Source organism: Deinococcus sp. QL22, assembly GCF_023370075.1.
GTDB lineage: Bacteria > Deinococcota > Deinococci > Deinococcales > Deinococcaceae > Deinococcus.
Genome location: NZ_CP097149.1, coordinates 284718 through 342388, shown reverse-complemented (window position 1 = coordinate 342388; position 57671 = coordinate 284718). Strand labels below are relative to the sequence as shown.

Genomic DNA, 57671 nt, shown 5'->3' with positions numbered 1-57671 from the left:
TCTCTATGACCGTCAACGAGGGCGAGATCGTGGCCCTGATCGGCGGCAACGGCGCGGGCAAAACCACCACGCTCCGCACCGTCAGCGGCATGATGAAACCCAAGCACGGCACGCTGACCTATATGGGCCAAAACGCCGCCGGAATTCCCGCCCACATCATCATGGGGCGCGGCATGAGCCATGTGCCGGAAGGCCGCCGCATTTTTCCTCAGTTGACCGTGCGGGAAAACTTGGAAGTGGGCGGCTATACGGTGCTGGATAAGGCCCTGATTGAGCAGCGGATTCAGGAAGGCTTCGGCTTTTTTCCGCGCCTGAAGGAGCGTGAAAACCAGTTGGGCGGCACGATGTCGGGCGGTGAACAGCAGATGCTGGCCATTGCCCGCGCCCTGATGGTGAACCCAAAACTGCTGTTGCTGGACGAACCCAGCATGGGCCTGTCGCCGCTGTTCGTGGAAGCCATCTTCGACATCATCGTGAAGCTGAACAAAGAACGCGGCATGACCATTTTGCTGGTCGAACAGAATGCGAATATGGCCCTGGAAGTGGCCCACCGCGCCTACGTGATGCAAACTGGCGAGATCAAGCTGAGCGGCAAAGCCAGCGATATCGCGCAGGATGAGAGCGTGCGGAAAGCCTACCTGGGCGACGAATAAAGTTAGACGAACGACGAAAAGAGAGGGAGGCCGGGGCAGATGCTCTGGCCTTCCTCTTTAGGGTTTGAGCCTTCTGGCCGACATCGTAGGCAAGCGTACCCGGCCATCATGCTGACCCGTTAGGCTGAGACTGTGAAAAAAGCTCTGTTGCTGGCAGTCGCGGGCCTGCTCTCTGCCTGCGCCCCCACCAAAACCACCTTTGATCCCCGTGTGCAGCCTCTTGCGACCGATCTAGGGCCACACAACAACCTGATGGAGTGGTGGTATGTGAGTGGTTCGTTGCCCGAAGAAGGGCTGGCGTTTCACTGGGCGCAGTTTCAGGTGAGGCCGCCGGGCGTGCCGCTGCCCGTCATGATTTCGCATGTGGCCGTAACCGACCTCAAAACCGGCAAGGTGACCTTTCTGGAAAAAAACCCGGCGATTGGCAGCGGCACGGCCTCTTTTCCGCCCCTGAAGCTGACCAATGGCGACTGGACATTTCAGCAAAACAATGGTGCGTTTGACCTGAACGCGGGGCCGCTGAATGTCCGGCTGACGCCCCAAAAAGGCCCGGTGATTCATCCTCCCGGTTACAGTGGCTCGCCCGAAACGGGGTATCTGTACTATCAGGGCATCACGCGCATGGCGCTGGACGGCCAGATCAATGGACGCACCGTGAAGGGCGAGGCGTGGCTGGATCATCAATGGGGCAATCAGATTCCGGGGCAGGCCGCGCTGTGGGACTGGATGGCTGTGCAACTGGCGGGCGGCGAAGACCTGATGGTGTACCGCGTCCGGACTGCAGCGGGCAAAGTGACCCAACTGGTCGGCAGCATCGTAGACAAGGCGGGCGTGGCGCGGGCCGCCACCAACGTGGTGCTAGAGCCGGGGCGTACCTGGACGGGCAGCGGGGGCCGGGTGTACACGCTCTCCTGGCGAATGAAGGCCGATGAATTTGACCTGACCGTAGACGCCGTGCGCGACGAACAGGAACTGATGAGCCGCAGCACCAGCATCGCCTACTGGGAAGGCCCCGTGAAGGTCAGCGGCACCTGGCGCGGGCAACCCGAAACAGGCAAAGGCATGATGGAAATCGTGGGGGGATCGCTGGGAGGCGGACGCTGAGGTGTTGTGGTAGATTTAACTATCAATAAACTTGACATGACCGCACTCAAGTTCCAGAATAGTCCCAGACCGATCGCACTCTAGAACGAACTCTCTGGGGGTATTGACTTTGAATCCTGAACGACTGACCGAAGCCAGCGCGGGGGCCATTGCTGCCGCCCAACAACTGGCCCAGAACAACCAGCACCAGACCATTACGCCCGCGCATGTCCTGCGAACCCTGACCGACAACGACACCGCCGCCCGCGCTCTTACGCTGGCAGGAGGCGACCTGAAGGCCATTCGCGCCGCACTGGACGCCGACATTGCCAAGCTACCGCGTGTGCAGGCGGCGGGCGACAGCCTGTACCTTGATCCGGCCCTAGACCGTGCTTTCCGCGCTGCCGAAGCCGAGGCCACCGCGCTGGGCGACAGCTTTATTGCCGCCGACGCCCTGCTGCTGGCCCTACGCGGCGAGTCTAAAATAGCGGGTTTGCCCAGTGTGGCTGACCTGAAAGCCGCCGTGCAGCAGCAGCGCAAAGGAAAAACCGTGACCAGCAAAACCAGTGAACAGCAATTCGACGCGCTCGAAAAATACGGCACCGACCTGACCCAACGTGCCCGCGACGGCAAATTTGACCCGGTGATTGGGCGCGATGAGGAAATCCGCCGCGCCATGCAAATTCTGTTGCGCCGCACCAAGAACAACCCCGTGCTGATCGGGGAACCGGGCGTGGGCAAAACCGCCATTGCCGAGGGCCTCGCCATCCGCATCGTGAAGGGTGACGTGCCGGAAGGCCTGAAAAACAAGCGCATCGTGTCGCTGGAAATGGGGAGCCTGCTGGCCGGGGCCAAGTTTCGGGGCGAGTTCGAGGAACGGCTGAAGGGCGTCATAGACGAAGTGGTTGCCTCGGCAGGCGAAGTGATCCTGTTCGTGGACGAGATTCATACCATCGTGGGAGCGGGCAAAACCGAGGGCAGCCCTGACGCGGGCAATATGCTGAAGCCTGCGCTGGCACGCGGCGAACTACATCTGATCGGCGCGACTACGCTGGGCGAATACCGAGACATAGAAAAAGACCCGGCGCTGGAGCGGCGTTTTCAGCCCGTGTTCGTGGCTGAACCCAGTGTCGAAGACACTATCTCCATCCTGCGCGGCATCAAGGAACGCTACCAGGTGCACCACAACGTCGAAATTACCGACCCCGCGCTGGTGGCCGCCGCGCAACTGAGCCACCGTTACATCACGGATCGGCAGCTGCCCGACAAGGCCATAGACCTGATCGACGAATCTGCCGCCCGCCTGCGAATGGCGCTGGAAAGCAGCCCGGAACGCATCGACCAATTGCAGCGCCGCAAACTGCAACTGGAAATTGAGCGCGAGGCCCTGAAGCGCGAGAAGGATCAGGATTCTCAGAACCGCTTGTTGGACATAGAAGGCAGCCTGCGAACCCTGACCGACGAACTGGGCGACGTGAGCGCCCGCTGGGAGGGGGAGCGGCAGGAAGTGGCCGTGCTGCGCGAGAAACGCGAGGCGCTGGATCAGGTGCGAACCGCCATCGAGAAGGCGCGGCGCGAATACAACTTGCAGCAGGCTGCCGAGCTGGAATACGGCACGCTGCCCCAGCTGGAGCGTGAGGTGCAGGAGCTGGAGCGCAAGCTGAAAGGTGCGGAATTTGCCCACATGGAAGTGACCGAAGAAGACATTGCCGCCGTGGTCAGCCGCTGGACGGGCATTCCAGTCAGCAAGTTGGTGGAGGGCGAACGCGAAAAGCTGCTGCGCCTGGAAGAGCAGCTGCACAACCGCGTGATCGGGCAAGACCGCGCCATAGTCAGCGTGGCCGACACCATTCGCCGCGCTCGCGCTGGCCTGAACGACCCGAATCGCCCGCTGGGATCGTTCATGTTCCTCGGGCCAACGGGCGTCGGTAAGACCGAATTGGCCCGCGCTCTGGCCGAATTCATGTTCGATTCCAACGACGCCATCGTGCGGCTGGACATGTCGGAATACATGGAGAAGCACACGGTGGCCCGCCTGATCGGAGCACCTCCCGGCTATGTGGGCTATGAGGAAGGCGGCCAACTGACCGAAGCCGTGCGCCGTCGCCCCTACGCTGTGCTGCTGTTCGATGAAATCGAGAAGGCGCACCCGGACGTGTTTAACGTGCTGTTGCAAGTGCTGGACGATGGCCGCCTGACCGATGGACAGGGCCGCACGGTGGACTTCCGCAACACCCTGATTATCCTGACCAGCAACGTGGGCAGCCCGCTGATCTTGGAAGCGCAGGCCAGAGGCGAGGACGCCGACGCCATCCGTGACGCCGTGCTGGGCGAGTTGCAAGACCAGTTCCGCCCCGAATTCCTGAACCGTGTGGACGACATCATCGTGTTCGACGCCCTGACCGCTGCCGACCTGCACAAGATCGTGGATATTCAGTTGCGCGGCTTGGTGGGCCGCCTCGCCGAACGCCGCGTGACCCTGCACCTCAGCCCCAACGCCAAGGATCAGTTGGCCCGCCTCGGCTACGATCCGGCCTACGGCGCACGGCCCCTGAAGCGTGCCATTGCCCGCGAAATAGAAACGCCGCTGGCCCGCGAAATCCTGCAAGGCCTCTTGCCTGACGGCAGCGTACTGAATGTGGATTTCAGAGACGGACGCTTCAAGTTTGAAACTGGAGTGCTGAATTAAGGACTAGGTAGGGGAGATAAAAGGAAGCCGCCGCCTGTGCATCAGGCGGCGGCTTCCTTTTTTGACTACTAAGATCTATGAATAATGGCTTGGTTGATCGCCTCCGAAATTTTGAAGATGCGCTCCTTTTTACGATCACCCAGTACTTTATTACTGCCAGAGGAAGAGGTAAGCAATAACGAGTAAACGGGATTTAGGGAAATCCAAATAAGAGGCGCAATAACGAGAAGTGCCAGAAGCTTGACCTCGATTCCCTGTACAAAGAATAGGGCGGCCAGCGCAGCCAGAAATACCACCCGTGCTGCATTCGGCAAGACATCCCTATGAGTTGAGACAGCAGTAACTCCATTCATTACTATGGTCTGTCCCGCCAGTATAATTCGCTTGTCCGTTACCTGTACGCCAGCATCCTTATAAAAATCTTGTTCTGTCGGGACGGTCATATGTTGACACCCTAGCAGGCAGACAAGACTCACGTACCTATTTCTGACCACCTGTCCATACAGCCTTCACCGCTTCCTCAACACTCTTAACGCCCACGCGCCCGTCCAGCCCCGGTGGCACCACCAATTGGGTGTAGCCTGCGCGTCCGGCTTCCTCGGCACGGCGAATAGAGCCCTGAGTGCTGCGAACCTCGCCTGCCAGGCCCACTTCTCCGAATACGGCCACGTTACCGGGCAGGGCGCGGCCCACGACTGCCGAATACACGGCCAACGCCACGGCCAGATCAAGGCCCGGATCGGTGACTTTCAGGCCGCCCGCGAGGTTCACGTAAATGTCCAGCCCGCCCAGCGTCAGGTCAAGGCGGCGCTCCAGTACGGCCAACACCACATCCACGCGGCGAGGATCGAGACCCACCACCACGCGGCGGGCGTTGGGGTAGGGCGTTTTGGAGGCCAGCGCCTGTACTTCCAGCAGCATGGGGCGCTGACCGTCTATGGTGGCTGCCACCACGGAACCCGGCACGCCCACAGGCCGCTCGGCCAGGAATGCGGCGCTGGGGTTGTCCACGGCAATCAGACCTTCGCCGCGCATCTCAAACACACCAAGCTCTCCGGCTTGCCCAAAGCGGTTTTTGACGCTCCGGAGCAGACGAAACGCGCCCACCGTTTCTAAAAACACGGTGGTATCCACGATATGTTCCATGACTTTGGGGCCAGCCACGGTACCGTCTTTGGTCACGTGGCCGACCAGCACGGTGGCGGTACCAGTTTCCTTGGCGGCGCGGGTCAGCATAGATGTGCCGTCGCGCACCTGTGCCACGCCGCCGGGTGCGCCCTCGCCCTCCACCGTCACGGTCTGAATAGAATCCACAATGCACAGCACAGGCTTATGCTCGTTCATCAACGCGGCAATGTGTTCGGCGCGGGTGTCGCGGGTCAGTTGAATATCGCCCGTGACGCCCAGGCGGTCTGCACGGAGCCGAATCTGCTCCAGCGATTCCTCGCCCGCCACATACAGCACACTGCGCCCGCTGCGGCTAAGGCTGTCGGCCACTTGCAGCAGCAGCGTGCTTTTGCCGATACCAGGTTCGCCGCCCATCAGGGTCACGCCGCCCGCCACCAAACCGCCGCCCAGCACGCGATCTAGCTCTGGAATACCCGACGAGGTACGGGGTTCTTCGCGCCGCCCAACCGTACTCAGCGCCGTCAGTTTGCCGCCGCTGATGCCGCCGTATCCGCCCGCGCCGCCCGCTCTGGGTTTGCCGCCCACCACGCTCGGCACTTCTTCCTCAAAGGAATTCCAGGCCTGACAATTCGGGCAGCGCCCCAGCGATTTGGGCGAGGCGTAGCCGCAGCTGTTGCACACGTAGCGCGTGGTGACTTTAGCCACAGGGCTTATTCACTCGCGGTCAGTGCGCCGGGGCGGGCATCGGCACGCCAGTACAGGCCGTCTTTGGTGGCAAGGTAGTCGCCTTCCACCAGTTCGGTCAGGAACACGCTCATGTCTTCGGCACTGCTGTGATCGCTCAGAATCTTGTCTACCTGCTCGGCGGTGTACGACACGCCGGGTTCGAACAGCCCCGTGAAATAGTCCAGAATAGCCAACTGGTGGGCGCGTCGGCGGTCGGAGGGCCAGCCCGTGATACGGCCCTGTTCGTCCTGAAATGCGGCAATACTTTTCGTCATAACCTCTATCCTATTGCATGAGTGCCGGGAAGACTGGGCAAGAAGTGGGAATAGGGGAGTGGGTTGGAGGGTAGATCTGGTTGCTGGATGGTGCCCTCACCCCGCTGCTGTGGTAGCGCCCCTCTCTCTGCGAGCTGTTCTAGTCCTACAAGGGGCGAAGGCAACAGCATAGGTTTTAGCTCCTCACCCTTGAGGGGGAGGCTGGGACTCGCAGAGCTGCGCCAGCAGAGGGGGTGAGTGAGCAACGCGATTACCCCTTCCCCACACAGCAAAAGGCAGACGGCCCACACTCCCCGTCTGCCCTAACCCGCCCAGCAATTGCTTACGCCAGAATTTGAGGCGGCGCAGTCGTTCCGCGCTCAAACTGCAGGGTTCCGTCGCTCAGCACCACGCGCAGTTCTTCGCCCGTGCTGCCGATCAGTTCCATCGCCAGCGGATCTTCAATTTCCTCGCGCACGAGGGTTCGCAGTTGGCGGCTGCTGCCCACCGCGTGCTTGGGACTGCGGGCCTTGAGCTTGGTCACCAACCACGCGGCAATGGCGGGGTCGAAGGTCACAGTCAGTTCGCGGCTCGCCAGTTCCTCGCGCATTTCGCCCATCAGTTGTTGGGCCACGCGCACCAGTTCTTCTTCTCCCAGCGGGCGGAAGCGGATCACTTCGTCCAGGCGATCCAGGAATTCCGGCGTGAAGATCTGACGCAGCGGGGCGTTGTTGTCGGGCGTAATTGGGCTGAAGCCTGCCGTGGGGTTCACGTTGAAACCCGTGTTGCTGGTCATGATCAGAATGGTGCGCCGGAAATCCACCGTGCGGCCCAGTCCATCGGTCAGGCGGCCATCGTCCAGCACTTGCAGGAAGGTGTTGTACACGTCCGGGTGAGCTTTTTCGATTTCGTCCAGCAGGATTACGCTGAACGGTTGTCGGCGCACGGCCTCGGTGAGGCGGCCACCCTGCTCGTAGCCCACGTAACCGGGGGGCGACCCGATCAGTTTGGAGATGGAGTGGCCTTCCTGAAACTCGCTCATATCCACCCGGATTAGCGCCCGTTCACTGCCAAAGAGAGTGCGGGCCAGAGCCTTAGCCAGGTGGGTTTTGCCCACACCGCTGGGGCCGACGAACAGGAAGGAGGCAGCCACACGGGCACGTCCGCCAAGGCCCACGCGGGCGCGGCGCAAGGCCGAACTCAGGGCGCGAATGGCGTCGGGCTGGCCGTAGACCTGATCGGTCAGTTGGCCCTCCAGGTCGCTTAGTTGCGCCGCGGTTTCCTCGGTGTAAATCCCGCCCATCGAATTGATCACGCTTTCGATGTCGTCACGGGCCACCATCGGCTCACCGTCTTCAGTTTCAGCCACCGGAATGCCCACGCTCATATTCAGGCGCACGCGGCTGGCCGCTTCGTCAATCAGGTCAATGGCCTTATCGGGAAAGTTGCGCCCCGGCAGGCTACGTTCACCGATTCGCACGGCCAGTTCCAGCGCCGCGTCAGGAATCTGTACGCCGTGATGCTCCTCGTAGCGGCTGCGGAGGCCACGCAAGATTTGCAACGTTTCGGCGGGGCTGGGTTCCAGCACGATCACGGGTTGGAACCGACGTTCCAGCGCGGCATCCTTTTCTATATAGCGGTGATACTCGCCGGTGGTTGTCGCGCCGATAACCTGAATTTCGCCCCGGCTCAGCGCAGGTTTCAGGATGTTGGCCGCGTCCAGCGTGCCTTCCGCGCCGCCTGCACCCACCAGCGTATGCAGCTCGTCAATGAAAGCCATAACCTTGGCATTCCGCAACTCTTCGATGATCTGCCGCAGGCGTTCTTCGAACTCACCCCGGTATTTGGTACCTGCCACCACGCCGCTCAGATCCAGACTCACCAGCCGGACGCCGTGCAGGTTGGGCGGCGTGCGCTTCTCGTGAATGGCGAGGGCCAGCCCTTCCACAATTGCGGTTTTGCCCACGCCCGGATCACCGATCAGCACGGGGTTGTTCTTGGTGCGGCGGGTCAGGATCTGGGTCACGCGGCGGATTTCCTCGCTGCGGCCAATCACGGGGTCAAGTTTGCCTTCGCGGGCCTGCTTGGTCAGGTCGCGCCCGTATTCATCCAAAAAGGGCGTCGCCACAGGTTTGGCTGCCTTCCCGCCGCCTGCCTCTCCCTGCGCCAGCACACGCCAGCGGATGGTGTCCACGTCCTTGGTCAATTCCTGCAAAATTCGGAAGGCCACGCCGTCGCCCTCGCGGATAATGCCCAGCAAAATATGCTCGGTGCTGGTCACCTGTGCGCCCAGGCTGCGGGCTTCGGCACTCGCCAGTTCCATCACCCGGCGGGCGCGGGGCGTGATGCTGGGGGCGTCGTTCAGGCGGTTGCCCTCGCCCCGGCCAATGATTTCCTCGACCCGGCGGCGCAGTCCATCCAGGCTGGCGCTGAACTCGGTCAGGATGGTGGCGGCGGTTCCGCCCTCACGCATCAGGCCCAGCAGCAGGTGCTCGGGGCCAACCATGGCGTGTCCCAGGCGGTTGCCTTCCTCGCGGGCGTAATGAAACACAAGTCGGGCGCGGTCATCGTATCTGTTCATGGGCTACCCCCGGTCTGGACTACTCGGCGCTCACTTTAGGTGGTGTGGGCGCAATGCTCGGCGCAAGACAAATGCAGGACAAGTGCGAGACGCGCGGGCAGAAGACGTTCAAAATGGTCTTGAAGTGGTGAGGGCCAAACTGTTGAGACTGAGGACTGCTGGTTCAGAGTCTAGACTATCGCCCCTTGCCCACATGAGGCGCGGCCAATCTCACGATTCTTGACCAGTGTTCTAGAGAGGCTTCACCACTTGCCCTTAGTTTTCGCGTTTTGCTCTGGCTTGGGCTAGCATGACTGCCGCCCTGCCCTGTGTTAACGACAGCCGCCCTGTGCCGAATGGGGTTGATGTCCAGCACGGAGGTAGCCCGAAGGAGACCTGTTCTTGCCCGTTATCCGACTCGAACTCTGTGTAGAACACATCAGCGTAGACCAGCGCGAAGCCCTTCTCAACATCGTTTGGGACACCCTCCGCATCAGCCCCGGCATGGTCAGCGCCAATGGCAATGTCGAACTGGCCCTCAAGCAGTGCGGTGCCGAGGTAGACCCCGCCGACGCTCCGCTGGTCAGAATAGACGGTCAGGAATACCGCAACGTCACTCCCGCCCGCCTGGTCACACTGTTGGGACGCTGGGTTCGTTAGAGCATTTGTCAAAAGAGTTGTTTGCTGCTGACCGAACGAAGTGAGTGAATTTAACGAGTATTCGGGAGCATGGAAGCGTCAGAAGTCTTTTTCTGAGGTTGTAATTCGGACAAATTCCCTAAGCGCTTGTGGGGCAGGTGAATGCAGAGCCGTACCGGGTAGCGTGAGGCCAATGCTTCACGCTACCGCCCGTTTTATCGTCCACTGTTGCGGGTTTCTTTGAGGTCGATCAGGCCTGTAAAGTGATTGAATTGCACGTTCAGGCGGTAATTGCCAGCGTCGCCTTTGCCCAACACCTGCAGTGCCCACTGACCTTTGGGGCAAGCCTGACCAGCAATTTGTGTGCCACTGGGGTCATACAGGCGCAGCACGGCGCGGCCCTTCACGGTGCTGCACGTTCCTGTCACGCCCACCGATTGCCCGGAGTCGAAGACATTAAAGACGTAGTTGTTCTCGCCTTGGGCATTCAGCATTCGCGTGGGCGTCAGGGTGACGTAGCCCAAGCGCAGGCCAAAGAAGAAATAGACCAAGCCCACAACCAAAGCAAGCACGACCACCAGAAAGCGCATCGCGCCATTGTAACTGGAGTGGATTGCGGGAGTCTTTAGACTGTGGGGCTGCCTCCATTGTGGGAAGGCCAAGGAGCTATGAACCGTCGCGTTTTTTCCTTACCTGATAGGTCAAGAGGTCGGCGTACATTTTGGTTCGGGCCTGTGCGCCTTTCCAGAAACCGCGCTTTTTTTCCTTGACCACCTGAGCCATGTTCGTCAATTCCACGTAATCCCAGCGTGCGCCGGTGTTTTTCAGGGCGTCGGTAATGGGCGGCTCAGGCCAGCGCTCTTCTGATAGCCGGGGCACAGCCAGGAGCCATGCCCGGCGGCAGGCCCGCTGTCCGCTGAGGTGGGGCGTCAGCTTGTTGCCCCAATCGCTTACAAATCCGCCGCCGTCAAACACGCCAATGGTCATATCCAGCGAGCCATCCATGACCGGAGTCAGCAGTAAATCCAGATGTTCCCGCGTGAGGCCCACCAGATCGGCGTCCAGCATGACCACAAATTCAGCTCCGGTCTGTTCCAGTGCTGCTTTGAGGGCCGGGCCTTTGCCCCCATTCTCGGTCAGTTCCAGTACCCGCGCCCCAGCCTCCCGCGCCACTGCCGCTGTCGCGTCGCCGCTGCCGTCGGACACCACCACCACCTCTGGCGTCAGAGTCAGGCCCACGCGCACCACTCTGGCCACAGTTTCAGCCTCATTGAAGGCTGGAATCACCACAGCAACTTGCGTGGCGCTGAACCGGGTGGGGTGGGGCGGGACAGGGGCGGTCATTGCCCTCATGGTAAAGGAAAGGGTGAGTGGTCAGTGGTCAGCAGTGGGTGGGCAAGCTATAAGTGTCGTCTGGGACGGCAGTTTTATAGTTCCCGTTCCCTTATTCCCCTCAGAAGAACCGGCTCACGTCCCGCACCACCACAAACACCATCAGCAGCATCACGAAGGCAAAGCCCGCCACATTGATGGCCTGCTCCTGCGCCAACGTAAGTGGGCGGCGGCGCACAGCCCCGATCAGCACCAGCAGAATGCGCCCGCCGTCCAGCCCCGGAATCGGAATCAGGTTGAAGAAGGCCAGCGACAGGTTCAGCAAAATGGCGACCTGCACCAAGGCCCAGGGACTCAGCGCGGCGGCGCGGCTCACGATTTCTGCCGTGCCAATCGGCCCGCTCACGTTTTCATCGCGTGAGAGGTCTAGCGTGACGAAGCGGGCAAACAGGTTCCCGAAGGCCCGCAGGATTTGCGGCACGGCGTCCACGGTGGTCTGAATAGAGGTGGCAAAGGCGACGGGTAAGGTAGCGGCCTGCACGTCTGGGCCGTACTGAATCCCAAGTCGCTGTACAACACCGTTCACACGGGCCGTCCAGTCGAAGCCTACCTCGCGCACTGCTCCGGCACGTTCCACCGTCAGCGTTTTGCGGCCATCCTGCCCCAGCGTGGTCCGCACGCCTTCCCAGCCCGGCACCACAGTTCCGTTTACGGTCTGGGTGTCGGGAATATCCTGGCCGTTGATGGCGGTAATCACGTCGCCTGCCTGAAGGCCAAGGGCCAGCGCGCGGGAGTTGGGCAGCACGGCTTCGACTCTGGCGCGGTCTGGCGCGGGCACGCCCTGAGCCGTAAATGTGATGGTCATCAGGACAATTGCTACCAGCAGGTTCATCAGGGGGCCAGCCAGCAGCACGGCTACCTTGCCCCAGGCGGGCAGTCCCGCGAAGCCGCGAGTGGGCTGACGGTAAGTGCCGTCCGCGTCTTCGGTGGGGGCCATGCCGTCTATTTCGACGTAGCCGCCGATAGGAAGCAGACTCAGCCGCCATTCGGTGCCGCGCCACGCCCGCCGCGTCAGCACTGGCCCCATGCCGATGCTGAACGATTTGACCGCCACGCCCTGCCAGCGGGCCAGCGCGTAGTGCGCCAACTCGTGCAGGAAGGTGGCGATGCCGATAATCAGAATCGTCCAGATCAGGCCCAGGGGTGTCAGGGCGGCGGCAATGCCTTGTAGAAAACTCATGAATTCACTCCTCTCTTCACCAATTCGTGCGCCCGTGCGGTGGCCCACGCCTGCACTTCATCCAGCGTGTCCCACGTCAACGCTCCGGAGGGGGTTTCGTCCAGCACACGCTCGATCAGGCGCGGAATGTCAGTAAAGCCGATTTGTCCGGCCAGAAATGCGGGCACGGCCACTTCATCGGCGGCGTTCAGGGCAGCGGGGAGCAGGCCACCCGCCTCGCCCGCCCGGTACGCCAAGCCCAGGCAGGGAAAGCGGGCGTGATCCGGCTCCCGAAATTCCCACGTGCCGCGCATGGGCCAGCCGCCATGCCCGCCCACTGCCGCGCCACGCCGCGCTGCCCGCACATCGCCGGGGCGGGTCATGCCGTCCGGGGCGGCGTCTATGGCGTAGGCAATCGCCAGCCGCATATCGGCGGGGCCAAATTGCGCCTTCAGGCTGCCGTCGCAGAAGCGCACCGCCGCATGCACCAGGCTCTGGGGATGCACCACCACGCCCACCTGACTCAGCGGCAACCCGTACAGGCTGGCGCATTCCATCACTTCCAACCCCTTGTTCATCAGGGTGGCCGAATCGATGGTAATTTTCTGGCCCATGCTCCACGAGGGGTGCTTGAGCGCCTGCTGGGGTGTCACGCCGCTCAGGTCGGCGGGGCCGTCTCGGAAGGGGCCGCCGCTGGCCGTCAGGATCACCTCGGCCACGTCTTCCAGCGCTTCTCCGGTCAGACATTGGTACACGCCCGTATGCTCGGAATCAATTGGAACCAAGCGTCCACCACCCCGCGCCGCCGCTTCCCAGATCAGGGCTGCCGCCGTAACCATCGCCTCTTTGGTCGCCAGTGCCACCGCTCGCCCCGCTTCCAGCGCCGCCCGTGTGGGGGCCAGTCCGGGTAGGCCGCTCATGGCGTTCACCACCACATCGGCGGGCAGGGTGGCGGCCTCGGTAGGATCGGCTATCAGTTTAATTTCAGGAAACTGCGTGCTGAAACGGGTCATAGCTTCGGCGTACACGCTGCCGTCTACGCTGACAACTGTGGGCCGCCACTCGGTGATCTGCGCCGCCAGCAAGTCCAGATTGCGCCCGGCGGCCAGCACGCCCACCTTCCATCCCCGCTCCCGCGCCACGTCCAGCGTTTGCGTGCCTATGCTTCCGGTACTGCCCAACACAGTCAAGTTCATCGGGTACAGCATGCCGCAAAGAAGGCTTTAAGAACGTGGATCGTAGATCGTGGTTTCCGGTTTCCCCACGATCTACGATCCACACTCCGGTCTCTATCCCATGCCCATGCTGATATGCAGGAACAAATAAGTGACCGGAACCGCAAAGAGCAGGCTGTCCAGCCGATCCAAGAATCCGCCGTGACCGGGCAGGCTCGTGCCGCTGTCTTTGGTGCGGAGCGAGCGTTTCATCAGGCTTTCGCTGAGGTCTCCGAGTTGGCTGGCACTCGCCACCAGAATGGAATACAGCAGGGCGTCCAGCGGTGACCAGATGTGGGTCAGTTGGGTCATCAGCAGCACGGTGAGGAAGCTGAGCAGCAGGCCGCCCAGTGCGCCTTCCACCGTTTTGGCGGGGCTGACTTCGGGGGCCAGTTTGCGCTTGCCGAAAAAGTAGCCCACGAAGAATCCGCCCACATCTGCCGAGATGGTGGCCATCAGCGGCAGCGCAAAATACAGCAGACCCAGTTCGGCGTTGGGGGTGTAGCGCAGCAGCAGGAAGTAGCCCAGCAGCCACGGAATGTACAGCAGCCCGAACAGCGAGTACACGATCCGTTCCAGCGGGCGCTCGCCGGGGCGCATGACTTCCATAACCAGCATGTAGCCCACCGCCACCGTCAGCACAGCCTCGCGCCAGGAGCCGCCCGGCCAGGGCGCCTGCGGCCACATGGGCAGGCTCGCCACGATAATGGCCGCCGAAAATACGCCGAGGCTCACGCGCCGCACATCTATATCGTTGCGGTCTAGCATTCGGATGTACTCGAACAGGCCCATGACCGATAGGAACACCAGCGCGGGCAGCAAGGCCCACCAGCCGATCCACACGATCACGCCCACGATGGCGAATCCGACCAGCGAGGTCATCAGGCGCGTCCAGAGGGTTTCCATTACCGTGTTTCCATCAAATACGGCTCCATCAGGCGTGGGTGTCCATCAGGGCCGGGATAACAACGCGCCGCCGGAAGGCCCGGCGGTCACGCGCTGCACATTTAAAAAGGGGCAGAGGCAGCGTGGGCAGACTCACCCGAGGATTTCCTGCTCCTTCTTGGTAAACGTCAATTCCACGCGGGCGATGTATTCGTCGGTGATTTTCTGTACCTCGGCCTCGCCACGCTTGATCTCGTCGTCACCCACGCCTTCCATCTTCTTCACTTCGTCCAGCGCGTGCTTACGCAGGTTCCGCACCACGATTCGGGCGTCCTCGGCGTAGTTCTTGGCGTTCTTCACAAGGTCTTTGCGGCGTTCCTCAGTCAGCATCGGCAGGCTGATAAAGATGGTGTCGCCCTTGTTGTTGGGATTCAGGCCCAGATCGCTGTCGCGGATGGCCTTCTCGATTGGGTTCAGTGCGCCCCGATCCCAGGGAGAAATAACGAGCGTGCGCGCGTCAGGCGTCGTGATACTGGCCACCTGATCGATCGGGACAGTGGAGCCGTAATAATCCACCACGATCTTCTTCAGAATGCCGGGGTTGGCGCGGCCTGTACGCAACACACTGAGGTTGTTTTCCAGCGCCTCAATGGCTTTGGTCATGCGTTCGCGGGTATCGGACTGAATGGTTTTAAGGTCTGCCATAATTGAAATCTCCTAAACAAGTGCAGTCTTGGGGGCCGGATCCCTGAGCAGCGTTACTGGGGAAGCAAAAGCGGGCCATCGGGTGAGTTAAAGCGGAGAAGCGCCCCGGACAGCAATGGTCGGATTCTACCGTGATGTCAGGATGTCTGCCCTTTTGCAATCTTTCGGCTTGCGCTGTTGCGCTTCCAGACCGCTGCCTGAAGACACCGCTGCTTCAGGCTCAAGTTCAGGGCGTCTGAATCAGTGTGCCCACGCGCTCGCCCGCAAACAGGCGCTCCAGGTTGCCCTGCTCGAACAGGTCGAACACCACGATAGGCAGGCCCTTATCCATGCACAGCGTAATGGCGGTGGCGTCCATGACTTCAAGTCGCTGATCCACCACGTCCAGATGGGTCAGGGTGTCGTAGCGTTTGGCGTCCGGGTTCTTGCGGGGATCGGAATCGTACACGCCATCTACCTTGTTTTTTGCCATCAGCACGACTTCCGCGCCAATTTCCAGCGCCCGCAGCGTGGAGGTGGTGTCGGTGGTAAAAAAGGGCGCACCGTTGCCGCCACCAAAAATAACCACGCGGCCCTTTTCGAGGTGACGCATGGCGCGGCGGCGAATGTACGGCTCGGCCACCGCCGCCATATGAATGGCGCTCATGACGCGGGTGGGCTGTCCGGCGGTTTCCATGGCGTCTTGCAGGGCCATGGCGTTCATGACCGTGCCCAGCATGCCGATGTAGTCGGCGGTGGCGGCGTCCATTCCCGCGCCGTTGCGTGCCCCGCGCCAGAAGTTGCCGCCGCCGATCACGATAGCGAGTTCAATCTCTTTGCCCGCAATGGCGGCAGTCAGCAGCCGGGCCAGCCGCGCCGTCGTGTCGGGGCTGATCCCAAAGCCGTTTTCATCGGCCAGAAATTCTCCGGAAAGTTTAAGCAGCACTCGTTTAAACATGAAGTACCTCGAAGGAGGAGATGACGAGAGAGGCGCAGGTCAGGTGATACAGCAAAAAGGAGCGGCTGTGATGGGCCGCCCCGGCTGTTTATCTGCTTAAGAGCTGATCTCGAAGCGGACGAACTGCTTGACTGCCGCGTCTCCGAGGTACTGCGCCACCGTCATGCTGTTGTCCTTCACGAACTTCTGCTCGGGCAGCACTTTTTCTTCGTAGAACTTGCTGATCTGCCCGTTCACGATCTTTTCCACAATTTGCTGAGGCTTGCCCTCGTTGAGTGCTTTATTGGTCAGGATTTCGCGCTCTTTTTCAATGTCGGTGCTGTCTACCTCGTCACGCGACATGTACTGAGGACGCTCGGCGGCCACGTGCAGGGCCACGTCTTTGGCGTGGGCTTCGCTGCCGCCCGCCACGCGTACCAGCACGCCGATCTTGCCGTTGCTGTGCACGTATCCGGCCAGGGTTTCGCCCTCGGCGGCTTCCACGTAAGCCACCCGGCTCAGCACCAGGTTCTCACCGATTCGGCCAGCGGCGGCGGCCACTGCCGTGCTCACGGTTTCGCCGTTCAGATCAGTGTTCCTGAAGGCTTCCACGTCGCTCGTACCTGCGGCGAGGGCGGCCTGTGCCAGGGACTGTACGAGGGCCTGAAAATCGGAGTTGCGGGCAACGAAATCAGTCTCGCTGTTCACTTCCACGATGGCGGCCTTGTTGCCGTCCACCACAAAACGCACGAGGCCTTCTTTGGCTTCACGGTCGCTCTTCTTGGAGGCCTTTACGATGCCGCGCTCACGCAGCAGGGCTATGGCCTTTTCTTCGTCGTTGCCAGAGTCGGACAGTGCTTTCTTAACGTCCATCATGCCCGCGCCCGTCAGTTCGCGTACTTTCTTGATCGATTCCATCATGGTGAGTTCCTCCGTAAATTGGCTTTCGCGCGGTTAGGCAGCGTTGATTCAGGACTGTGACTTAGACGAATTGTGACTAACAATAGGGGCGAATCCGAACCATTGGCCGGACACGCCCCCACTTGTGTTCCGGTTCTAAACTTAGCTGCGGCCTTGGCTGCTCGTCAGTTGGCTGGTGTCGCCTTCTGCGCCGCTCTCGGCTGCATCCATTTCGGGGGTGCTGCCTTCCACGCGCTCGCCGCTCACGTCTTCGCCGCCGCCACGTGCTTCCACGAGCAGGTCACCGATGCGGTGCGCGATCAACTGGATGGAACGGATGGCGTCGTCGTTGCCGGGCACGATGTAGTCGATGACATCGGGATCGGAGTCGGTGTCGGCCAGTGCAATCACGGGGATTCCGAGACGGTTGGCTTCCTGCACGGCGATCACTTCTTTGGTGGGATCGACCACGAAAATAGCGTCGGGCAAACGGGTCATCTTGCGGATGCCGCCCACGAAACGCAGCAGGCGCTCACGCTCGGCCCCCAGCTTGATGCGCTCGGCCTTCAGGCGGTCATTGATGCGGCCCGACTCGAACATTTCGTCGAGTTCGTTCAGGCGGTCAATGCGGGTACGCATGGTTTTGAAGTTGGTGAGCATTCCGCCCAACCAACGGCTGGTGACGAACGGCATACCCGTGCGGCGGGCTTCGAGTTCCACGATTTCCTGCGCCTGCTTCTTGGTGCCCACGAACAGGATGACGCCGCCGCGCTCGGCCAGTTCTTTGATGAAATCAAAGGAGCGGTCGACCTGCTTCAGGGTCTTCTGAAGATCGATGATGAAAATCCCGTTGCGCTCGGCAAAGATGAAGCGCTTGAATTTGGGGTTCCAGCGCTTGGTTTCGTGGCCGAAATGCACTCCGGCTTCGAGCAACTGCTTCATGCTGATGTACGACATGTTCTCTCCTGAGCGTTACTAGACGGGCCAAGTTTGCGTTCCCCGTGCCAACCCACCGTCAGGCCGCCGTGCAGCTTCGCAGCTCATGCAGGCGGTTTTCGGTCTTCGGGTCAGGCCCAAGCGCGACGCTCCAGCGCGGATGGGCAGGGTCACGGGCGCACCCAACGGGAGACTATATCAGAGTTTGAGGGCGGGGGGTTTGGCGGGGTGGGGCGGTCAGAGTGGAGAGGTCTAAGGGTCTAAGGTATTGGGGCGGGGCGTCGCTGTCGCTGAACTGCCTCTGTCTGCTTCACAGCTCTACGACTCCCACAGGGGGCCAGGGCACCGCATCAGACGGGGGCCGGAGCTGGGGGCTATTGGAGCGTCAGCGATTGCCCTTGCCTCTCCTTAGACCCTCGACCCTTGACCCTTAGACACCCTTCGCCCCAATTCAGTTGGCAGCCAACGGCGTACCTGCGGGCGGCTCCCTGCGCTGGGCGATGCCGAACAAGCCCATACCTGCGCTCATGGCTGGGCCGACGGTCAGGGCAAACACCAAGGTGCCCCACCCCACCGGGCCGCCCAGCAGCAAGCCTGTGGCCAGTACCACCACTTCTACCCCAGTGCGGGTACGGGCCACAGGCCAGCCGTACACGCGCCGCAGCCCCAGCGTCAGGCCGTCGCGGGGGCCAGCGCCAAGGCCCGCCGCCACATACGTTCCGGTTGCCAGCCCCAGCAGCGCCACACCCAACGCAAACTGCACCCAGCGCAGGCCCAAGCCTTGCGGGTCGGGCACTAGAGGCCCCAACACATCCAAAAATACACCGATAAATATGACGTTCAGTACGGTGCCGGGGCCAATCGGCTCCCGCAGTTTCAGAGCCGTAAACGCCACGATCACCAGCCCAGTCAGGATGCTGACCACGCCCACGCTGAGCGGCAAATGCCGCGTAATGCCCACATGCAGCACCTCCCAAGGCGCGACACCTACGCGGGCATCGAGCATCAGGCGCAGGCTCAGGCCGTACAGAAACAGCCCGAACAGCAGCAGGGCGTAACGCCCCAGCGCGGGCAAACGCGTGAGGGCAACGAGGGGAGCGGGGCGGGTCACGCGGGCCACTGTAGCCCATCGTGGCAGGCGGATTCCGAAATCTCTCGCCGTGTGGTCAGCAGCAGGCGGCCACTCTACTTCTGGGCTTTTTTCTCTGAGGCCCCCCGCACCTTCTGGCCCTGGTCAGCGTGGAGGCGAGGCATTGCCAATTCACCTGTGGGCAGACTGGCGGGGCATTCCAGCGGTGGGAGAGGAGTGGTCACAAACGGGGCCAACGTCTCCCTCAGCGCCTCCCGGAGCACCCGCAGTTGCTCGGCGTTGGCGGCGGCGTGGGCAGCGGCGTCGGTCATGGGATGCAGCGTAAACGGTGCGGGACGGGCACGTTGCCGCACATGCCGCGCCGCCTACAGAAGATGAACGGCAGAACGTGAAGGCCCCCGGCTCTCCGAACAGCGTCATCCTTTACACTGGCAGGGTTGCCGCGCCGCCCTTGGTTATAAAACTGGTCAGGCTGTGTGCGGAGAAAGAGGAGCGAACATCATGGGCTTAGCAATTGGAATCGTCGGATTACCGAACGTCGGGAAAAGTACGCTGTTTAACGCCATTACGCGGGCGGGGGCCTTGGCTGCCAACTACCCGTTTGCCACCATCGAACCCAACGTGGGCCGCGTCATGGTGCCCGACGAGCGCCTGTCGGCCCTGAGCCGTATCTTTACCAAAGGCGAGCGCGTGCCGCCCATTATTCCCACCTTCGTGGAATTCGTGGACATTGCCGGACTGGTGAAGGGAGCCAGCCAGGGCGAAGGCCTCGGTAACCAATTCCTCGCCAATATCCGTGAGGCCGACGCGATTGCCCATGTGGTGCGCTGCTTTGAGGACGGTAACGTCATTCATGTGGCGGGCCGCGTCGATCCCCTCGACGACATCGAAACCATCAACACCGAACTGATTCTGGCCGACCTGAACGGCTTGGAGAAGCGCCTCTCCAACCTTCAGAAGAAGGCGAGGGGCAACGATAAGGAAGCCAAAGAGCAGGCGGACTTGGCTGAGCAGATTCTGGCCGTGTTGGGCGAAGGCAAGCCCGCCCGCGCTGGAACCTACGACGCACCCATCCCCAAAGAGTTTGGCCTGATCACCACCAAGCCAGTAATTTACGTGGCCAACGTGGGCGAAGACCAGCTGACCGAAGACAACGAGTACGTGAACATCGTGCGCGAATATGCCGCCCGCGAAGGCGCACAGGTCGTGAAAATCAGTGCCCAGATTGAAGGCGAACTGGCCGAGATGCCCGAAGACGAGGCCGCTGCCTTCCTGACCGATCTGGGCGTGGAGGAAAGTGGGCTGAATCAGCTCGTGAAAGTGGGCTACGAAACGCTGGGCCTGATCACCTTCATCACGTCGGGTGAAAAGGAAGTGCGGGCCTGGACCATCCGGCGCGGCGAAAAAGCCCCCGAAGCCGCCGGAGAAATTCACAGCGATCTGGAGCGCGGGTTTATCCGGGCCGAAGTAATCGAGTGGGAAAAAATGGTGGAAGCGGGCGGCTGGGCCAATGCCAAAAGCAAGGGCTGGGTCAGAACCGAAGGCAAAGAGTACGTGATGAAAGACGGCGACATCATGAACGTCTTGCACAACTCGTAAGAACATTTGTCGTCAGAGCGGGTGTTGTGCCAGCCCTGACGACCGAGTGAAGGGAAATGGTGGCGTTTGGCTTCGGCCTGCGCCCCCTTTTAGTTCGGTTTGATCGCCGCCCTGCACCCCCCACACCGCGCCAGAACACCTACCGATTGCTTCACAACAGCGGTAGACTAGGAAGGTGCTGAATCTCTTGCGTCGCCCCGCCACATTGCCTGCCGATCTGGAAACGGGGCTGGCAGAATTGGGGCTGGACGGCACGCAGCACGTCATCGTTCATGCCAGCCTGAAGTCGTTCGGCACGCTGGAAGGTGGAGCGCGGGCTGTCGTAGATACATTGGCCGCCCGCACTGCCACGCTGGTGGCCCCTTCGTTTACCTATAACACTCTGCTTCGGCACGCCACCTCGCCCATTCATGCCCGCTTTCACCGCGATAGCCGGGTCAGCCGCGATATTGGCCGCATTCCGCAAACACTGGTCGAGCGGGCCGAGGCGCTGCGTTCCTTCCACCCCACCCTGAGTTTTGTGGCGCTGGGCGCGGAAGCAGAGCGGGTGGTGTCGTCCCAGACCTTGGCGAGTCCTTACCAGCCCATCGGCTCCCTGTACGACCTGGACGGTTACGCCCTGCTGATGGGTGTGGATTTTGGCAGCAATACCAGCGTGCATTACGGCGAACATGTGGCCGGAATGCCGCTGTTGACGCGTTATGTCCCGTTGGGCGGCGGCGTGTTGCCCACCGCGTTTCCCAACTGCTCGGCAGATTTCGAGCGGCTGGCCCCGCTGGTGCAGGCGCGTTCTGCCCGTGTGGGCGCGTCCGAACTGCGGCTCTACCGCGTGCGCGAACTCGTAGACGCCACCGTGTCCATGCTGACCCGCGACCCGGAAGCCCTGCTGTGTACCTACAGCAGTTGCCGCTGCCAGGAAGTGCGGCGGCTGGTGCGGGCCAACGGCCTGACGCCCCGGCCTCACGGCGGTTAGAAGCAGCAAGCTTAAGCTTTGTCTGCTCTCTAAAAACTGGCTTACCGTTTCTCGCTGCTGTGCCCCGGCCTCACCCGCAGCGCCTCATTCACATAATGGGCAGCGTGATTGGCGGCTACCGCTGCCTGTGCAAACGCCAGAGAAATCAGCTTGAACTGGCCGCCGCTGAGGGCCACATCGCCCACCGCGAACACGCCCGACAGGTGGGTCTGGCCGCCGGGGCCGTCCAGCACGTATTCGCCCTGCCAGTCCAGCGGCCAACTCTGAAGGGGCGACAGATCGGGCAAGTAGCCGTTCAGAATCAGCACGGTTTCAGCCTGCACGCGTACGGTTTCGCCGTCTACGGTCAGGTGTGCGCCGCCCGGCACAAGGTTCATCAGGATGGCGGGGGCCAAGATGGTAATTCGGCCCGTGGCACGGCAACCTTCCAGTTCGGCCAGTTCAGTTGGCTCACCCCGGAATCCGGCGCGGCGGTGTGTGAGGGTCACGGAAGCCCCGGCCCCGGCCAGTTCCAGCGCGGCACGGGTAGCCTGGGGCACGCCGCCCACCACCAACACTTGCCGCCCTGCCAGCGTGCTGGGTTCGGGCAGGTCGGTTCTCACGTCGGGATGCGACCCCGCGCCGGGCACCCGTGACTCACGCGGCAGCAAGGCTCCCATGCCCGCCGCCACGATGACTGCGCCCGCCGCAAAGGTGCCAGAATCGGTGCCCACCAGCCAGCCGCCGTCGCCATCAGACGTGAGGGTGCGGGCCACCTCGTTCACCCGGATGTCCACATCCAGCGTGTCCAGTTGGCCCAGCAAACCGGCCACCACGCTCGCCGCCCGCGTGCTGGGCAGACCCGGTACGTCGTACACCACCTTGTCGGGGTAGAGGGCCATCAGTTGCCCGCCCACCTCGGCCCGCGCCTCCACCACCCGAACCTTCAGGCCGCGCCACGCCGCATAAAAGGCCGCGTGCAGCCCAGCGGGGCCGCCCCCAATGACCAGAATGTCGGAGCGCAGGGGCGGGGCAGGGGACATATTCAGATTCTAAGGGGTGGGCAGTCAGGAGTTAGTGGCTAAATGCCATAGGAACTGGTCGTTCTGGCCACTTACCCACTGTTCCGCTGACCACTAACCGTTGTTCACCGCTTCCGGTGCGTCAACATCTCGTGCTTATGCACCACCTTCGCACGCGGGCGGCCCAGCGTTTGCCCATGCGACAGCTCGTGGGCGTCCAGCGCCTGCCAGTCCTCAAAGGTGTACACGTCCACGCTTTTGCCCGCCAGCAACGCGTCTACGGCCTCGGCGCTGGCCTGGGGCGCGGGGGACAGCAGGCCCGCCGCCACATCGCTGAGCAGGTGGGCCACCGTGTCTGTCGCGTCTTTGCGGTTGGTGCCCACCACGCCGCTCGGCCCGCGCTTGATCCATCCGGCGGTGTACTCGCCGGGGCGGCCTTCCACGCGACCTTCTGCGTTGGGAATCACGCCCCGGCGCTCGTCGAAGGGCACTCCAGGCAGGGCCACGCCCTTGTAGCCCACCGAGCGCAGCACCATCTGCACGGGCAGGGTTTCAAATTCGCCCGTACCTACCGCGTTGCCTGCCTCGTCCAGCGTATTGCGCTCTAGTTTCAGGCCCGCCACGTGGCCGTTGCCGTCGTCCAAAATCTCGGTGGGGGAAACCAGAAAACGCAGATGAATTCGGCGCGGCTTGCCTTCTGGCGTGCGTCCGGCGAAATCACGCAGCACTTCCAGATTCTTCTTCACGGCGTTGTCGGTGATCGCGGCTTCGGCGGCCTCGTCTACCAGCACTTCTTCGGGCTTCACGATGGGGTCGGCCTCGTGCAGCTCGCCAAACTCGCGCAGTTCCTTGGTCGTGAATTTGGCCTGTGCCGCGCCGCGCCTGCCCAATACCCACACGTCGCGCACGTGGCTGTGGGCCAGAGCTTCCAGCGCATGCGCCGCGATGTCGGATTCGTGCAGTTCGGCCACCGTTTTGACCAGAATCCGGCTGACGTCCAGCGCCACGTTGCCCACGCCGATCACGGCCACACCCCCGGCGGTCAGCACCATGTCACGGGCAGCGGCATCGGGGTGGCCGTTGTACCACGCGACAAATTCGGTGGCGCTCATGCTTCCGGTCAGGTCTTCGCCGGGAATGCCTAGGCGGCGGTCACTGCTGGCCCCCACCGTGTAAATCAGGGCGTCGTAATGGGCGCGGGCTTCCTCGTGCGTCAGGTCGGTGCCGAATTCTACGTTGCCCAGAAAGCGCACACGGGGGTCGTTCAGGGTCTTCTCAAAGCCCCGCGTCACGCTTTTAATCGTCAGGTGGTCGGGGGCCACGCCGTAGCGCACAAGGCCGTAAGGCGTGGGCAGACGGTCATACACATCTACCTGCACAGGCACGCCCGTTTGCTTGATGAGGGCTTCGGCGGCAAACACTCCGCTGGGGCCGCTGCCGATCACTGCCACGCGCAGGGGACGTTCGGGGCTGTACGCCGACTGGGAAAGGGCATCCGTCATGCTTCCGAGTCTACGCATACTCGCCGCCGCCCTTGGGGTGGAAATCTGGACGAATAGTGTTACATGTACAGAAACAGGGTGGGTAGCTGGGGAGTGCAGCGGCTGGATTCAAACGAATTGCACGGCAACCCTCAGGCCACCAACTCCCGCCTGCCCCCCTTGCGCCGACTGACCACCATCAGGCCGCAAGCGACGGCAGCCAGTACGGCGCACAGCCCGAATACGCTGCCGTAGCCGAATGCCTGCGCCCAAGCCCCCGACAGCAAGCCCGCCACCAGGTTTCCGGCGCTGCCTGTATTGGCAAATAGCGTGGTAGCCGCGCCCACCCGTCCGGGCATCAATTCCTGAAAGTAGGCCATGCCGAGGCAGGACGCGATGGCGATGACCACGGCGCGGATGACCTGGGCCGCCAGCATCAGGCCCAGCCATGCGCCGCCCACCAGCCCGCCCAGTCCGGTCAGCAGGCTGTAGGCGGCCAACAGTCCGAAGGCCACCACCATCAGGGTCGCCGTGCGGAAACGTGGTGGCCGCAGCACGAAGCTGAGCATGATGGGAATTTCCAGCAGGGCGCACAGGCCTACCAGCAGGCCCACCTGCCCGGTATTGCCGCCCAGTTCCTGCGTAATGAACAAGGGCAGGGCCACCGCGCCCATAGCCAGGGAAGTGCCGTACAGAACGAACCCCAGCGAAATCAATTGCAGTTGGCGCGGGCCGACAGGTGCGGGCGTTTCGGTGAGGTTGGAGGCGATAGAGGCGGCGGCCAAGGCAGCACGCGAACGCCCCCGGCTGAAGATGACCGGAAGCGCGGCCCCCACATACGCCGCCGCCGCGCACAGGAACAGGCCCCGGAAGCCCAGCGCCCCCACCAGTACCGACCCCAGCAGCGGCCCCGCCACCCACGCCAACGAAAACACCGAGCGCAGGGTGGTCAGACCATTTTGGGCGGCCTCTGCCCCCGCTGAGCCGAACTGTACCCGTGCATAGGCGAACAGCTGCGGGAACGACGACGCGCCCGTGCCCAGCAGCAGCGCCCCGATCAGCAGCAGCGGCACATAGGCGGTGGTGGTGGTCAGCATGACAAAGCCCAGCGCGGCGCTGCCCATGCTGAGCAGCACGGCGGGGCGGCGGCTGGGCAAGCGGTCAGACCAACGCCCGATCAGGGTACTCAGCACAATGCTGCCCACCGATGTCACCGTCAAAAAGAGGCCGAGTTGCAGCGGCGACATCTTGGCCGTCTCTACCGCGAACAGCGGCATGAAAGGCGCAGCAAACGATGTTGCCAGCCCCATCATGAACGCGGCGATCAGCATGGGCAGCGCGGCAGGCAAACGGCGCAGCGTGGTCAGGGCGGGGGCGGTCATGGGCGCGGCAGGGGGCAGATGAAAGAACAAGAGAGAGGAGCAAAGAACATAGCCGCCCTATTTGACTCCTTCTGGCCCGCAAAGTGGAACGCCCGGCCTTCAGACCGTGTTAGCCTCGCACCTGTGACCCAGACAACTTGGATAATGTCGCCCTTTTTCCGGAGTGTTCGGCCTTGATTTCCGCCCTGACCTTGGCCGTGATCGGCATTGGTATCCTGGCGGGCGTACTGGGGGCCATTCTTGGCCTCGGCGGCGGCGTCATTGTTGTCCCGGCGCTGGAATTTGTGTTGCCGTACTTTGGCCGCGAGATCAGCATCAGTCAGGCGGTGGCCGTGAGCCAGATCGGGGTGCTGGCGGTGGGCCTCAGCGGGGCGGCCAGCTATTTGCAGCAGGGGTTGGTGCGGGCGCGTACCGGCTATCTGCTGTCGCCGTACACCATCGCGGGCGGCGCGGCGGGCAGCTTTTTGGGGCTGGTGCTGCCTGCGCGGGCGGTGGCAACGGTGTTTGCCTGCCTGTTGCTCTACTCCGCTTACAACCTGTTGCGCGGCCTGCGGCGGGTCGAGGTAGAACGCCAGCCCTCGCGCCTCGTGCCGCCTGCCATGACCTTTGCCGGAATCATGAGCGGACTCCTGGGCATCGGCGGGGGCACCGTGCAAGTTCCGGTGCTGAACCTGCTGGCGGGCGTGCCGATCCGTCAGGCGATTGCCACCAGCACCTTCATCATGGGCCTGACGGCCGTGGGCAACGCGCTGGTGTATCAGGCGGGCGGATTGCTGGACGTGCGCCTAGCCGCCGGAATCGCGCTGGGCGTCCTGATCGGGGCACGGGCCGGAGCGGGCCTGCAAAGCCGGATTCCCGCCGCACAACTGAAACTGTTTTTCAGTCTGCTGCTTATTTTTACCGCTGTGCAACTTCTTTGGAAGTATTGGGGGAATGGATGAGTGCTGAGGGTCAGAAATCTGAGTTGGCAGGCTTGCCCGCGTGGTTGTATCCGGCTGGGTTCTGGTTGTCGGTGGCGTTGTTGGCGGTGGGCGTGTTCTTCCCCGATTACGCCGTCGTGGGGGTGGCGTGCGTGGCGCTGGTTCCCGTGTTGGCGGCGGTGTGGGTGGCGTTCGGCGCTTGGAAGGTAGACCGCCGCCTCAGCTTGGCGGCATTGGCAGCTTTAGCAGGGTTGGGGTTGGTTGTTGTGGTGAAGGGGTTTATTTGAGGGCGGTGTGTGAAGCTTGCCCCACCCCCCAGTCCCCTCTGCTGCGCAGCTTTGCAAGTACCCCACCGGGGAGGGGGAACGACGCTCCGCTGAGGAGGACTGATCTTGTTGCGTCCACACCCGGCTTGCTCGTTCATCTGAAGCGAAATTGCCAGTCGTCTTGACACTGGAATTGGCCCGCGCGTTGCACGCACCTTGGGGCCTCACACTGAATTGGGCGGGGACGATCTAGGGTGGCAATTCGGGCGGTATTGCCCTCGCCCTTTGTGGGAGAGGGGCGCTGTACAACAGCCGGGTGAGTGAGCGTCAGCGATTGCCCCTCCTTAGACACTCAGACCTTTAGACTTTCCCCGCCCCTTGCCCGCTTCCTCATCCGATAGACAAATGCCCCCGCCGCGCCCTAAACTTTGAACCGAGTTCAATAATCCAACCGGGTTCAGACTGTTGGCCCATGCTGAGGGCCGCAGTCCCTGATCGCCCGTTTTCTCTCTCCCCCGGAGGACATATGCAGAAATTACCCGTGAACATTCGTCAGGCCGCCGTAATTGGTGCAGGCGTGATGGGCGCTGCCATCGCCGCGCAGCTTGCCAATGCTGGCATTCCCGTGCTGCTGCTGGACATTGTTTTGCCCGATAATCCTGACCGGAATTTCCTTGCCAAGCAGGGCATCGCGCGGGCACTCAAAGCTCGCCCCGCCGCCTTCATGGACGCTTCCCGCGCCGCGCTGATTACGCCCGGCAACCTGGAAGACGACCTGAAAAAGCTGAAAGACGCCGACTGGATTCTGGAAGCGATCATCGAGAAGCTGGACGCCAAGCGTGACCTGTGGGCGCGGGTGGAAGGCGTGGCGAAAAAGACCGCCATCATTTCCAGCAACTCCAGCGGCATTCCGATGCACCTGCAAATCGAGGGCCGCTCCGAGGACTTCCAGCGGCGTTTCGTGGGGGCGCATTTCTTCAACCCACCGCGCTACCTGCACCTGCTGGAAGTCATTCCCACCGCCAAAACCGACCCCGCCGTCTTGCAAGAATTCAGCGACTTTGGCGAGAGCGTGCTGGGCAAAGGCATCGTGGTGGCCAACGACGTGCCTGGATTCGTGGCGAACCGAATCGGCGTGTACGGCATCGTGCGGGCCATGCAGCACATGGAAAAGACGGGTCTGACCCCCGACGAAGTGGACGTGCTGACTGGGCCTGCGCTGGGCCGCGCCAAGAGTGCCACCTTCCGCACCGCCGACCTGAGCGGGCTGGACATCATCTACCACGTCGCCAACGACCTCGGCAAAGCCACGCCTGCTGACGAAGATTTCACCCTCACGGGCACATTCCGCAAGCTGGTAGAGGAGAAGAAATGGCTAGGCGACAAAACCGGCAGCGGCTTTTATCAGAAGACCAAGGATGAGAAGGGCAAGACCAAGATTCTGAGCCTGAATCTGGAGTCGCTGGAGTATGAAGACCGGGGCAAAGTGAGCGTTGCAGTTGTGGAGGCCGTGAAAAACCAGCCCCTCGCCGCCCGTGTGAAGGCGCTGTATACCGCCGAGGGCAAGGAAGGCGACTTCCTGCGCGGCGTGATGAACGACGGCTTCTGGTACGCCTCCAAAATGGCCGGAAACGTCTCGAATCGCCTGCAAGACATCGACAACGCCCTGAAATGGGGCTTCGGCTGGGAAGAAGGCCCCTTCGAGACGATGGATGCTTTGGGCGTGCAGACCGTGATTGCCAACCTAGAGGCGCAAGGACGCACCCTGCCGCCGCTGCTGGCCGCCATGAAAGCCAGCGGACGCGAGCGCTTTTACGGTGCAGACGAAGTAGTGACACCTGCGGGCGAGCCGACGTCCTACGCCGCGCCGTATTTCATCCTGACCGACCTGAAAAAGGACGCCACCAAGGTTATCAAGAAGAAGGCTGGAGCGAGTCTGGTAGACCTCGGCGACGGCGTGCTGCTGGTGGAATGGCACGCCAAGATGAACGCGCTGGGCGAAGACCAACTGCGGATGGTGCAGGACGGCCATAAAGCCGTGCAGAGCATGGGCTACGCGGGCCTCGTGATCGGCAATCAGGGCGAGAACTTCAGCGCCGGGGCCAACCTGCCGCTCGTACTGGCCCAGGCCCAGGCCGAAGAATGGGACGAACTGGACGACGCCATCAAGCAGTTTCAGCAGACCACGACGAGCCTGCGCTTCAGCCCACATCCCACCGTTGCCGCACCCTTTGGCCTGACCCTCGGCGGCGGCGCGGAATTTACCCTGCACGCCGACCATGTGGTCGCGAGTGCCGAAACCTACATGGGTCTCGTGGAAGTGGGCGTGGGCCTGATTCCCGGCGGCGGCGGCACCAAAGAAATGCTGCTGCGCTTCACCGATCAGTTGCAGCCGGGCCAGCAAACCGGAGCCACCTTGCTTCCCGCCGTACAGCGTGCCTTCGAGCTGATCGGCACGGCCAAGGTCAGCACCAGCGCCCTCGAAGCCCGCACCCTCGGCTTCCTGCGTGCTGGCGATACAGTCGCCATGAACCGAGGCCACCTGCTGATGGAAGCCAAGCGGCATGTGCTGGCCCTCGCGCCCGGCTACATCCAGCCCACCCCCCGCACCGATATTCCCGTGATGGGCGACGCGGCCATCGGGGCCATCAAGAGTGCGCTGTACGGCATGACCGAGGGCCGTTACGCCAGCGCCTACGACGCTCAGGTCGCCACCCAACTGGCCCGAATCCTGTCGGGCGGCGTGGGTAACAACCGCACCGCCAGGGTGTCCGAGCAGCATCTGCTGGATCTGGAGCGCGACGCCTTCCTGACGCTGCTGGGCAAGAAGGGCACGCAAGACCGCATTGCCCACATGCTGAAAACGGGCAAGCCGCTGAGAAACTGAGCACCGCAGGTCATCACGGACGAAGCAGGGCGGTTTGAAGAGTAGGTGCGCGGCAAAGGGGGAGAGAATGCGAACACTGATCGTCAGCAATCTGGTGACTCTGGACGGGTTTTATGAGGGCAAAGGCCGCAGCCTGGACGCCATCTTCGAGTATTTCCATCCGGAGTATCAGGGCGATCAGAACTTCGATCACTACACCGCCGAGCGCATGCGGGCCGCCGATACGCTGATCCTGAGTGGCCGCCGCAATTTTCTGGACAACATGCGCTACTGGGAAAGTGTGGTGAACGATCCCAGCGCTACCGCCATCCGGCGCGAGTTGGCCGAGTTGCAGCGCCGCATGGACAAAATCGTGGTGTCCGATCAACTGACCCCGCAGGAGTTGGCCCCCTGGGACAGCAACACCCGAATCGTGAAGGTGGCCGACGCCGTTTCGGAAGTGGCCGTCCTCAAAGCACGGGCTGGACGGGAAATATTTATGTTCGCAGGCCGGGTGCTGTGGAATCATCTGCTGGCACACGGCCTCGTCGACGAACTGCATCTCACCACCTTTCCGGTCATTGCAGGCGAAGGCACACCGCTGTTTGTGGACAGACCGCCCGTGTCGTTTAAGCTCCTGCACACGCGCACCTGGCAGGGTTCCGGCAACGTGCTGGCCTGCTACGCGGTCAGCCAGAGCCGGGCAGAATCGTGAGTTTTGCATTCTGGGGAGGGGAGGTGAATAAGAAATGGCAATCAAGCAGACCAAACGGCTGAGCCTTCCCGCTCTGGGCCAGATTCGCAAGGGGCGTGTGCTGGGTTGGGCGGCTGTGGCGTATGCCGTAGCCCTCGGCCTCGGCACGTTGGCGGGCGCGGAGATTACCCTGCGCTCCAAAACGCGGCGGGTGAAGGGCGTGTTTGTTCCAGTCGGGCGGCGGGGCAACGACATCTGGCTGCCTGCCCTGCCCGAAACCCTGTCACGCGGCGTAATCGGCATTGTGCCGCTGAAGCCCAATAAAGGCCACGCAGTGCTGGGGCCGCCACGCCTGGCCGGAACCCTGGTGCGGCGCGGCGTGCAAGAAGAACGCGGCGTGCTGCCGCACGGAGCCTTGGCATGGGCCTCCAGCTTCGTGTACAACGGCACGCCTGCCCAATTGGGCGTGGACTACACCGACACCACCGTCTCTACGCCAGTGGGGGAGATGCCCGCCTGGCACATTCCCCCAAGTTCCGGCGAACCTGACACGCTGATCATCGTGATTCACGGGCACGGCGGGCAGCGTTCTCAGGCGCTCCGGATGCTTCCGGCATTGCAGCGCACCGGGGCAGGCTCGTTGTTCGTCACCTTCCGCAATGCGTTTGGTGCGCCGCGCATCGGCAAGGGCTACCACTCTCTGGGTGACACTGAGGCCGAAGACGTGCTGGCCGCATTGGAGTGGGCCAAAGCCAATGGCTACCGCCGCGCCGTGTTGTACGGCTTTAGCATGGGCGGCAACGTGGCCCTGAGCGTGCTGCGCGAGAAGTTCCAACCCTTTCCCATTCCCGTGCTGGGCGTCATGCTGGACTGTCCGGCCCTCGACTGGCGCGATACGATTCGCTGGCAGGGGCAACGCTTTGGCCTGCCGCCCATCATGGCCCGCCAGACCGCCCGCTTTGTGCAGCGCCTCGTGACCCGCCGCTCGGGGCAGGACTTCGACGCTGTAGACCAGCTTCAGGCCGCGCCCCGCTTTACTGTGCCGATTTTGCTGTTTCATGGCACGCGCGACCGTACCATTCCTATTGCTCAGGCCGATGCGCTGGCCGCCGCCCGCCCCGACATCGTGGAATACCACCGCGTAGAAGGCGGCAAACATATTCGGGTGTGGAACATAGACCCGGAGAAATATGACGCAGCGGTAGAGGGGTTTGTGGCGCGGGTGGTGGGGGGTGTGGGATGACGCTCCCAGAGTTCTACGAGACACTAAGCTCTGTAGATAGATTCCGACATGCTGCCGTCAGAGTTTTCAATGGATTGAGGAGTAAGTTGGATGACATCGAAAATTGTAAAGATGGTACGCAGTTCGACGATGCAAGGATACCGTTCCCTGTAGTCACGTCTTATATAAGTTTTGAGCTGGCACCCGGTACTCTAGAATGGAACGTTCGTACTTGGCTTAGGCCAAGCGACTACAAGATTCGTGGTGCAGTGTGCCAGAACAACAGACCATACCCACAGTGTTTGTTCCGTGATTCTAGAGTTAAGGTTTACAGCCTTCGACGAATGGATAGCGGCGCGCTCTTCGGTGGAAACGGCTGTGTTAGGTGACTTACAGCAGGCTTTAGAAAAGAACAACCTCAGAGAAGCGCACCAGACCGTATGGAATTTGGTGCATGTTCGGAAGGAGAATCATCATGACTTTACGTGACGCAGTTATCGTTTCAGCCGTTCGTACCCCTGTAGGCCGGGGCGTTAAAGGCACGCTCGCCAACACTCGCCCCGATGATCTGGCCGCCCTCGTGCTGAATGAAGCCGTGCGGCGGGCAGGCGTTGACGTGTCCCTCGTGGAAGACGTGTATCTGGGCTGCGCCATTCCCGAAGCCGAACAGGGCTTGAATGTGGCGCGAATGGCAGCGCTGCGGGCCGGAATGCCCGATACGGTGGGCGGCGTGACCGTGAACCGCTTTTGCTCCAGCGGGCTGCAAACCATCGCTATGGCGGCGGCAGCCATTCAGTCCGGGCAGGCCGACGTGATGCTGGCGGGCGGCGTGGAAAGCATGAGCATGGTACCCATGAGCGGCCACAACCCCAGCCCGAATCCCGAACTGGTGGACGTGCGTCCCGGCGCGTACATCGGCATGGGCCTGACCGCCGAAAACGTGGCCGCCAAATACGGCGTGTCGCGTGAAGATCAGGATGCCTTTGCCTACCGCAGCCACCAGCGGGCCGCCGCCGCGCAGGATGCGGGCAAATTCGACGCCGAAATCATTGCCGTGCCGGTGCGCGTGGACAAGGTGAAGGGCACCAAGATCACGTCCACCACCGTCAACTTCGACAAAGATGAACTGATTCGCCGCGACGCCAACATTGCCGATATGGCCAAAGTACGCCCCGCTTTCAAGATGGGCGGCAGCGTCAGCGCGGCCAATTCCAGCCCCTTCTCGGATGGTGCGGCAGCCGTGCTGATCATGAGCGGCGAGAAGGCGCAGGAACTCGGCATCAAACCGCTGGCGAAGTTCCTCGGCTTTGCGGTGGCAGGCGTGGAACCCGAACTGATGGGCATCGGCCCCGTGAAAGCCGTGCCCAAAGTGCTGGCCCAAACGGGTCTCACGTTGGCCGATATCGACCTGATCGAACTGAACGAAGCGTTTGCGGCACAGAGCCTCGCCGTGGCCCGCGAACTCGGGCTGGATCAGGACATCATGAACGTGAACGGCGGTGCGATTGCTCTGGGGCATCCGCTGGGCTGCTCCGGGGCCAAGCTTGCCACGAGCGCCATCTACGAGCTTCAGCGGCGCGGCGGCGGCAAAGCCCTGATTACCATGTGCATCGGCGGCGGCATGGGCGCGGCAGGGATTATCGAGGTCTACCCGGCAGACGTGACGTTAGCGGCAGATTGAGGCAAAAATTATGAGAAGGGGCCACCGGGTTGATTCGGTGGCCCCTCTCTTTTTTGCTCTGGTCTTAGCGGTTATTCAACAGCTTTGCCGCCGCACTCTGCAATGGGCTGAAGTTCTGGCTGGCTGAGGCCAAATTCAGCTTCGTGGTGCGGTTGCTGGCAAATTGTCGTTTCACAGCATCAACGGCCAAGGTGCGGGCGGCGCTTTGGGCCTGAATTTTTGCACTCTGGCTCGTGGGCACTTCAGTAGAGGCTTGCAAAATGCCGACATACACTGCCTGACCGGGTTGCTGTGCCGTGCGACTGAATATTTCGCCTCCCCCAAAAAAGGCTGCCGAACCTTGATAGTTTTCAAATTGTCCATCGGTGTCGCTGGCGGCCAGATAGATATTGTTGCCAGTCGTGCTTAGGTCATATGAGAACGCAGTTTCCAATTTCCCCGCTGCTGTAATCGGCCCAACTACCGTAACTCCCGTTTGTGTCTGGCTCTCGTTGGTGTAGATGCCAAGCGCAACTGGGCGTCCAGATTCAATGACCTGTTCGGACAGGATCAATACGCCGCTCCCCACTATCGTGCCCGAAGTGTTGGCCGCAGCCCATGCCCATACGCCCTGATGCAGCGTTGGTGTGCGCACTGGTGCAGGCTGTGGCTGTGGTGGGGTTGGGTCGCCACCACCACAAGCCGCCAGCAGAAGGGCGGTACTGATCAGCGGAAGCATGAGGCGTTTCACACCTAAAACTTTATGGTGGACTTTTAAGGCGCGTTGCTTCATTTGCCTATCCGCTCCTCTTTCGCCGCTTGCGCTAACCTCTAGGGATGTCTTCCCCCGAATCTGTCCCAACTCCCCCTCGCCTGCGCCTCCGCATTACGGCGGCGGCAGAAGGCTACGTGCGGGCGGGCCATCCGTGGGTCTACGAATCCAGCGTGCGCGAGCAAAACCGCGAGGGCGACACCGGAGAATTGGCCGTCATCTATGACCGCCGTGACCGCTTTCTCGCTATCGGCCTGTACGATCCACAGTCGCCATTGCGGGTGCGCGTGCTGCACGCCGGAGCGCCTGCCACCCTTGATGACGCTTGGTGGGCGGCCCATCTGGATAAATCGCTCGACCTCCGCACGCCGCTGTTTGGCCCCGATACCGACGGCTACCGCCTGATCAACGGCGAATCGGACGGCTGGCCGGGACTGGTACTCGACCGCTACGGCTCGGTGCTGGTGGTCAAGCTGTACACAGCGGCCTGGTTTCCGCATCTGGAGCGGGTGCTAGGGCTGCTGGCGGCACGGTTCCCCGATTTCGCGGTGGTGCTGCGCCTCAGCCGCAACATTCAGGAGCGGGCGCGGGCGGCGGGGCTGGCCGATGGGCAGGTCATGCAGGGCGACTTGCCTCAGTCCACCGTTGTTTTTCATGAGACGGGCATTGTGTTTGAGGCCGACGTGGTGCGCGGCCAGAAAACCGGGTTTTTTCTCGATCAGCGTGAGAACCGCCGCCGGGTTGAAGGCCTGGCGAAGGGGCGGCGCGTGCTGAACGCCTTCTCGTTCTCGGGCGGCTTCAGTCTATATGCGGCGCGGGGCGGAGCCACCGACGTGGTCAGCCTTGATCTCAGCGCCCACGCGCTCGCCAGTGCCAGAAGCAACTTTGCCATGAACGCGGGCCAGCCGCGAATCGCAGAGGCCGTTCACGAAACCATTCAGGCCGATGTGTTCGACTGGCTGGCCCATACAGACCTGACTTTCGACCTGATTATTCTCGACCCCCCGAGCCTCGCCCGCCGTGAAACTGAGCGGGAAGGGGCCATTCGCGCTTACGGCAAACTGGCTGCCGATGCCATTCGGCATCTGTCGTCGGGCGGCATTCTCGTCAGTGCGTCGTGCAGCGCCCATGTCAGCGCCGACGAATTCTGGGACGCGGTGCGCGGGGCCGCCGACCACAGTGGCCGGGGCTGGCGCGAGCAGCGCACCACGCGCCACGCCCCTGACCACCACGCCTCGTTCCCCGAAGCAGAATACCTGAAGGCGATTTATCTGGAAGTGAACTGAGGAGTTGGGTAACTGTTCAGAAGAGTTTCAGAGAGAAGTAATCTTGTTGCTTCTCTCTGGCCCCATATTCTGCAAAATCAAGCCTGTCACATTTTCCAGAGACAAGGACGCATCAAAGATTTGCTCCTGAGGCACATTGAGGGTGTCACAGGCGCGGAACCAAGGCTTCATGTCGTCAACGCTAAATTCAGTCGCTTGCGGGCGGGTAGCATGCCGCCTGGCCGTCTCTTCAAAGTCGAGGTCAAAGTAGTAAAAGCGCGTGGTGCCGACGTGATCACGCTGTAGGCCTCGCAACATCCCGCCGTAGTGATCGGTATACAGAATGCCCTCTAGAACCACATGAAAGCCGTGATTAAGCGCGTACCGCACGGTCTGTTCAATCAGACCAATGTTCGCTGCATCCGGAAGATCGTGTTCCCTGAGCAGAATTCGGCGCAGGTAATCTTGCTCGACCCACGCTAGCCCGTAGCCATAGGCCTGACGCAGTGCGCGGGCCACGCTGCTTTTGCCAGAGCCAGAGTTACCCCGCAAGACGATCAGGCGCGTGTCGGGCGAACCAAAAGGCGTCACCCGAGAACTCTACCAAGCCTGAAGACGCTCCTCCAATTACTTCACCAGTTAAAATTAAACTGGTACACTACCTCCATGAATCCACGCCTGCTGTTCGCGGTGGCGGTGGGCTTGTTGCTACCCGTGCAATTTGCGCTCAACAGTGCCCTCACGCCCTACACGCATTCCCCAGTTGCCACCGCTGCCGTGTCCTACACGGTGGGCGCGTTGTTCCTCACGCTGGGCCTGCTGATTGCCGGGCGGGGTCACCTCTCGTTTGCTCCACTGCACGGCGCTCCGGTCTGGAGCTTTCTGGGCGGCCTGGTGGGCAGCGCCTACGTGGTCTCCAGCGTCGTTTTGACCCGTTCGTTGGGTGCGGCGCTGGCCGTGTCGTTGGTCATCGCCGCGCAAGTGATCGCCAGTCTTGTCTTCGACCATTTTGGTGTGCTGGGGCTGCCCAAACGTCCATTTAACAGGCAGCGGGCCGCCGTCCTCGTTCTGGTGCTGGCCGGACTTGGGCTTCAGGTTCTCCGGTGATTATTCCCCTGATCGGTGCCATCAGCGCGGGCCTCGGCCTTTCGCTGGGGCTGGTGCTGAACGTGCGGCTGGCAGCCCACAGCGGTCAACCCGTCCTCGCCAGCCTGGTCAACTTTCTGGTGGGTACGACCGTCACGCTGATTCTGGCGCTGTTGGGTGTGCTGGGGCAGGCCAGCTTCCCCGCCGGGGCCGAGGCGTGGATGTGGCTGGGCGGCGCAGTCGGGGCCGGATACGTGGTGCTGACATTGTTCACGGCGCGGCTGCTGGGCGTGGCGGCCAGTACCGCTGGGGTTACTTTGGGCCAGATTCTGGGGGCGCGAATCATCGACGCCTTCGGGCTGCTGGGCCAACCCGTGCGTCCGGTGAGTCTGACCGCCGTGCTGGGCGCGGGCCTGCTGGTGGCGGCAGTCCTAATTCTGGCCCGCGAGCGCGGAACCCGCCCGGTACAGCCATGAAAACTCCCGACCTCTTGGCCCGAATCCACCATGACTGGCGGCAGGCCCGGCCTGACCTCGACCCCTCGCCCATGCTGACCGTCATCGCCATTCAGCGCACGGGCGTCTTGCTCGGCGAAGAATTGGAAGCCTTTTTTGCTGGGCATGGTCTCACGCCGTCCAGCTTCGATGTGCTGGCGACCCTACGCCGTTCTGCACCGCCGGAAGGGTTGCCACTGTCGCAACTGGGCGCACTGATGGCGATTACGCCGCCCGCCGTGACCAAGCGGATAGACGCGCTGGAAGGGCGAAAACTGGTCAGCCGTCAGGCCCATCCTACAGACCGCCGCGCTTTTTTGGTGGCCCTCACCGCCGGGGGATTGGCCCTGGTAGATCAGGTCTTGCCGCTGCACCTCGCCAACGAACGCCGCCTCCTGGCAGGCCTGACCGAGCCGGAGCGTCAGCAATTGCGCGAGTTACTGGGCAAGTTGGATCTGCCGCTGGATCATCCTGAAGTTCCGGCCCAGCTTCCAGAATCAAGCCAACCCGGCAGCCGTCAACGCTGAAGAATCACCTTCTGAGTCGCCAAGTCCACCGGGGCCGACGAATGCTCGTGGATGATCTTCCAGGCGTCTTTGTCGGGCTGGCACACCAGGGTCAGTCGGTTGTGCATAGACCGCAACCTGACGCCTTCCGCCGAGAGGCCGCTGTAGGTCACGGCGGCGTGGATGACGGCCAGTTGATCGGCCCGCACTGTCTGTACGTCTTGCATCTCCACCCGCACGCGCTCAGTGCCCAATGACCCAAACCACCCCACCACCATGCCGCGCCAGGCCTCCGCGCCCTGATAAGCCCAGTGGCCCCACAGGTCAAAAACGCAGACCTGATCGGCGTAGAGGGCCATAAATGCCTCTACATTCTTGTCGAAAACGGCGGCGATGTAGGCGTCCAGCAGATGCTCCGGATCAAGTGGCGTCATGACTCCAACCTTAGCCCAAGTCGCCTAGCTTCTCTGCTGCCGCCCCACACAGCCAGACAAGTTCGCCTCCCTCCCAATTGTCCCGCGCCCACACGCCTATCTTGTGGGCATGAGGGCCAGGCAGCCGTGAGACAGATTCCGTCCAATTTCCATTCGCTTTGGCCTAAGTTCACGGCCCTTGCCGAAGCCGCTCCACCGGAACTCCTATGAACAACGACATTCGCACCCATCACCCGGACGGACAGGGCGAGCTGATGGCGCACGCGGTGGACGCCTGCGTGCATTGCGGCTTCTGCCTGCCCGCCTGCCCCACTTATGCCCTGCTGGGCGACGAAATGGACAGCCCACGCGGGCGCATCGTATTGATAAAAGAAGTGCTGGAAGGCGCGTTGCCGCTCTATGACGCCGCGCCCCATCTTGACCGCTGCCTCGGGTGTCAGGCCTGCGTCACGGCCTGTCCCAGTGGCGTGCCCTACGGCGAACTCATCACCAGTTTTCGCGGCTGGAGCGAGCCTCAGCGCCAGCGCAGCCCGCTCGACCGGGCCAAGCGTGCGTCCATTCTCAAGATTTTGCCTGCGCCCAAAGTGTTCAGTTTGGCAGCGCGGGTGGGCCAATTCGCCAAGCCTCTGGCCCCGCTGCTGCCCAATGCCCTGCGTTCGCCGCTGGATCTGCTGCCCGAACATGTGCCCGCCATGCAGCCCAGCGCGGCATTTACGCCTGCACGCGGCCAACGCCGGGGCCGGGTGGCCTTCCTGGTGGGGTGCGCCCAGCAAGCTCTTGCACCCAATTTCAATGCGGCTACCCTGCGAGTCCTGGCCCGCAACGGCATAGAAGTCGTGATCCCCGATGGGCAGGGCTGTTGCGGTGCGGCGGCCCTGCACACAGGCGCACGCGGCGAGGCGCTGAAACTGGTGCGGGCCAATCTCGCCGCCTTCAATCCCGATGATTTTGACGCCATCCTGAGCAACGCGGCAGGCTGCGGCGCGGGCCTGAAGGAATATCCGGCCATTCTGCACGGCCTCCCCGACGAGGCACAGGCGCAGGCTTTTGCCGCCAAAGTGCAGGACATCAGCGAATATCTGGGCGCACTCCTGGAGGATGGAGAACTGGAACCGCCCATGCCGACCTCGCGCCCCTTGAAGGTGGCCTACCACGACGCCTGCCACCTTGCCCACGCGCAGGGCGTCCGGTCTGCGCCGCGTGCGTTGCTGCGGGCCATTCCCGGCGTGACTGTGCTGGAAGTGCCCGAAGGTGATCTGTGTTGCGGCAGCGCCGGAACCTACAACCTGGAGCAGCCTGAGCTTGCTACCCAACTCGGCGTTCGCAAGGCCAAGAACATCCTGTCGACCGCGCCCGACCTGATCGCCAGCGGCAACATCGGCTGCCATACCCAGATTCAGAGCCACGCCCGCAGACAGGGCAGCCCGGTTCCAGTTATGCACACCATAGAGGTGCTGGATCTGGCGTATCGGGGAGAGCTATGACCATCGGCAAGGCTGTCCGGCCCGAAAAACAGGCGTTGACCCCTTCGCTGGGAGACAGCCTGCCCAAATCCAAGGGAGGCTCGCTGCATCCACTGGCCGCCACCCTGACGCGCCTGCTGGGCCCCCGCAAGGTCTTATCGAATCTGTCGGAGCGTCTGAATTACCGTTATGACGCCATCGCATTTGGGGCCACGCCGTTGTGTGTGGTCTTGCCCGAAAGCACGGCGGATGTGGTGGCGGCGGTCAAAGCGGCACGGGCGGTAGGTGTGCCGATTGTCGGACGCGGGGCGGCGTCTGGACTGTCTGGGGGCGCAGCACCGACAGAGCCGGGGTTGGTGATCTCGTTTACCCGCATGACCCGGCTCAGCATTGACCCTGTACGACGGGAAGCTCTCGCTCAAGCAGGGGTCATTACGCTCTCTGTGACCGAAGCGGCCAAACCGTTTGGCCTGATCTATCCGCCCGATCCTGCATCGTTTCGCACGTCTACGATCGGCGGTAACTTGGCAGAGAACGCCGGGGGGCCGCTGTGCTTCAAATACGGCGTGACCGGGGATTATGTGCAGGGGCTGGAATTCGTGGACGCTGACGGCGAGGTACATTCCCTGACCCGTGACGCGTATGATCTGGCGGGCCTGCTGATCGGTTCCGAAGGCACGTTGGGATTAATCACCCAAGCCACGTTGCGGCTGACCACCCCCCCTCAGTTCACCCGGACGCTGATGGCCCATTTTGCTGAGGTCGGTCAATGTGCCGAAGCCGTGAGTGCTGCCATTGCTGCCGGAGCGGTGCCCAGCAAACTGGAATTTATGGATCGGGCCTGCACCAATGCGATTGAGGATTACTTGCATTTGGGTTTACCCAGAGAGGCCGAAGCCCTGCTGCTGGTCGACACAGACGGGAATGATCTGGAAACGGTGGAAGAAGAACGCGCCTTAGTTGAAGCTGCTTGCCGGAATGCTGGCGGCACCGTGCGCCGCGCCGAGAGTGACGCCGAAGCCGCGCAACTCTGGCAGGCGAGACGCTCCGTCTCGCCCGCTCTGGGCCGCATTCGTCCACAGCGCATGAACGAAGACATCGTGGTGCCCAGAAGCGTCTTGCCGGAAGTCGTGCGCGAAATCCGGGCCTTGGGCGACGCCTCAGGCCTGCATCTGGTGCAGTTCGGGCACATCGGCGACGGCAATTTGCACCCCAATATCCTGTTCGATCCACGCACCGAATCGCTCGAAGCCGTGCATGACCTGGCCCATGAGGTGGCGCGGGTGGCCATCCGGCATGGCGGGGTACTGAGCGGCGAACACGGCATCGGCTCCATGAAACTGGCCTTTATGCGTGAAGCCGTGGATGCGGGCACGTTGGCGGCCCTCTGGCGGGTCAAGCATGCGCTTGACCCACACGGGGCACTGAATCCCGGCAAGGTCTTGCCTGCGGAGGAAGCGTGAACACACGGGCTAAGGGTCAAGGGTCTAAGAGTCTAAGAGTCAGAGCCGCTAGGACTCCTGCGCTGCTTCCACATCCCACACCCCACATCCCACTCCCGCCAAAGGCCAGTCATGCCGATTCTTGAGCTTTCGCCCAGTGATCAGACATTGAAGGTCACAGGCGATACACCGCTCCTGGAGGTCTATGCTGCCTTGCCTGCGGGCCTGTATCCCCCGTTTCCGCCCGTGGAATTGCCAGGTGGTGTGGGTGGCTTGGTCAGTCGTGGGGGCTTTGGGCAGAACTTCTTTTTTGCCGCTGAGGTCTTGGGCCTGACGTTCATTTCTCCCAGCGGTCAGCGCATCGTGGCGGGCGGGCGCACGGTCAAGAATGTGCAGGGCTATGACCTGACCCGGCCCTTTGTCGGCAGCTTCGGCGCACTCGGACATGCCGAAACCGTCACGCTCAGGCTTCGCCCCGGCCTGAGCATGAGGCACGTCGTGGCCCCCGGCACACTGGAAACGCTGCCCGAATCTGTCGCCCGCTTCGTGTGGCAACATGGCCCCGACCTTCATCTGATGCACTTCGGCCCCTTCCGTGAGGTAAGCCGCGCCTTGTCTGCTCTGCCCGATTCGGCAGAAGTGCCTGCTCCCGCTGACCTGAACAATGTTTTTCCCCAGGGCATCGGCTTGGGACTTCATGGCCCACTGCACGATTTCCGTACCAAACGCCTTGGCCAGAGCTGGGTCAGTGGGGGAGAGGTGCCGCCCATTCCGGCGCTGTTTGCACGCTTGGCGGCCAGTTTGTAACCTGTTGTGGTTTGGTGGCTTGAACTGTGCGACCTGTCTAGCATCCCCCCATCGGGGGCAGTATCTTTGGGGCCATGAGTAAATTCAGCATTCTCACCGCTCCCCTCCTGCTTGGGGCGGCACTGGCTACGGCAGCAGGCGCACAGACTGTCGACCTCCGCATCATGGAAACCACCGACCTGCACACCAACGCGCTGGGCTACGACTATTACCAGGACAAGCCCACTGGAGAATTCGGCTTCGAGTACACAGCCACTCTGATCCAGAATGCCCGCAAGGAAAAACGCAATACGCTGCTGTACGACAACGGCGACCTGATTCAGGGCAACCCCTTGGGCGATTACGTGGCGAAAATCAAGCCGCTGGCTGAGGGCCAACTGCACCCCATGCACGCCGCCATGCGAGTGCTGAAATACGATGCAGGCAACCTCGGCAACCACGAATTCAATTACGGCCTGCCCTTTTTGCAGGGCATTCTGAAGGCCGCGCCCATGCCCTACGTGAGCGCCAACGTGTACGCCACCGACGCCGACACCAACCCCGACAACGACCCGAACGCTTTTACGCCGTACCTGATTCAACGCAAGGTGGTCTACGACACCACAGGCCGCCCGTACATCATCAATGTGGGCGTGTTGGGTCTGCTGCCGCCGCAGATTATGCAGTGGGACAAGGCCAACTTGGAGGGCAAAGTCACCACCCGCGACATCGTGGAAACGGCGCGTAAATTCGTGCCGCAGATGAAGGCGGCGGGGGCCGATATCATCGTCACCATCGCCCATTCCGGCATTACCGCCGACTACCAGCCGGGCCAAGAAAACGTCGCCACCGAACTGACCAAGATTCCGGGCATCGATGTGGTGCTGTCGGGCCACAGCCATCAGGAATTCCCCGGCCCGGTGTACAAAAGCATTCCCGGCGCAGACATCACCAAGGGCACCATCAACGGTAAACCCGTGGTCATGGCCGGATTCTGGGGCAACGATCTGGGCATCATCGACCTGAAGCTGAACTATGACCGCAAGGCCCAGAAGTGGACGATTCAGGACGGCGTCGCCAGCATTCGCCCCATCTGGGACAAGACTGCCAAAACCAACCTCGTGAAACCTGATCCCCGCATTGCCGCCGCAGTGAAGACCGCCCATGAAGGCACACTCGCCTACGTGCGAGGGAAAGTGGCCGACCTGACCGCGCCGATTACGTCCTACTGGGCCCTCGCCCAGGACGATTCCAGCGTGCAACTGGTCAGTAACGCGCAAATTGCTTACGTGAAGGCGGCGCTTGCTGGAGGCCAGTACGCCAATCTGCCCGTGCTCAGTGCCGCCGCACCCTTTAAAGCAGGCGGGCGCAGCGGCCCCAGCTACTACACCGATATTCCCGCTGGAACGCTGGCAATCAAGAACGTGGCCGACCTGTACGTGTACCCCAACACCGTGCAGGCCGTGTTGGTCACGGGCGCACAGGTGCAGGAATGGCTGGAACGAGCCGCTGGGCAATTTCAGCAGATCGACCCCACCAAAACCGAACCGCAAGCGCTGGTCAACGAGGCGTTCCCCACCTATAACTTCGACATCATCGATGGCGTGACCTACGAAATCGACGTGAGCCAACCCTCCCGCTACGACACGGCAGGCAAGCTCGCCAACCCCAACGCCCGCCGTATCAAGAACCTGCAATTTGAGGGCAAAGCCATTGATCCATCTGCCCAGTTCGTGGTCGCCACCAACAATTACCGTGCTTCGGGCGGCGGCTCGTTTCCCGGCCTGGACGGTAAGAACATCATTCTTCAGGCTCCAGATGAAACCCGTCAGGCCCTGATCGGCTACTTTACCCAGCAAAAAACGGTGAACCCTGCCACCGACGGCAACTGGAAACTGACGCCTATCCCCGGCGCGACGCTGCTGTATGCCACCAGTCCCAACGCGGGTAAGGCGCTGCCCGTCGGTGCGACTCTGCTGCGTACCCGTGAAGACGGATTCGCGGAATACACCATCAAGTTCTGATTGAAGAGTCAAAAATAGCTCCCCGCCTGTGATGGACGGGGAGATTCGTTTATTGCCTGATTTACTTCGAGGTTGCGCCTTCCTTGGTCGTCACGTTGACCGTTCTGCCCTCGTAGAATTCAACCACACCTGTCTCTAGGTCCTGAACCAAGTAAGACTGGCGGAAAGTCCCTGCTTCACCAAAGATAACCTTGTTGCTGATGGTGCTGTTTTTAGCCAATTGAGTGTTGATACTCGTCAGTGTAGGAATCTCGGTGCCCAGGCCCTGGCCGATAGAGCTGTATTCTAGGCGCAAGACGCGGGTATCGTTCAACGTCGTTCCAGAGAGCGCCCATGTCGCCGAGGCGGGCGTAAATTTGCTGGAGGCACTTTCCTCGGTGGTGGTCAACAGGCTGCCTAAATTGGCGATTCCTGCGGCACTCCGTCTCACTTCTACCCGCATTTCTTTGATGTTGCTGTTGCCTGCTGCATCGGTTGCGGTGGCCCGCATCACGTAATTGCCGTCCGGCACAAAGGGCTGAGAGTCAATGAGGACACCCGTATTGAAGACTCGGTAGAACAACCCAGCCGCGCCAATGGGCAGATTGAAGTTGTAGGCCACGGTATTACAAACCTGTCCCACTAACGCCTCTGTTGGATTACAGACGAATTGCAACTGAACCTGATTGATACTGTCGCTGTCACTGACTTGAATAGCGACGGCGCTCTTGCGAGTCAGTACGGGCCGTTTCAGCGGATCGATGGGATTGCCATAGAAAGCAGGCAAAATGATGTTAAGTGCCGGTGAGAGGTCAACCTTGCTCAAGTTGCTGACAGTATTGGCTGTAGAAAGCTCGCGCAGTGTGGCTTCGCCAGACAACTGAACATTAGTTTTGGCACGGATCGTATAGTTACCATTCACGTACTCGGTTGCATTGAAGTCCACCGTCGTTCTGGCTTGCCATAAGCCAGGATTGACTGGTTCAATCGTAACATCGCGCGTGGTCACCAATTGCCCACGGGAATCTATGACTTCAATGACAATGCTGTTCGTCACAAAATTGAAAGCGGTATTGTTTTGCCGAATCTGAACCACAACTTCGCTAGGGCCGGACACGGAACCGCCCGTGGTAGGGGATGTTATGGAGATTGTTGGCGCGACCTTGTTGGCGACTTGGACTGTTGTCGCGGTGCTCTGCCCACGCTGATTGTTGGAGTCTATGGCTATCGCGCGGAGGGTCAAGGCACCGTCTGGGAACTTGGTGGTGTCTATGTTGAACGTGGTGTTCTCACGGTTGGCTGTGTAGGTCGTCGTGTCTACGATGCCCTTAGAATCCGTGACTTCCAGAATCAGCTGGCGCACAGTGACGCCTGCGGACACACCTGCCGACACGTTGACACTCAAGATGCTGCTGTAAGGCTGCGATCCCGTGTTGTTCACGATGATGACGGGTGCAGGTGCGCTGGCTTCCTGAGTGGCCCGCAGTGTAAAGGTGCGGCTGATGGTGGAACTGGTATTTCCTGCCGCGTCGGTGGCCGTAAACTGCACGCTGTAGGTTCCGGGTGTGCTGGGCGTAAACGGCGCGGAGTAGTTGCCGCCCGCCTGTTGCCCCAACACGGTAGTGGTGCCGTCTGGATTGGTGACTGTGGCGTTGATGCTTACCACGCTGCTTAATCTGTCGGTGGCGGTGCCGCTGATCGTAATAGGCGCGGCAGTGAATTCTTGCCCTGCCGTGGGGCTGGTCACGTTCATGTCGGGTGCCGACTGATCCACCGTGATGCTGATGCTGCTCTGGTTGGTATTCCCAAGCGGATCGGTGCCGGTCGCCACCAACACATGCGGGCCTTCGCTGAGGGCGGCGGGCGCGGGGCCACCGTCTACCGTATACGTGGGGGTCAGCGTACCGAACACGGCGTCGGTGGCTGTGGCCGTCAAGATTGGTGTGGCGTTGTTGGTCACCAAGCCGTTCAGGGGGGTCGACCACGCCACGATAGGCGCGGTTTTATCGACAAACACGCTGATCTTGGGCGCGTTCACGGTGCCCACATTGTCGGTAAAGCGCACAGCGACGTCATGCAGGCCGTCATTGAGGGTATCGAAGTTGAAATTGAACGTAGGGTTGCCTGCGCTCTGGGTTTCGGTGGCAACGACGGCGTTGCCGACCAGCAGTTCTGCCGACTTCAGGCCACTGACCGCGTTGGTGGTGGCGCTGGCCTTGACATTCAGGTAGCCGCGCACGTAATCGCGTCCTGATTGATTGACCGTTTTGCCTTGAGGGGCGGCGGCAGGCACAGACACGGTCACGGCCTGGGGCGTAATCGCGCTGCCCGTTTGCAGTTTCACGCCGCTGACCAAGGTGCTGAGGCTGGTATTGCCCGCTTTGTCGGTCACTTCGGCACGCAGTTCGTAGGCGGTGCTGTCGGTCTTTTGCGGATACCAGGGCAGGCTCCCGCTGGCCGTCAAGGTACCGACAAATTCTTCGGTGCCTGCTGCAGATCTGGCATACACCGCGATAGAAGCTATGCCGCTGCCAATGTCCTGCGCCTGCACTGCCACGCTAATAGGTGCGGCCGTAAAGTTTTGGTTGGCTGTGGGGCTGGTGATCTGCACCGTCGGAGAGGTGCTGTCTGCCGTGACGCTGATGGCCACGCTGGTTTTGTTGCCTGCTGCGTCACTGGCCACAGCAGTCAGTTGGCGAGGACCGTCGACGAGATCCACTTGAACTCCGGCGACTGCTGCGTCTACATCCGTGGCGGCATTGCCGTCTACCAAGTAGCTCAATGCACCTTCATTGCTGGTGGCGTTCAGGGTCACGCGGCCTTTGGTCACGCTGCCCGCTGCCGGAGACTGCCAGGTCACTATGGGGGCGGTGTTATCCACCGTTACCGTGGCGGTTTTTTCGCCGGAGCGCCCCACGTTGTCAGTCACCACGGCCCGCAAGGTATGTGCGCCGTCGCTGAGTTTGGTGGTGTCGAGGCTAAAGGTATAGCGGCCATTCACGCCCGCGCTCTGTGCGCCGAGGCTGGTACTGCCGTCCAGCAGTTCTACTTTGGCAATGCCGCTGGTGGGCGCGGCGTCAGTGGCGTCTACGGTCACGGTTTGCGTACCGCGCAGAGTTCCGGTGGGTAAGGTTACAGCCGTCACGGTTGGGTCGGTGGCGTCGGTACTGCTGAGTTGCACCCGGACGCCCGTCACCGTGCTGAGGCTGGTGCGACCTACCTTGTCGGTGGCGGTGGCAGTCAGTGTGTAGGTGCCGTTCATCGGTGCCCAAATGACGTCGCCCGCTGCACCTTGCAGGCTGCCCACGCGGGTCACGACGCCGTTCGCGTCGGTGGCCGACACATCAATTTTTTCCACGCCGCTGCCCGAATCGGTGGCATTCACTTTTACGGTCACGGGGTTGGTGGTCACGCTCTGGCCTTGCTGCGGGCTGGTGAGCTGCACGCTGGGGTTAGAGCTGTCAACCGTGACGGTTTTAGATAGGGAATACTGTTTGCCGCCGTCGGTGACTGTGGCGGTCAGCACCTGCTTGCTGCCGTCGGCGCAATCGTTACCCAGCGTCCAGATGTTGCCCACCACCGTACCGCACGTGGCCGAATAGGTCAGGCTGCCCGTCACGTCTTGCCCGTTGCGGGCAGCGGTGGCCCGCAGATTCACACTGCCGTTGCCGCTCACGAAATCGGCGGCAGGGGTGAGCCAGGTCAGGGTCGGAGGCGTGGTAGCCGTTCCGCCGCCCTCTCCGGCGCTTGCGGCCAAGAAGGTCAGGTTGACGGTACGGCTGATGCCGAAGCCCACGCTGTCTATGGCCTGAATAGTGACAGTGACAGTTCCAGCAGTGCGGGGCGTGCCGTCGGCATTTTTGCTGAGGTCGGCGCTCACCGAACCAGTTCCGGTAGCCCGCACCGTGCCGTTCTCCAAAATCTGCACTATTACGCTGGCTGGCGTACTGGCCGCGTCGCCCCGCGTATCGCTGGCCCGCGCGACCAGGGTGGCCGCGTCGCCTACTGTGAAGGTCGTGGCGGTGGCGGCAGCCGTGCCGTTCAGGGTCACGCTGTTCAGTACAGGCGCGGCGTTGTCAATGAGAAAGGGAACGTTGACGGTGGTTGCGAGGCCTGCATCGTCGGTGGCGACGACTTTGACCGTGTGTGCGCCGCCCGTCAGTGCGGGCAGCGTCAGGGTGATGCGGCTGGCAGGCGTCAACTCGGTATCGGGGCCGCCATCGATGCTGTACACCACTTTCTTGACGCTGCCTTCCAGATCGGAGGTCGTGACCAACAACTGACCGCCGCTGCCCACATATGTGTCAGGGGTAATAGCTGTTCCAGCCGCAGTTTTGATACTGATTTCCGGTGCAGTGTTGCTACCGGGTGCGGGCGTACCGCCGCCGCAGGCTGTAAGAGCGGCAGTGAGCAGCCACAACACGGGGCTACGCTGAGGCGAAAAGCTGCGGGCCAAAACAGAACGTGCTGGATTCATTCTTCAACTCCGGTGTCGCTGATACGGAAAACAGGAATAGGCGCTTTGACGACGGGCAGGGTTTGACTCCGGCCCAGATCGTCCACGATGTTGAATGTGACGTTCATAGAGAGGTTGGCGGGGCAGGGGCCGTTGATGCAGTCGTCCGTTGCCGTTTCGCCAATTCGCGGCGTCACGAGTTGAATGGTGCCCCCATTGGTGCCAGTGGGGAAGGTTTGCTGCCGGGTGTATTCCACCTTGTTCACAAAAGTGCAGGTGTCAGGGTCAACCTCAGGAGTCACTACGCCTGCCGCACTTTTACAGGCATAGCCCTGCCAGATGCGGTCGCCAAAGTTCTGCACGTATTGGCCGCTGGTATCGGCGTACCGGTTGCCACTTTCATCGTTGACAGTTACCTGGGCGCTGACGATTTTGCCGCCCACGCTGCCCGCCTGCGTCATAAAACTGACTTGCGGCTGGGTCATCACAAAGAGGCTTTCAATCCGCTTGAGTTCCTTGCTGGTCTTGTCGTACACGCGCTTAATCGTGACCTCGATGCGTGCGCCGGACACGCTGGCCTGAGAAGAAAACTGCGAACCGGTGACGCTGCCGCAGGAGGCCAGCAGCAAGGGCAAGGCGAGGAGAGCGGAACCTGCTAAAGATCGGTTGTTCATACGGACTTTCATACGGGCGCTCATACCTAGGGTCATTCGGTGTCCTCCGTCAGGGCAGCTTTCAAGGTGGGATTCAGGATGTAAAAGGCGAGGCGCTTCATGCCCGCCAAGAAATCGACGTTTTCAATGGTGACGTTGCGCCACTCGTCGCCGGGTTCGCTGACGCCGCCGCGTTCGGTGGTACGCGGCTGAATGACCACTGGCGCAAAATTCAGAATGCCCCGCACGCCCGCGTCTACGAGTGCTTGGGCGGCGTCCTGGGCGCGGTCGGGCGGAACGGCCAAGAAACCCATGTCTACGGGTGTGGCACTCACGAAATCGCGTAACTGTTCGGTGTGCTGCACGCGCAAATCGCGGATGTTCTGGCCCACGATCTGCGGATTCACATCAAACAGGCCCACGTACTGAAACCGGTAGTCGCTGGCCCCCGGATAATTGGCGATGGCTTGGCCGAGTCGCCCCATGCCCACAATCACTACACTCCACGTGCGGTTCAAGCCCAGCACGCGCACCAATTCGCGTTTCAGAATTGGCACGGTGTAGCCCATGCCGCGTGTGCCGAAGCGACCGAAATAGGCAAGGTCTTTGCGAACCTGAAAAGCACTGACTTGGGCGCGTTCGGCCAGGTCGTTGCTGCTGGTGCGGCTCACATCCTGCGTTTCCAGCTGCTCCAGAATTCGCAGGTAAGTCACGAGGCGACTGATGGCGGCGGTGGGAATATCGGCCATACCTTCAGCGCACCCGGAAAGAATCGAGGCCGCTGCTGGTCAGGCGTTCTTCGGCGCGGGTCAGGGCGTCGCCGCTGAACGGGCCGACCAACACGGTCACTTTGCGGCCTTCCGGGGCGTTCACGGTGGGCGCGAAGCCCTGTTCACGTAGCGTGCCCACGAGGTTCTGTGCGCCTTCTACCCGGTCGAATGCGCCGACCTGCAGGTACACCGGGCCAGCGGGGGCGGCGGCCTGGGGTGTGGGCGTTGCCACCGGAGCCGCTGGAGTGGGTGTGGCGCTTTCGGCGGCTGTGCTTGTGCTGGGCGTGGTCGGAGTTGCCGGGGTGCCGCTGACCGTGCCTCCCGTCAGGCTGCGGTTACGGGGCGGATACAGAATTGCGCCGGGGTAGGCCCGCTGCACGTCGGCCAATGCCCGCCGCGCCGTGGTTTCATCGGAGAAGGGGCCGATCTGGGCCACCACTTCGGAGCCGAGATCGATGGGATACACGCGGTAGCCGAGGCCGCTGACACCCGCCGTGCGGCTGTTGGCGGCAGTTTCCGACGAGAAGGTGCCAAGGCTGATGCGGTAATCGGAGCGCAGAGGCGTGCGCGTTTCGCTGGTGGCAATGGCCCCGCCTGTGCGGGCAGTGGGGGAGACGGGGGTCGCTGCCGGATTGGTGGTTGCGGGCGTGCTGGGTTGGGCTGCGGGCGCGGCTTCTACAGGTGCAGCTTCCACGGGAGCCGCCACAATGGTAGGAATGTCATTCAGCGATGTGGTGGGCGTGGTCACGCTTGCGCCCGGAGTGGCCGGGTCTGGAGTGGCTGGGGTTGTTGCAGTGGGAGCTGTTGTTGCTGGAGCCGGAGCCGTTTCGGGCGTGGCTGCTTCTGGTACTGCCGGAGTGGGCGCGGGCGTCTGGGCCTGTTCGGTGGCCTGTTCCGTGGGTTGCTGTGTCGCCTGCTCGGTGGCGGGAGGAATCTCTGCCTGAGCTTCTGCGGGCGCTGGGTCAGGGTTCGCGGGCGTAATTGTTGCGGTACCGGGCGCTGCCGGAATCTCGGCGCTTTCGCTGACTGGAGGAGAGGTGGCGGGCGTGGTCGCTGGAGGCGTCGTGTCGGTTGTGTTACTGGCTGTATTGCCCGAACGTTGCCCGAACAGCAATACGCCAAAGCCGCCCAGCAAGAGCAGCACCAGCAGCCCAATCAGTAGATCGGGCCAGCGAGCGGCGCTACGTTTGCCGCCCCCACTGTTGCCGCCATTGGTTTGCGGCGAAGTCATTTCAGGGCCGCCGCAGCGCGGGTGTTGCCCAGGTTGGCCGCCGTTTTCAGGGCCTGCCTCGCCTCACTTTCGCGGCGCTGGGCACGCTGGGTCACGCCCAGCAGGTACCAGCTCTCGTCGTTTTTGGGGTTGTCGCTGACCAGGCCCCGCAGCACCGCCTCGGCTTCCGGGTAGCGGGCACTGGCCAGCAGCGCGGAGGCCAGATTCTGGCGGGCATTCACGCTGGGTTCCAACTTCACGCTTTCGCCTAGTGCGGTGGCCGCGCCCGCGTAGTCCTTCAGGGCGTAGTGGCTGAGGCCCAGCCAGAAATAGGTGTCGGCACTGGCGGCTCTTAGGGCGCTGGATCGCAGGGCGGCGCGGGCCTCCGGGTACTTGCCCTGACGGTAAGCGGCGATGCCCTGCACATACTGAGCGCGGGCCAACGTCGCGGCTTCGGGAAACAGCCTGATGGCGGCCACAGCGTCGGCAAACGCCTGAGCATTCTGGCCCAGGGTCAGGCGCACGGCGGCGAGGTCGGTGCGGTAGGCGGCATTTTTGGGAGCCAGCTTGACCGCGTTCAGGTAGGCCGTGAGTGCGCCGGGGCGGTCGTTGCGGGCCACCCGGAATTCTCCCAATTTGGCAAAGGTAGAAGCAGACCGGCCATCGGCGTCGGCGGCAGCCTGGGCGGCCAGCACTGCGCCGCGAATATTGCCGCCTGCACTCAGCAGATTGGCCTTGCGCAGCAGCAGGCTGGCGCGGGCAGCCCCGGCAGTCACGCGGGGGGTGGCGGCGTCCAGTTCCCGAAGAGCGCGGTCTGGCAAGCCCTGAGCCACATAAATATCGGCAATCAGCAGCACGATGTCGGCCCGCGAAGGCTCGCGCTGCATCAGGGCGTAGGCTCCGGGCAAGGCCTGTGCACCCTGTCCAGCCAGCGTTTGCGCCTGCACCAGCCGGAACTGCACGCCAGTGTCATCGGGGGCCAGGGTGGCAATTTCGGTCAGGGTCGTGACCAACGCCGGATAGGCGGCGGCGCGGGTCTGCTCGGCTGCGAGGGCGTCCAGCACTTGCCGCTGCACCGTCATTGCCACGCGGCCACGTGCCAGTGTCGCCGCACTGCCGTACAGCCTGAGCGCGTCGTCGTAGCGGCGCTCGCGGGTGGCAATGACACCGAGGTTGTACGGGCCTTCAAAGCGGTCAGGGGCCAGCAGACTCAGCTGCGTAAACTCGAAATTCGCGCCCTTAAAGTCTCCCAGGGCAAACAGCGCCAGCCCCAACCCAAAGTGAGGCTCCGGCTGGGCATAGTTCTGGGCGATCAGTGCCTCGAATCCGGCGCGGGCCTGCGGGTATTTCCCGTCTTTGAGGGCCGCCTGAGTTGAGGTCAGCTGCGTGGTCTGGGCTGGGGTAAAAGGCGTGGGCGCGGGTACGGCGGGTACTCCGGAGGCTGCGAGTGCGGCAGCGGCGGCTTGGCCCGATTGCTGTAAGTTTTCTGCCGCCGTCCGGGCTGACTGCAGCAACGAACCTACGTTGTTGCTGGCGCCCTGCTGAAGAGTGTTCTGAATACCGATGCTGGTCGTGGTTTCGATCAGCGTCTGCCCCGCCGCGCTCGAGGTGAGGGCGAGCAGCAACAATGTTAAGGCCGGGCGATTGGATTGCGTCACTTAAGAGCCTCCTGAGAGTCGGAAACGAATTGAGCCTAATCATCCGGTTCTTTCCAAACCCTTACTTTCACAAGGGTAGTGTGTTTGAAAGAGCCAAGTGTGCTGAGTTGCGCTGGGCGCATCAAATTGTCTCATGACTGGGGGGGGACAGGGGTGGGAGAGGCGCTAGGTTTCTCACAGCGCGGAGGCCTCCACGTGAGAAACCTCCCCCAGTCACGTAAAGACCGCCCAGTGTATGAAGATGGGCGGCCCAGCAGGGTAAGAAATTGAGGACGGTTTTAGGCGCTCGCTGCGCTCCCCGTTACGGCGTCGGGGCGTTTGAGGGCCAGTTGCCCGCAGGCCGCGCCCGCATCTTTGCCGCGAGAACGGCGCACGCTCACGTCCACGCCCCGCGCTTCCAATTCGTCATAGAAGGCCTGAATCTCTTCTTCGGTGCTGCTCTCGAAGCCCGATCCGTCCCAGGGGTTCATGGGAATCAGGTTCACATGGCTGACCAGGCCGCGCAGCAGTCCGGCCAGTTCGCGGGCCTGCCACAACTGGTCGTTCACGCCGCGCAGCATGGAATATTCGAAGGTCACGCGCCGTCCGGTAGTGGCCTGATATTCCCGCGCCGCTGCCATGATTTCCACAATAGAGTTGCGGTGCCCGGTGGGAATGATGCGCTGGCGGGTTTCCTCGTCGGGCGCGTGCAGGCTGATGGCAAGTTTGATGCCCAGATCGTCTTCGGCGGCGAGGCGGCGAATGCCTTTGGGCAGGCCCACCGTGCTGAGGGTCACGCGGCGTTTGCTCATGCCGAGGGCCTGCGGGTGCAGCAAAATCCGGGCGGCCAGCATGGTGTGGTCGTAATTCAGGAGCGGCTCGCCCATCCCCATGAACACCAGATTTCGCAGTTCGCGGGGCGCGATGCCCTCGCCGCCTGCCACCGCCAGAACCTGCCCCACGATCTCACCGGGGGTCAGGTTGCGGCCAAAGCCCATTGCGCCCGTGGCACAAAAGGCGCATTTGGCGGGGCAGCCCACCATCGTAGATACGCAGATGGTGCGGCGATCCAGGTAGGGCATATACACCGCTTCCATCTGCCGCCCGTCGTGCAGCGTGAACAGGTACTTCACCGAGCCGTCGGTGCTGCGAACCGTCTCTATTTCCCGAAACGGATTCAGCGCGTATTCCTGAGCCAATTGGGCACGCAGTTCGGCGGGCAAGTTGGTCATGGCTTCAAAGCTGCCCGCGCCCTGAACGAACACCCACTCCAAGAGCTGCCGTTTTCGGAAGCCTTCGAGGGGGTAAGAATCGGGGTGGAGGTCAAGCAGTAAACGCATCCGGCCAGTCTACGGGGTCTGGGCGTGGGGCGCAGAGAGTTGGCGCACGTTAGGGGGCTCGGGAGGCGACCCCCTCCAGTCCCCTCCCCGTCAGGCTTGCCCTTCGGCTCCTGCCAAACGCACCACAGCTTCTAACGCCACCTGCACCATTCGGTCTACTCCGGCAGCGAGCACGTCATCGGGCACCAGTTGGGGATCACCAATATCGTTGCTACACGCGGTCAGGCAGGTGGCACGCAGCCCGTGCAGGGCGGCCACCAAAAAGATCGCGCTGGCTTCCATCTCGAAGCCCAGTACCCCGCGAGACGCCCACAGGCGGGCATGGTCGGGTGTGCTGGCGTAAAAGGCGTCCTCGGTCATCACGAGGCCAAGGTGGTGCGGGGCGTTCAGGGCACGGGCCGCGTGTGCGGCGGCCTCTACAACCTCGAAGCTGGCGGCGGGGGCGTACGGTGCGCCGCCCAACAGTTGGCGCGTGGTGCCGTCGTTGGGTACGGCGGCGGTGGCAATCACCAGATCGCCGGGGGCTACCTTGGGGGTCGCGCCGCCCAGGGTACCCACCCGGATCAGGGTTTTGGCTCCCAGTCTCGCCAATTCTTCGGTCACGATGGCGGCGCTCGGGCAGCCCATCCCGGTCGTCTGAACGCTGACGCGCACGCCTTTATAGGTGCCCGTAAAGCCCAGCAGTTGGCGGTGACTGGTGTACTCATTCACGCCCTCCAGATAGTTGGACGCGATGTGGCGGGCGCGGTTGGGATCGCCGGGCAGCAGCACGTAGTCGGCCACGTCGCCCGGTTGGGCACGAACATGAATCTGGCTCATGGCTGAAAGTATAGAGAGCGGGCGCTCATCTGGCTCGGTCAGGTGGCCTACCGGGCTTTCAGCTCTGCCAAACTGACTTTTCTTGATCATGAACGAGGACTAAGTGCCGTGTACATGAGAGTACCCTCATGAAGCCGAAGCCTGAACACTCTGACAGGTTTCTCATCTGAACCGTTAAAGATGCCGCTGTCAAAACAAAACTAGCTCTCATGTCGTAGGGGCTATTTATCATGCTGCTCTTATTTTCATGAACTTTCAGTCAGTTGGGAAAAATTCTATAAATTGCAGCGCAGAGAACAGTCTGATTGTTCATAGGCCACTCACGCCAAGTGCCTACGGTATGCACAGGCAGGGAGGCGCTCTGCGTTCCTATGCATCATTTTTCTTTCGTCCTCAGTCCCCATTCAAGGAGAACCACCATGCGTAACACCTTTATTTTGTCTTCACTTCTCGCTCTCGGCCTCGGCATGGCCAGCGCCCAAACCGATACCGCCGCACCCGCAACTGCTGCACCTGCTGCACCTGCAACGACTGCTGCTCCTGCTACGGCAGCCGCACAGGTTGTGCAGTTCACCGACGTTCCCGCAGGCCACTGGGCCAAAGACGCCGTTGACCTGATCGTGCAGCGCGGCCTGATTCAGGGCTTCCCTGACGGCACCTTCCGCGGCAACGAGAGCTTGACCCGCTACCAGGCAGCCCTCGTGTTCTACCGCCTCCTGCAAAGCGGCCAGCTCAGCAACAGCAGCCTCAGCGCTACCGACCTCGCCACCATCACGGCTGGTATGCAGGAAGTCAGCACCGAACTGGCCGCCATCAGCACCCGCGTGACCGACCTGGAAGCGCTGACCACCGAGCAGCAGGCCCGCATTACAGCGCTGGAAGGCCGCATTGAGGCACTGGGTACGCCCGCCGCCAACGCTGCTGGTGCAGACACCACCGCGCTGACCGCACGCATCGACGCGCTGGAAGCCGCTATCCGTAACATTCCTGCTGGCCCTGCCGGCGCAACCGGCCCTGCTGGCCCCGCCGGAGCCGCTGCTGATACCGCCGCTTTGGCCGCCCGTATCGCCGCCCTCGAAGTGCGTGCAACCACCACCACGACGGGCGACACCAGCACCGGCACCGTGACCACCACCCCTGTCACGCCTCCTCCTACCACCGTGGTTATCGGCAACACCGACACCGTTGTGGACGCCGTTCGCAGCACCAACCTTTACGCTGGCGTCAGCCTGGGCGCTCAGAACACCCAGGGCACCGACCCCTGCTACCTGCTGAACTCCAGTGGCCGCGCCGTGAACTTCTGCCTCTCCGGCGGCGCGATGGTCGGTGCCAATAACGTCATCGGCCCCGTCGGTGTGCGTCTGTCCGCCGAGCACGTCCCCGGCAAGAACGGCTTCAACGCCGACATCAACGCCACCTACAGCCTGAATAACGGCAGCAACATCACCCCTTACGTGGGCGCAGGTCTGGGCCTCACCAGCAGCCGCACCCGTGCAAGCGCTACGACCAGCGCCAGCGACGTCTACGCCAACGCTCTGGCCGGTGTGGACTTCCGCGTCACCGACAGCATCACTGCGTTCGTCGAAGCCGATGCCCGTTACTACCTCAGCAACAAGGGTGCCGGCACAGGCCTCGCTGCAAACGATGCACGTGGCTTTGGCGGCACTATCAAGACCGGCCTGAAGTTCTTCTTCTAAGCCTCAGACTTTCAACACATTGGGAACCTCGAAAGGGGTTCTCTTTTTTGGTTGGGGCGCAGCAGGCGGTCTAAGGGTCAAGGGTCTAAGGGTCTCAGAAAGGCAACTCTTCGGCGTTCGTTCCCATTTGCTTCAGTCCCATACGGTCAAAGCCAGGGATTCTTTATCTCATCCAAGCGCAATCTGGACATCCCGAAGAGACGACTATTCCACGTCCTCACCTCCGGCCCTGTACACTCTGCCCTGTGAAAACCCATCATGTTCAGGTCGGCACCGTTTCGCGGGAGTTGCCTATCGTCGAAGTCGCGCCCGGCGTCAGCGTGGCACTGTTCAATATGCTTGGCGACACCGAGGTCACCGAAGCGGCGGGCAAGGCGCTGGCCGCACTGATACCCGCGGACGTGGATATTCTGGTCACACCAGAAGTCAAGGCGCTCTCGTTGGCGCACGTCATCAGTCGCGAATCGGGCAAACCCTACATTGTGATTCGCAAGACGCAGAAGCCCTATATGGTTGATCCGGTGGTGCGTGAGGTGGTCAGCATTACGACGGGCAAGCCACAAACGCTGGTGCTGGACGGCTTCGATGTAGAAAAAATTCGGGGCCGCAAGGTGGCGATTGTAGACGACGTGGTCAGCAGTGGCGGCACGCTGCACTCCATTTCGCAAATCATTCAGGAAGTGGGCGGCGAGGTGGCCGCTGTGATCGCCGTGTTTACCGAGGGACAGGAACGCCCAGAAGTCACGGCGCTGGGGCATCTGCCGCTGTTCACCTGACCTGCTGACTCAACATCTGACGCTGCCCCGCTCCCGCCGCGCTACCCTGTGCAGGTGGAACAACTCAACGTTACTGTCGGGGCCGTCACCCGTGACCTGCCCACCGTGCGCGTAGGCAGCACCGGGCGCGTGCCACTCGTAGAATTTATTGGCGATCCGGAATTTACCAACGCGGTAGCCGCCGAAATGGTGGCCCTGATTCCCGCCGGAACAGACATGCTGCTGTCGGTGGTCACCAACGCCCTGCCGCTTGTACATGAATTGAGTGACCGCAGCGGCATTCCGTACGTGGTAGTACGTAAAAAACGCCGCACCTACATGCAAGATCCGCTGATCGTAGACGTACCGAGCATGACGATGGGCGTATCGGAAACGTTGTGGCTGGACGGCCCGCACGCCGCACGGCTAAAAGGTAAACGGGTCACGATTGTGCAAGATGTGATTGCCAGTGGCGGCACCGCTCAGGCGTTGGCACGGCTGACAGAGCGGGCAGGCGGCACGGTCAACGGCTTTCTGGCAGCCTTCAAACAGGGAGAAACCACCGTACCACTCCACTTTTTGCAGGAATTGCCGAAGAGAATTTGACGAAAGTCTAAGTGGCTGTCGGGAAAGGAACTCGCAGACCGAGAATTCCCAATATTTTGCCGCGTCAGATGCTTCGAAAACGAATCTATTCTACCGAGACCAGTAGATTCTTGGAGAGTGAAGACCTGTCGAAAAGGGGGTTAGAGGCTACAGCGGCGGCAACAGGATCACTGGAAGTAAGGGCTACTTGATCATAGACAGCTTGGGTCTGCTACTCGCCGTCAACGTTTTGTCGGCACAATTGAGTGATCGTGAAGGGGGTTGCGGCTCCTTCACAAGATGCATGGCGAGCAACCACAACTGAAACTGCCCGTGTTTGTCGACGGGCGCTATAAGGGCAGGTGGGAAGGCTGGGTCAGGGCGACGCCCGGCCCTACTGTCGAAATTGTCCAACCCTCCGATGTTAGTACCCGCAGGTATTGGCTCCCCAAAGAACAAGGCCTGACAGAAGAACAACTCAAGATGCTCCGCTCATATTTGTCTT

51 protein-coding genes (1 of these 51 only partly in view) are annotated in these 57671 nt (G+C 62.0%); 23 read left to right on the top strand and 28 right to left on the bottom strand.

Features of this window, described 5'->3' with window-relative positions:
* The 3 genes from M1R55_RS01580 to clpB form a co-directional block, all read left to right on the top strand.
* Nucleotides 1-653, top strand: the 3' portion of a protein-coding gene (locus tag M1R55_RS01580; RefSeq protein ID WP_249393013.1) for an ABC transporter ATP-binding protein. It extends 103 nt beyond the left edge of the window; only the last 653 of its 756 coding nucleotides appear in the window; its start codon lies off the left edge, out of view; the stop codon is at nucleotides 651-653.
* 132 nt (nucleotides 654-785) lie between these two features.
* On the top strand, nucleotides 786-1757 hold the full coding sequence (locus M1R55_RS01575) for a lipocalin family protein (RefSeq protein WP_249393012.1): 972 nt from the start codon (nucleotides 786-788) through the stop codon (nucleotides 1755-1757).
* A 109-nt stretch (nucleotides 1758-1866) separates the two neighbouring features.
* The gene (gene clpB, locus M1R55_RS01570; RefSeq protein WP_249393011.1) at nucleotides 1867-4425 is read left to right on the top strand and encodes an ATP-dependent chaperone ClpB; all 2559 of its coding nucleotides are present in this window, start codon (nucleotides 1867-1869) and stop codon (nucleotides 4423-4425) included.
* A gap of 68 nt (nucleotides 4426-4493) precedes the next feature.
* Here clpB and M1R55_RS01565 read toward each other — a convergent pair whose 3' ends face one another.
* The 4 genes from M1R55_RS01565 to M1R55_RS01550 form a co-directional block, all read right to left on the bottom strand.
* Nucleotides 4494-4868: a DUF6232 family protein gene (locus M1R55_RS01565; RefSeq protein WP_249393010.1), complete on the bottom strand. Its 375-nt coding sequence runs from the start codon at nucleotides 4866-4868 to the stop codon at nucleotides 4494-4496.
* Between the two features lie 37 nt (nucleotides 4869-4905).
* Nucleotides 4906-6258 carry a DNA repair protein RadA gene (radA, locus tag M1R55_RS01560; protein WP_249393009.1) on the bottom strand — a complete coding sequence of 451 codons (1353 nt, stop codon included), beginning with the start codon at nucleotides 6256-6258 and terminating at the stop codon, nucleotides 4906-4908.
* A gap of 5 nt (nucleotides 6259-6263) precedes the next feature.
* Nucleotides 6264-6554 (bottom strand): DUF2087 domain-containing protein, encoded by a 291-nt coding sequence (locus M1R55_RS01555; protein WP_249393008.1) that lies wholly within the window; start codon nucleotides 6552-6554, stop codon nucleotides 6264-6266.
* 322 nt (nucleotides 6555-6876) lie between these two features.
* Entirely contained in the window at nucleotides 6877-9114 is a 2238-nt protein-coding gene (locus M1R55_RS01550) for an ATP-dependent Clp protease ATP-binding subunit (RefSeq protein WP_249393007.1), read from the bottom strand.
* A gap of 381 nt (nucleotides 9115-9495) precedes the next feature.
* Between M1R55_RS01550 and M1R55_RS01545 the strand changes: the two genes are divergently transcribed.
* Entirely contained in the window at nucleotides 9496-9753 is a 258-nt protein-coding gene (locus tag M1R55_RS01545; protein WP_249393006.1) for a hypothetical protein, read from the top strand.
* Between the two features lie 194 nt (nucleotides 9754-9947).
* On the opposite strand, the gene M1R55_RS01540 is transcribed toward M1R55_RS01545, so the two are convergent.
* The 11 genes from M1R55_RS01540 to M1R55_RS01490 form a co-directional block, all read right to left on the bottom strand.
* Nucleotides 9948-10322, bottom strand: a complete 375-nt coding sequence (locus tag M1R55_RS01540) for a hypothetical protein (RefSeq protein WP_249393005.1) — start codon at nucleotides 10320-10322, stop codon at nucleotides 9948-9950.
* Between the two features lie 76 nt (nucleotides 10323-10398).
* On the bottom strand, nucleotides 10399-11076 hold the full coding sequence (locus tag M1R55_RS01535) for a glycosyltransferase family 2 protein (protein ID WP_249393004.1): 678 nt from the start codon (nucleotides 11074-11076) through the stop codon (nucleotides 10399-10401).
* A 109-nt stretch (nucleotides 11077-11185) separates the two neighbouring features.
* Nucleotides 11186-12304: an RIP metalloprotease gene (locus M1R55_RS01530; protein ID WP_249393003.1), complete on the bottom strand. Its 1119-nt coding sequence runs from the start codon at nucleotides 12302-12304 to the stop codon at nucleotides 11186-11188.
* Nucleotides 12301-13479 carry a 1-deoxy-D-xylulose-5-phosphate reductoisomerase gene (gene dxr, locus M1R55_RS01525; protein ID WP_249393002.1) on the bottom strand — a complete coding sequence of 393 codons (1179 nt, stop codon included), beginning with the start codon at nucleotides 13477-13479 and terminating at the stop codon, nucleotides 12301-12303. Before dxr ends, M1R55_RS01530 begins: the two co-directional genes overlap by 4 nt.
* Nucleotides 13480-13572: 93 nt before the next feature.
* Nucleotides 13573-14403, bottom strand: a complete 831-nt coding sequence (locus M1R55_RS01520) for a phosphatidate cytidylyltransferase (protein ID WP_249393001.1) — start codon at nucleotides 14401-14403, stop codon at nucleotides 13573-13575.
* A 132-nt stretch (nucleotides 14404-14535) separates the two neighbouring features.
* A complete protein-coding gene (gene frr / locus M1R55_RS01515) occupies nucleotides 14536-15087 on the bottom strand; it encodes a ribosome recycling factor (protein ID WP_249393000.1) in 552 nt (183 codons plus the stop codon).
* 226 nt (nucleotides 15088-15313) lie between these two features.
* Nucleotides 15314-16024 carry a UMP kinase gene (gene pyrH / locus M1R55_RS01510; protein ID WP_249392999.1) on the bottom strand — a complete coding sequence of 237 codons (711 nt, stop codon included), beginning with the start codon at nucleotides 16022-16024 and terminating at the stop codon, nucleotides 15314-15316.
* Nucleotides 16025-16120: 96 nt separating this feature from the next.
* On the bottom strand, nucleotides 16121-16924 hold the full coding sequence (tsf, locus tag M1R55_RS01505; protein WP_249392998.1) for a translation elongation factor Ts: 804 nt from the start codon (nucleotides 16922-16924) through the stop codon (nucleotides 16121-16123).
* Between the two features lie 141 nt (nucleotides 16925-17065).
* Entirely contained in the window at nucleotides 17066-17860 is a 795-nt protein-coding gene (gene rpsB / locus M1R55_RS01500) for a 30S ribosomal protein S2 (RefSeq protein WP_019009463.1), read from the bottom strand.
* A gap of 430 nt (nucleotides 17861-18290) precedes the next feature.
* Nucleotides 18291-18950 carry a YitT family protein gene (locus M1R55_RS01495; RefSeq protein WP_249392997.1) on the bottom strand — a complete coding sequence of 220 codons (660 nt, stop codon included), beginning with the start codon at nucleotides 18948-18950 and terminating at the stop codon, nucleotides 18291-18293.
* 74 nt (nucleotides 18951-19024) lie between these two features.
* On the bottom strand, nucleotides 19025-19240 hold the full coding sequence (locus M1R55_RS01490; protein WP_249392996.1) for a hypothetical protein: 216 nt from the start codon (nucleotides 19238-19240) through the stop codon (nucleotides 19025-19027).
* 190 nt (nucleotides 19241-19430) lie between these two features.
* Here M1R55_RS01490 and ychF point away from each other — a divergent pair, with 190 nt between their 5' ends.
* Together ychF and M1R55_RS01480 are read left to right on the top strand one after the other, a co-directional pair.
* Nucleotides 19431-20528: a redox-regulated ATPase YchF gene (gene ychF / locus M1R55_RS01485; RefSeq protein WP_249392995.1), complete on the top strand. Its 1098-nt coding sequence runs from the start codon at nucleotides 19431-19433 to the stop codon at nucleotides 20526-20528.
* Between the two features lie 175 nt (nucleotides 20529-20703).
* Nucleotides 20704-21501: an AAC(3) family N-acetyltransferase gene (locus tag M1R55_RS01480; protein ID WP_249392994.1), complete on the top strand. Its 798-nt coding sequence runs from the start codon at nucleotides 20704-20706 to the stop codon at nucleotides 21499-21501.
* 41 nt (nucleotides 21502-21542) lie between these two features.
* Here M1R55_RS01480 and M1R55_RS01475 read toward each other — a convergent pair whose 3' ends face one another.
* From M1R55_RS01475 to M1R55_RS01465, 3 genes are all read right to left on the bottom strand, one after another.
* Nucleotides 21543-22523 carry an NAD(P)/FAD-dependent oxidoreductase gene (locus M1R55_RS01475; protein ID WP_249392993.1) on the bottom strand — a complete coding sequence of 327 codons (981 nt, stop codon included), beginning with the start codon at nucleotides 22521-22523 and terminating at the stop codon, nucleotides 21543-21545.
* A gap of 104 nt (nucleotides 22524-22627) precedes the next feature.
* Entirely contained in the window at nucleotides 22628-24004 is a 1377-nt protein-coding gene (locus tag M1R55_RS01470; RefSeq protein WP_249392992.1) for an FAD-dependent oxidoreductase, read from the bottom strand.
* Between the two features lie 131 nt (nucleotides 24005-24135).
* The gene (locus M1R55_RS01465; RefSeq protein ID WP_249392991.1) at nucleotides 24136-25365 is read right to left on the bottom strand and encodes an MFS transporter; all 1230 of its coding nucleotides are present in this window, start codon (nucleotides 25363-25365) and stop codon (nucleotides 24136-24138) included.
* 173 nt (nucleotides 25366-25538) lie between these two features.
* Here M1R55_RS01465 and M1R55_RS01460 point away from each other — a divergent pair, with 173 nt between their 5' ends.
* The 6 genes from M1R55_RS01460 (at nucleotide 25539) to M1R55_RS01435 (ending at nucleotide 33014) form a co-directional block, all read left to right on the top strand.
* Nucleotides 25539-26306 (top strand): sulfite exporter TauE/SafE family protein, encoded by a 768-nt coding sequence (locus tag M1R55_RS01460; protein WP_249392990.1) that lies wholly within the window; start codon nucleotides 25539-25541, stop codon nucleotides 26304-26306.
* A complete protein-coding gene (locus tag M1R55_RS01455; protein WP_249392989.1) occupies nucleotides 26303-26572 on the top strand; it encodes a hypothetical protein in 270 nt (89 codons plus the stop codon). The genes M1R55_RS01460 and M1R55_RS01455 overlap by 4 nt, the downstream gene beginning before the upstream one ends.
* A 505-nt stretch (nucleotides 26573-27077) precedes the next feature.
* Nucleotides 27078-29438, top strand: a complete 2361-nt coding sequence (locus M1R55_RS01450) for a 3-hydroxyacyl-CoA dehydrogenase/enoyl-CoA hydratase family protein (protein ID WP_249392988.1) — start codon at nucleotides 27078-27080, stop codon at nucleotides 29436-29438.
* A gap of 67 nt (nucleotides 29439-29505) precedes the next feature.
* Entirely contained in the window at nucleotides 29506-30132 is a 627-nt protein-coding gene (locus M1R55_RS01445) for a dihydrofolate reductase family protein (protein ID WP_249392987.1), read from the top strand.
* 34 nt (nucleotides 30133-30166) lie between these two features.
* Nucleotides 30167-31354, top strand: a complete 1188-nt coding sequence (locus M1R55_RS01440) for a S9 family peptidase (RefSeq protein WP_249392986.1) — start codon at nucleotides 30167-30169, stop codon at nucleotides 31352-31354.
* Nucleotides 31355-31808: 454 nt separating this feature from the next.
* Nucleotides 31809-33014 carry a thiolase family protein gene (locus M1R55_RS01435; RefSeq protein ID WP_249392985.1) on the top strand — a complete coding sequence of 402 codons (1206 nt, stop codon included), beginning with the start codon at nucleotides 31809-31811 and terminating at the stop codon, nucleotides 33012-33014.
* Nucleotides 33015-33078: 64 nt separating this feature from the next.
* Here the strand turns inward: M1R55_RS01435 and M1R55_RS01430 are convergent, their stop codons facing one another.
* Entirely contained in the window at nucleotides 33079-33786 is a 708-nt protein-coding gene (locus tag M1R55_RS01430; RefSeq protein ID WP_249392984.1) for a hypothetical protein, read from the bottom strand.
* A 44-nt stretch (nucleotides 33787-33830) separates the two neighbouring features.
* Here M1R55_RS01430 and M1R55_RS01425 point away from each other — a divergent pair, with 44 nt between their 5' ends.
* Nucleotides 33831-35051: a 23S rRNA (cytosine(2499)-C(5))-methyltransferase gene (locus M1R55_RS01425; RefSeq protein WP_249392983.1), complete on the top strand. Its 1221-nt coding sequence runs from the start codon at nucleotides 33831-33833 to the stop codon at nucleotides 35049-35051.
* Between the two features lie 27 nt (nucleotides 35052-35078).
* On the opposite strand, the gene M1R55_RS01420 is transcribed toward M1R55_RS01425, so the two are convergent.
* On the bottom strand, nucleotides 35079-35621 hold the full coding sequence (locus M1R55_RS01420) for a kinase (RefSeq protein WP_249392982.1): 543 nt from the start codon (nucleotides 35619-35621) through the stop codon (nucleotides 35079-35081).
* Nucleotides 35622-35696: 75 nt separating this feature from the next.
* Between M1R55_RS01420 and M1R55_RS01415 the strand changes: the two genes are divergently transcribed.
* From M1R55_RS01415 to M1R55_RS01405, 3 genes are read left to right on the top strand one after another with little or no spacing between them, the layout of a single operon-like run.
* Nucleotides 35697-36137, top strand: coding sequence for a DMT family transporter (locus M1R55_RS01415; protein ID WP_249392981.1), 441 nt, complete (start codon nucleotides 35697-35699; stop codon nucleotides 36135-36137).
* Nucleotides 36134-36592, top strand: coding sequence for a DMT family transporter (locus M1R55_RS01410; protein WP_249392980.1), 459 nt, complete (start codon nucleotides 36134-36136; stop codon nucleotides 36590-36592). Before M1R55_RS01415 ends, M1R55_RS01410 begins: the two co-directional genes overlap by 4 nt.
* Entirely contained in the window at nucleotides 36589-37137 is a 549-nt protein-coding gene (locus M1R55_RS01405; protein ID WP_249392979.1) for a MarR family winged helix-turn-helix transcriptional regulator, read from the top strand. Before M1R55_RS01410 ends, M1R55_RS01405 begins: the two co-directional genes overlap by 4 nt.
* Here M1R55_RS01405 and M1R55_RS01400 read toward each other — a convergent pair.
* On the bottom strand, nucleotides 37128-37550 hold the full coding sequence (locus M1R55_RS01400; RefSeq protein ID WP_249392978.1) for an SgcJ/EcaC family oxidoreductase: 423 nt from the start codon (nucleotides 37548-37550) through the stop codon (nucleotides 37128-37130). The two genes, M1R55_RS01405 and M1R55_RS01400, sit on opposite strands and share 10 nt — an antisense overlap.
* A gap of 206 nt (nucleotides 37551-37756) precedes the next feature.
* Here M1R55_RS01400 and glcF point away from each other — a divergent pair, with 206 nt between their 5' ends.
* The 4 genes from glcF (at nucleotide 37757) to cpdB (ending at nucleotide 43265) form a co-directional block, all read left to right on the top strand.
* Nucleotides 37757-39034, top strand: coding sequence for a glycolate oxidase subunit GlcF (gene glcF, locus M1R55_RS01395; RefSeq protein ID WP_249392977.1), 1278 nt, complete (start codon nucleotides 37757-37759; stop codon nucleotides 39032-39034).
* Nucleotides 39031-40476, top strand: coding sequence for an FAD-binding oxidoreductase (locus tag M1R55_RS01390; RefSeq protein WP_249392976.1), 1446 nt, complete (start codon nucleotides 39031-39033; stop codon nucleotides 40474-40476). Before glcF ends, M1R55_RS01390 begins: the two co-directional genes overlap by 4 nt.
* Before the next feature lie 111 nt (nucleotides 40477-40587).
* Nucleotides 40588-41262: an FAD-binding oxidoreductase gene (locus M1R55_RS01385; RefSeq protein WP_249392975.1), complete on the top strand. Its 675-nt coding sequence runs from the start codon at nucleotides 40588-40590 to the stop codon at nucleotides 41260-41262.
* 74 nt (nucleotides 41263-41336) lie between these two features.
* On the top strand, nucleotides 41337-43265 hold the full coding sequence (gene cpdB / locus M1R55_RS01380) for a 2',3'-cyclic-nucleotide 2'-phosphodiesterase (RefSeq protein WP_249392974.1): 1929 nt from the start codon (nucleotides 41337-41339) through the stop codon (nucleotides 43263-43265).
* A 61-nt stretch (nucleotides 43266-43326) separates the two neighbouring features.
* On the opposite strand, the gene M1R55_RS01375 is transcribed toward cpdB, so the two are convergent.
* From M1R55_RS01375 to M1R55_RS01345, 7 genes are all read right to left on the bottom strand, one after another.
* Complete coding sequence (locus M1R55_RS01375) at nucleotides 43327-47721, bottom strand: S-layer family protein (protein WP_249392973.1); 4395 nt, start codon at nucleotides 47719-47721, stop codon at nucleotides 43327-43329.
* Nucleotides 47718-48410 (bottom strand): hypothetical protein, encoded by a 693-nt coding sequence (locus M1R55_RS01370; protein ID WP_249392972.1) that lies wholly within the window; start codon nucleotides 48408-48410, stop codon nucleotides 47718-47720. Before M1R55_RS01370 ends, M1R55_RS01375 begins: the two co-directional genes overlap by 4 nt.
* Entirely contained in the window at nucleotides 48407-49102 is a 696-nt protein-coding gene (locus tag M1R55_RS01365) for a redox-sensing transcriptional repressor Rex (protein ID WP_249392971.1), read from the bottom strand. Before M1R55_RS01365 ends, M1R55_RS01370 begins: the two co-directional genes overlap by 4 nt.
* Before the next feature lie 4 nt (nucleotides 49103-49106).
* Nucleotides 49107-50354 (bottom strand): SPOR domain-containing protein, encoded by a 1248-nt coding sequence (locus M1R55_RS01360; protein ID WP_249392970.1) that lies wholly within the window; start codon nucleotides 50352-50354, stop codon nucleotides 49107-49109.
* Nucleotides 50351-51991: a tetratricopeptide repeat protein gene (locus M1R55_RS01355; protein WP_249392969.1), complete on the bottom strand. Its 1641-nt coding sequence runs from the start codon at nucleotides 51989-51991 to the stop codon at nucleotides 50351-50353. Before M1R55_RS01355 ends, M1R55_RS01360 begins: the two co-directional genes overlap by 4 nt.
* A 278-nt stretch (nucleotides 51992-52269) precedes the next feature.
* Nucleotides 52270-53310, bottom strand: a complete 1041-nt coding sequence (gene rlmN, locus M1R55_RS01350) for a 23S rRNA (adenine(2503)-C(2))-methyltransferase RlmN (RefSeq protein ID WP_249392968.1) — start codon at nucleotides 53308-53310, stop codon at nucleotides 52270-52272.
* 90 nt (nucleotides 53311-53400) lie between these two features.
* A complete protein-coding gene (locus tag M1R55_RS01345; protein ID WP_249392967.1) occupies nucleotides 53401-54129 on the bottom strand; it encodes a purine-nucleoside phosphorylase in 729 nt (242 codons plus the stop codon).
* Between the two features lie 419 nt (nucleotides 54130-54548).
* On the opposite strand from M1R55_RS01345, the gene M1R55_RS01340 reads away from it, so the two are divergent.
* The 3 genes from M1R55_RS01340 (at nucleotide 54549) to M1R55_RS01330 (ending at nucleotide 57187) form a co-directional block, all read left to right on the top strand.
* The gene (locus tag M1R55_RS01340) at nucleotides 54549-55826 is read left to right on the top strand and encodes an S-layer homology domain-containing protein (protein ID WP_249392966.1); all 1278 of its coding nucleotides are present in this window, start codon (nucleotides 54549-54551) and stop codon (nucleotides 55824-55826) included.
* 245 nt (nucleotides 55827-56071) lie between these two features.
* Nucleotides 56072-56602, top strand: a complete 531-nt coding sequence (locus M1R55_RS01335; protein WP_249392965.1) for a phosphoribosyltransferase family protein — start codon at nucleotides 56072-56074, stop codon at nucleotides 56600-56602.
* Nucleotides 56603-56650: 48 nt separating this feature from the next.
* The gene (locus M1R55_RS01330; protein ID WP_371827134.1) at nucleotides 56651-57187 is read left to right on the top strand and encodes a phosphoribosyltransferase family protein; all 537 of its coding nucleotides are present in this window, start codon (nucleotides 56651-56653) and stop codon (nucleotides 57185-57187) included.
* Nucleotides 57188-57671 lie beyond the last annotated feature (484 nt).

Excerpts from the sequence above, each read along its gene's own strand:
- M1R55_RS01445 (WP_249392987.1), top strand. The coding sequence starts at position 29,506 with ATGCGAACACTGATCGTCAGCAATCTGGTGACTCTGGACGGGTTTTAT.
- M1R55_RS01530 (WP_249393003.1), bottom strand. The coding sequence starts at position 12,304 with ATGAGTTTTCTACAAGGCATTGCCGCCGCCCTGACACCCCTGGGCCTG.
- pyrH (WP_249392999.1), bottom strand. The coding sequence starts at position 16,024 with ATGTTTAAACGAGTGCTGCTTAAACTTTCCGGAGAATTTCTGGCCGAT.
- M1R55_RS01345 (WP_249392967.1), bottom strand. The coding sequence starts at position 54,129 with ATGAGCCAGATTCATGTTCGTGCCCAACCGGGCGACGTGGCCGACTAC.
- tsf (WP_249392998.1), bottom strand. The coding sequence starts at position 16,924 with ATGATGGAATCGATCAAGAAAGTACGCGAACTGACGGGCGCGGGCATG.
- ychF (WP_249392995.1), top strand. The coding sequence starts at position 19,431 with ATGGGCTTAGCAATTGGAATCGTCGGATTACCGAACGTCGGGAAAAGT.
- frr (WP_249393000.1), bottom strand. The coding sequence starts at position 15,087 with ATGGCAGACCTTAAAACCATTCAGTCCGATACCCGCGAACGCATGACC.
- M1R55_RS01415 (WP_249392981.1), top strand. The coding sequence starts at position 35,697 with ATGAATCCACGCCTGCTGTTCGCGGTGGCGGTGGGCTTGTTGCTACCC.
- glcF (WP_249392977.1), top strand. The coding sequence starts at position 37,757 with ATGAACAACGACATTCGCACCCATCACCCGGACGGACAGGGCGAGCTG.
- M1R55_RS01550 (WP_249393007.1), bottom strand. The coding sequence starts at position 9,114 with ATGAACAGATACGATGACCGCGCCCGACTTGTGTTTCATTACGCCCGC.
- M1R55_RS01520 (WP_249393001.1), bottom strand. The coding sequence starts at position 14,403 with ATGGAAACCCTCTGGACGCGCCTGATGACCTCGCTGGTCGGATTCGCC.
- M1R55_RS01425 (WP_249392983.1), top strand. The coding sequence starts at position 33,831 with ATGTCTTCCCCCGAATCTGTCCCAACTCCCCCTCGCCTGCGCCTCCGC.
- M1R55_RS01340 (WP_249392966.1), top strand. The coding sequence starts at position 54,549 with ATGCGTAACACCTTTATTTTGTCTTCACTTCTCGCTCTCGGCCTCGGC.
- rlmN (WP_249392968.1), bottom strand. The coding sequence starts at position 53,310 with ATGCGTTTACTGCTTGACCTCCACCCCGATTCTTACCCCCTCGAAGGC.
- M1R55_RS01435 (WP_249392985.1), top strand. The coding sequence starts at position 31,809 with ATGACTTTACGTGACGCAGTTATCGTTTCAGCCGTTCGTACCCCTGTA.
- M1R55_RS01365 (WP_249392971.1), bottom strand. The coding sequence starts at position 49,102 with ATGGCCGATATTCCCACCGCCGCCATCAGTCGCCTCGTGACTTACCTG.
- M1R55_RS01490 (WP_249392996.1), bottom strand. The coding sequence starts at position 19,240 with ATGACCGACGCCGCTGCCCACGCCGCCGCCAACGCCGAGCAACTGCGG.
- M1R55_RS01440 (WP_249392986.1), top strand. The coding sequence starts at position 30,167 with ATGGCAATCAAGCAGACCAAACGGCTGAGCCTTCCCGCTCTGGGCCAG.
- M1R55_RS01360 (WP_249392970.1), bottom strand. The coding sequence starts at position 50,354 with ATGACTTCGCCGCAAACCAATGGCGGCAACAGTGGGGGCGGCAAACGT.
- M1R55_RS01430 (WP_249392984.1), bottom strand. The coding sequence starts at position 33,786 with ATGAAGCAACGCGCCTTAAAAGTCCACCATAAAGTTTTAGGTGTGAAA.
- M1R55_RS01375 (WP_249392973.1), bottom strand. The coding sequence starts at position 47,721 with ATGAATCCAGCACGTTCTGTTTTGGCCCGCAGCTTTTCGCCTCAGCGT.
- rpsB (WP_019009463.1), bottom strand. The coding sequence starts at position 17,860 with ATGTCGTACATCAGCATGAAGCAGTTGCTCGAAGCCGGAGTGCATTTC.
- M1R55_RS01540 (WP_249393005.1), bottom strand. The coding sequence starts at position 10,322 with ATGCGCTTTCTGGTGGTCGTGCTTGCTTTGGTTGTGGGCTTGGTCTAT.
- M1R55_RS01370 (WP_249392972.1), bottom strand. The coding sequence starts at position 48,410 with ATGACCCTAGGTATGAGCGCCCGTATGAAAGTCCGTATGAACAACCGA.
- M1R55_RS01390 (WP_249392976.1), top strand. The coding sequence starts at position 39,031 with ATGACCATCGGCAAGGCTGTCCGGCCCGAAAAACAGGCGTTGACCCCT.
- M1R55_RS01465 (WP_249392991.1), bottom strand. The coding sequence starts at position 25,365 with ATGACCGCCCCCGCCCTGACCACGCTGCGCCGTTTGCCTGCCGCGCTG.
- M1R55_RS01555 (WP_249393008.1), bottom strand. The coding sequence starts at position 6,554 with ATGACGAAAAGTATTGCCGCATTTCAGGACGAACAGGGCCGTATCACG.
- M1R55_RS01565 (WP_249393010.1), bottom strand. The coding sequence starts at position 4,868 with ATGACCGTCCCGACAGAACAAGATTTTTATAAGGATGCTGGCGTACAG.
- M1R55_RS01385 (WP_249392975.1), top strand. The coding sequence starts at position 40,588 with ATGCCGATTCTTGAGCTTTCGCCCAGTGATCAGACATTGAAGGTCACA.
- M1R55_RS01470 (WP_249392992.1), bottom strand. The coding sequence starts at position 24,004 with ATGACGGATGCCCTTTCCCAGTCGGCGTACAGCCCCGAACGTCCCCTG.
- M1R55_RS01400 (WP_249392978.1), bottom strand. The coding sequence starts at position 37,550 with ATGACGCCACTTGATCCGGAGCATCTGCTGGACGCCTACATCGCCGCC.
- dxr (WP_249393002.1), bottom strand. The coding sequence starts at position 13,479 with ATGAACTTGACTGTGTTGGGCAGTACCGGAAGCATAGGCACGCAAACG.
- M1R55_RS01450 (WP_249392988.1), top strand. The coding sequence starts at position 27,078 with ATGCAGAAATTACCCGTGAACATTCGTCAGGCCGCCGTAATTGGTGCA.
- M1R55_RS01455 (WP_249392989.1), top strand. The coding sequence starts at position 26,303 with ATGAGTGCTGAGGGTCAGAAATCTGAGTTGGCAGGCTTGCCCGCGTGG.
- M1R55_RS01475 (WP_249392993.1), bottom strand. The coding sequence starts at position 22,523 with ATGTCCCCTGCCCCGCCCCTGCGCTCCGACATTCTGGTCATTGGGGGC.
- cpdB (WP_249392974.1), top strand. The coding sequence starts at position 41,337 with ATGAGTAAATTCAGCATTCTCACCGCTCCCCTCCTGCTTGGGGCGGCA.
- M1R55_RS01535 (WP_249393004.1), bottom strand. The coding sequence starts at position 11,076 with ATGACCGCCCCTGTCCCGCCCCACCCCACCCGGTTCAGCGCCACGCAA.
- M1R55_RS01405 (WP_249392979.1), top strand. The coding sequence starts at position 36,589 with ATGAAAACTCCCGACCTCTTGGCCCGAATCCACCATGACTGGCGGCAG.